The organism is Lacrimispora sp. 38-1, assembly GCF_049890855.1.
GTDB lineage: Bacteria > Bacillota > Clostridia > Lachnospirales > Lachnospiraceae > Lacrimispora.
The window spans coordinates 1-57,671 of the sequence record NZ_JBANEW010000053.1 but is presented as its reverse complement, the minus strand read 5'-3'; the positions used below and the strand labels follow the sequence as shown (position 1 = coordinate 57,671).

The following is a 57,671-nucleotide window of genomic DNA, read 5'->3' as shown; positions in this document are numbered from 1 at the left end:
TGTAAATGGGTGCTTTGCAGATATATCCATCCAGAAAAATCTGATTGGTTTTTGTGTAGTCTGTAAACTCTTCCATAAAGTGGATCTCCCGGACAAATACAGAAAGTACAAGGCGGTTTTTTGTTCCCTCGTGACGATTATAGGAACGGAACTGGCCTACCGCTTCTATCGTACAACTTTCGTAATTTCCTTCCACGTCGATGAGACGTTCTGAAATCATAAGCGGAATCACGTCTGCCTGATCACTGAGACGGTTCACCGCAATGTCCACCATATAAAATCCTTCTCCAAAAACCTCATGGCTGAAGGTGAAGCCGGAGACAATCTCTCCGATAACGCTTACTTTGTTGTTTTCAATCATTTTTTCTGACATAGTATTTCTCCTCTTCTTTCACTAATTTGCTAATATGCTTCACAGCTAATATTAAATTTATGTGGTAGAATACACTAAAATGATAAAAAACATACCAAAAATATCGACATAATGGAGCAGAATGCACAAAAAATAATGGAGAATGCTGACTGATCGGCGATATTTCGGCGATCTGCGTCAGCATTCTCCTGTATATAACAATTTATACTAAAGATTTTTTATTCTGTGAAGTTCTTTTTCTTACTGTTGGATCCAGAATCTTCTTTCTGATTCGAAGGCTGACCGGTGTGATCTCCAACAGCTCATCTACATCAATAAAGTCAAGAGACTGCTCTAAGCTCATCTCCTTTGGAGTGGTGAGTTTCAGTGCGTCATCTGCACCGGAAGAACGGGTATTGGTCAGCTTCTTGGACTTGCAGACATTGATTTCAATATCTTCGGCCTTGGGATTCTGTCCGATTACCATACCGGAATATACCTTGACTCCGGCTCCGATAAACAGTGTTCCTCTCTCCTGGGCATTGTAAAGTCCATAGGTTATGGATTCCCCTGATTCATAAGCAATTAAGGATCCTGATTTCCGATAGGATAAATCTCCCTTATACGGTGCATAATCATCAAATGCAGTATTCATGATTCCGTTTCCCTTGGTGTCTGTCATAAATTCACCGCGGTAGCCGATCAGACCTCTGGATGGGATGGAGAATTCCAGTCTTGTATAACCGCCGTTTGCCGGGCTCATTCCCTGAAGCTCACCCTTACGGCTTGTCAGCTTCTGAATAACAGCTCCGGTAAATTCTTCCGGTACGTCGATATAAGCAATCTCCATAGGTTCCAGTTTTCTGTTTCTTTCGTCATAATGATACAAAACTTCCGCTTTACTTACTGCAAATTCAAAGCCTTCCCGTCTCATGTTCTCAATCAGTACGGATAAATGAAGCTCTCCTCTTCCGGATACCTTAAAGCAGTCAGGAGATTCTGTCTCCTCCACACGAAGGCTGACGTCAGTGTTTAATTCGCGGAATAAACGTTCTCTTAAATGACGGGAAGTAATGAATTTACCTTCCTGTCCTGCAAGGGGGCTGTCGTTAACCATGAAATTCATGGCAATGGTCGGCTCGGATATTTTCTGGAACGAAATGGCCTCCGGATTCTCTACGGAGCAGAGCGTATCACCGATATGGATATCCGCAATACCTGAGATCGCTACGATGGCTCCGATTCCGGCTTCCTGTACTTCTACCTTATTAAGGCCTTCATATTCATACAGTTTGCCTACCTTAACCTTGCGGAATTTGTCGGGTTCATGATGATTTACGATAACACATTCCTGGTTCACCTTGATTCTTCCGTTATCTACCTTACCTACTCCGATTCGTCCCACATATTCATTATAATCAATGGTACTGATTAACAGCTGGGTAGAGGCATCCGGATCTCCTTCCGGTGCCGGAATATGATCAATGACTGTCTGGAATAAAGGAGCCATGTCAACACCCTCATCATCAAGCTCTTTTTTTGCAAATCCTGCTTTTGCAGAAGCATAAAGGAACGGACAATCCAGCTGCTCTTCACTTGCATCAAGATCCATAAGAAGCTCTAAAACTTCTTCTTCCACCTCTTCCGGTCTTGCTTCCGGTCTGTCAATCTTATTGATGCAGGCAACAACGGAAAGTCCTAACTCCAGCGCTTTTCTTAAAACAAACTTGGTCTGGGGCATAACTCCTTCATAAGCGTCTACAACAAGAATAACTCCGTTAACCATCTTTAATACACGTTCTACTTCACCGCCGAAATCCGCATGTCCTGGTGTATCAATAATATTAATCTTTGTTTCTCCGAAATGAACTGCCGTATTCTTGGATAAGATGGTGATTCCGCGCTCTCTTTCAATATCATTGGAATCCATAACGCGTTCTACCACTTCCTGATTCTCGCGGAATATACCGCTCTGCTTTAACAGGGCATCCACAAGCGTAGTTTTACCATGATCGACGTGGGCAATGATTGCCACATTCCTGACGTCTTCTCTTTTCATCTTCATAAATGTACTCTTCTTTCTGTTATTCAAGCATAATACAGGTCATTCACTCCCATATCATAAAAAACTAAGGACCTGCTATGCCCTTAGTTTCATCTACATTATCACGATTTATTAGTATAACACCTGAAATATAATATTGCAAGATTTTTTTCTTTTTTCTGCAAATGCACTATAACTCCGGAAACAATAAGACTTCTTTTTCAAGCATACTGTAATATACAGAACCGGATACCTCAAGCTTTGCTTTCCCGCCTGTGGCCTCCGTAATGTCCGCCTGAAGCTTTAAGATCTCTTCGTCCGGCACAAGGGCTGTAAAAGCGACCCGGTCCGTATACTCACTGTTTAAAACCGCAAGTTTCTGCTGGCCTAAAAGATACTGTATCTTACCGGCTCCGTTATAATCCGTATCAATCAGAAGTTTTTTTGCAGGAACCAGAGTCAGAACCGTACATGCCTTTAAACCTTCTTTCACCGCTCCGGAATAAGCCCTCACAAGACCTCCTGTTCCAAGAAGCGTACCGCCAAAATAACGGGTGACAACCACGCAGATGTTAACGATTTCTTCCCCTTCCAGAACATCAAGCATCGGTTTTCCTGCTGTCTGGCTGGGTTCTCCGTCGTCGCTGCAGCGCTTTCCTTCCCCGTTTTCCCCTAAAACCCAGGCATAACAGTTATGACTGGCATCCCAGTATTTTTTTCTGATTTCTTCTATAAAAGCCTGAGCCTCTTCTTCTGTATTAACAGGCCGGAAGCTGGCTATAAAACGGGATTTCTTTTCAATAAGCTCTCCCGTACCTTCCCTGTATAATATTTTATAAGCTTTCCTCATAAGCATCCTCATTTCTTCTATATAAACAATCCTTTCCCATTATATCCAAAATCAGGATCAGGATCAAGGTTTCCTGTATAAAAGTATAAATTTGTTCCTAAAATGGTAAGTGTTGAATTGCACGACAATTTTTGGTATAATGGACCGGTAAAGGAGGTTTCCTATGAATTACGGCAAGCAAGAGACAGAGAGAAAGATCAAATCTGCCAATTCAAAAGCGAGGAAATACACCACAAAGGTTTTTCTTGCCTTTTTTAAAAGTCTGTTTATCCTGTGCCTGTTTGGAAGCATTGTTGCTGCAAGCGTTGTACTTGGCATGGTGAAGGGGATCATAGACAATGCTCCTGACGTGGATATATCAACGATTGTCCCCAATGAATATGCCACTACCGTTTATGACAGTGCCGGCAATGTCACCGAAACCCTGGTAACTGCAGGTTCCAACAGGGAGGAAGCCACTTTCGATGAACTTCCAAAAAATCTGGTCAATGCCTTTGTTTCTTATGAGGATTCCAGATTCTGGGAACACAACGGAATTGATCTGCGCTCCATCATGAGAGCTGTGAAAGGTGTTCTCACCGGTGATTCCTCAGCCGGGGGCGGAAGCACGATCACCCAGCAGCTGATCAAAAACAGCGTGTTCGGCGGCGGCATGGAGAAGAGTTTCGGGGAACGTCTGGAACGAAAGCTTCAGGAATGGTTTCTTGCCATTAAACTTGACGGAGTCATGTCAAAGGAGCAGATCATAACCAACTACTTAAACACCATTAATTTAGGCAATAATACTCTGGGCGTCAAAGTGGCTGCCAAGAGATACTTTAACAAGGACGTATCAGAACTGACGTTGTCCGAATGCGCGGTTCTAGCAGGAATCACGCAGAACCCTTCCAAATATAATCCCATATCCGGTCAGAAGGGCAATTCCGACAAGCAGAAGGTTATTCTTCAATATATGCATGACCAGGGATATATCACAAAGGAAGAGGAAGACCAGGCTCTTGCCGATGATGTCTATTCCAGAATCCAGAATGTGGACACTGTGACCAAGGAAACCGCATCTCCATACAGCTATTTTACAGACGAACTGGTTGAAGAAGTCATAACTGCCATGAAGAACCAGCTGGGATATACGGATACCCAGGCTCACAATATGCTTTACAGCGGAGGTCTTTCCATCTACACCACCCAGGATCCCTCAATTCAGACCATTGTAGACGAGGAAATCAATAACCCGGAGAATTATACAGCAGCCAGGTATTCCATCGAATACCGCCTGTCCGTCACCCACAAGGATGGCACAACCACCCACTATTCCGAAGAAAATGTCAAACGCTATCATAAGGAAATGGGAGACAATGGCTATGACGGTTTATATAATTCCGAAGAAGAGGCACAAGCCGATGTACAGGGTTATAAAAACTATCAGCTGAAAGAAGGAGATACCATACTGGGAGAAAGCCTTCATAAGACCTTACAGCCTCAGGCCTCCTTCGTTATCATGGATCAGAAAACAGGAGAAGTTAAGGCAATCAACGGCGGTCGGGGACAAAAACTGGCCAGCCTGACACTAAACCGTGCCAGCAATACCTATCGGCAGCCAGGTTCAACCTTTAAAATCCTCACCGCATTTTCTCCGGCACTTGACACCTGCGGTGCCACCCTTGGTACGGTTTATTATGATTCGGTTTACACAATCGGCAATAAAACCTTTTCCAACTGGTATAGCTCCGGATACCAGGGGTACTCAAGTATCCGTGACGCTATCATTTATTCCATGAACATCGTGGCGGTACGCTGTCTTGTTGAGACGGTAAAACCCCAACTTGGCGTGGAGTACGCAAGAAACTTCGGTATCACCTCCTTAACAGATACCGATTATAACCCGGCACTGGCCCTGGGAGGAATCACCAGGGGTGTTTCCAATTTAGAGCTGACCGGTGCTTTTGCCACCATTGCCAACGGCGGTGTTTATACAAAGCCGGTATTTTTCACTAAAATCCTGGATCACGACGGAAAGGTTTTAATTGATAATACACCTGAGACCCATCGTGTTTTAAAAGACTCCACTGCATTTCTCCTAACCGACGCTATGGCAGCCTCCATGGAAAGCAGCCGGAAGTTTTCCAGCTCAGGTCCAAGTGCCACCAGCCCGGCAGCAAAAATTCCGGGAATGTCCGCTGCCGGAAAAAGCGGTACCACATCAGCCAACAACGATATCTGGTTTGTGGGTTATACCCCTTATTATACTGCCGGTATCTGGGCGGGATGTGATGATAACCAGAAGCTGACAAAGCAAAACGGTGGTGCATCCTTTCACAAGGCAATCTGGCGCAAGATCATGACCAGAGTCCATGAAGGAAAGCCAGACCCCGGTTTTCCCGTTCCTGACAGTATAGAAACCGCACAAATCTGCCGGAAATCCGGCAAGCTGGCAGTCTCAGGAGTCTGCACCGAGGATCCCAGAGGCAATGCAGTATATACAGAATATTTTGCCAAAGGAACGGTTCCCACAGACGTTTGTAATAATCACGTAAGAGCAACGGTATGTTCCGTTTCCCATCAGCTGCCAACGCCTTATTGTCCTGAGCGGACAACCGCCGTCTTTATGGTTCTTCCAAACGGTGAGACAGGTGAGACAGATGATTCCAAGTATGCAATGCCCGGATACTGCACCATACACTCAGCAAACTCCATGATTATTCCTCCCAGCAGCTACCCATACGAGGAGGAGACAGCTCCCCAGCAGTATGCGCCGGGTTATGTACCACAAAATCCCGGAAATTCCAAACCCATATACCCCTGGCAAGATTATTGACAACAAACACATAAGGGCACCAAACCTGCAAAGGTCTGATGCCCTTAAATTCAACTTTTCATCTTTGGCTTGAATATAATTGATCCAAGATATCCAAAAATCAGAGCGCCTGATATTCCCACTGCACTCGCAGTAAATCCGCCTTTAAAAACTCCCAGAAAGCCGTCCTCTCCCATGCTTTTTAAGACACCTTTCCACAGGGAATTTCCAAATCCCAGCAAAGGAACTGTTGCTCCTGCTCCAGCCCATTCACTAAAAGGCTGATAAATCCCCAGGGCCCCAAGAATGCTTCCGGTTACCACTAAAAGCACCATAATCCGCCCAGGCATAAGCTTGGTATTATCCATCACAACCTGAACCACTGCACAGATTGCTCCACCAACTAAAAATGCTTTTACATATTCCATAGCTGTCTCCTTTCCGAATTAATTGCCAATATGCTCAATCACAACTCCATGGGCGATACCGGGAATGGTTTCTCCTTCATTGAAGCTGACAGTGGACAGCAGTGCTCCTGTGGGCACAAATAAAACCCGCCTCCACGTTCCATCCTTAATTTTCGGCAATATATAAGAGCAGAGCGTTGATGCTGCACACCCACAGCCGCTTCCGCCTGCATGTGTATCCTGGGAATCCGGATCAAAAATTTCAATCCCGCAGTCTGTATGGATGGTTTCCAGATCATGCCCTTTGTTTTTCATGAAATCCAGGAGAATGGCGCGGCCAACCTGTCCAAGATCTCCTGTTATGATTTTATCATAATAATTTTCATCCACATTGAAATCATCAAAATTCTGCTGAATGGTATGAAATGCTGCCGGTGCCATGGCTGCTCCCATATTCATGGAATCTTTGATTCCCATATCAATCATTCGGCCGGTCGTAATGCCAGTAATAGCCGCAATTCCTTCTTTTTTGTTTTTTGAGAGAATAACTGCCCCGCAGCCGGTCACTGTCCAGGAAGCGGAAAAAGGACGCTGGCTTCCGTAACTCAGCGGAAACCGAAACTGTTTTTCAGCTGTTGCAAAATGGCTGGAAGCCATTGCCATTACTTTGTCCGCATAACCGCCTGCCACTGTCATGGATCCCAGATTTAAAGCTTCTCCCATGGTGGAACAGGCACCGAAAAGGCCAAACAGCGGAATCTCCAGATCCACAGTACCAAATGACGTGGCAATCAGCTGTCCCAGTAAGTCTCCGGCAAAGAGATACCTGATATCTTTTTTCCGGATATCCCCTTTTTCAATCGCAAGATCTGCTGTCTGCTTCTGAAGGGCACTCTCCGCTTTCTCCCAGGTATCTGCTCCGAACATATCATCCTGTTCCACTACATCAAAAAGCTTCCCAAGCGGCCCTTCTCCTTCTTTTTTTCCGACTATGGAAGCCATGCTTTCAATCACCGGAGGTTCTTCAAATTTAATGCTTGCTTTTCCAACCTGCATTTTTCTCACTCCATTTCTCTTTCAAGTTTGTTCTAGACAATGCCGAAAGCTTTCAGAACATAGGCAATCACACCCAGTATCCAGGAACTTAATATTCCGTAAAGAATTACCGGACCGGCAATTGTAAAGATTTTACAGCCAATACCAAATACCTGCCCTTCTGCTTTAAATTCCACAGCAGGTGCCACTACAGAGTTTGCAAAGCCGGTTATGGGCACCAGGGCTCCCGCTCCACCGAATTTGGTTATTTTGGGATAAATATTAAGTCCTGTGAGAATCACGCTGGCAGCAATTAAAATCAGCGTGGTCCAGGCTGACGCAGTATCCTTTTCCACTCCATAATTCATAATTAATGTGGTGCAGATCTGGCCTATTGTGCAGATAATTCCTCCCACCAGAAAAGCTTTTATAATATTGGGGAATTTTTTATTAACGGGAGTTACTTCCTTTACATAGGCTTCATAGGCTTTTTTATTTACTTCCATTCTTTTCCTCCATTCTGTAAAATACATGATGTTATTGTCCGAAACGTTCGGCAAAAAACAACAGGGAACCAGTCAGCTTTCCAAGGGCAATGGATAGAATAATATATTGCAGTCCTACTCCAAGATTTATTCTTCTGCTGATAACGGGAAGCGCTTTTAATGTTTCTGCCAGAGACATTACCAGACAGCCCACAAATATTCCCACTGACAATCCGAAAATACCCAGGAACAAATTTCCTCCAAATCCGATTGGAACTTCGTAAATATCACCAATATTTCCAAGTACACCGCCGAGTATAATACAGGTTTCATAAAGCATAATGTGTTTTTTTGTATGAGTAAATCCAATCAGGCGGGGAAATACACCGATAATCGCCAAAAAAGCAAAAACGCCGGCTGCTATAATGCCGCCAGCGCTTAATCCGATGAAGCATAGCAACACTTCTTTAAGAAGCATCAATATCAGACTCCTTTCTTCCCTCATTCTGGATCAAAGTTTTACTGACATTATCTTCATAAAGACGCATTTCCACCTCCAGAGGAGTTGGATCGGTATTAATCTTAATTTTTGCAAAATGATTAAAAAATCCAACAATCCCAAGAGCCAACCCTACCGAATAACTAATTTCCAGAATCGAAAACCCACTGGGCTCTTCTCTCATAATAATCTGGTAAATTTCCTTAAAAACGTTGGTTACGCTTACATCATTATTAAATGTCATTATTGCAAAAGCCGCACCACAATAACAGATAATACAGACAAAAATTGTCTTTATCCACTGCCAGACCCAGTTTGGTGACTTCGGCTTATGGTAATCTATAATATAATCAACCTTACCAACGTTATTGACAGAAATGGCCGGATCCATTTCCACCAGTTTTTTAATTACATCGAGTGTACTTTCAATATAACGCTTGTTACGGTCCGAATGAATGGTTTTTATTCTCATTGCATTGCACTTATTCATAACGGCAGAATCATCGCAGTAAACATCAGCAACATCTTTCAGCTGTACTTCCTTGTGATGTACCTCTGTAATCTCGCTGATATTTAAATACACGGTTTTACTCATGCAACCATCATCTCCCATCCCGGGGCCGCCTCAACAAGTGTTCCCTCCTTTTGTGTGCCATCCGGCATAACAGCAATCATATACCAGATTGCAGCTGCGATTGCAATCAGGCATATGACCAGAAGCGTCATGACAAGCTTATGTTTCATGGATTCCATACATGCTCACATCCTTTTCTCTGGTTTTTCAAAATTAGTATGAGCCGTATAAAATTTTTTATTCTATAATTTTTCACGCATCTGTTTTAAAATCTTTTTCTCAAGCCTTGATACCTGAACCTGGGAAATTCCAAGCTTATCCGCGATCTGGCTCTGAGTCTCATTGTAATAGTACCGCCGTATTATAATTTCCCTGTCTTTATCTGATAAATCGGTTAACAATTCCCGAAGTACCATACGGTTTAACAGTTCTTCCTGTGCAGAGCTTTCTTCTTCTATTTTATCGATGAGAAGCAGACTGTTTTCGTCATTTTTATTGACAGACCGGTATAAGGATTCCACCTCTGCTCCGGCTTCTATGGAAGCTGCCACTTCTTCTTTGCTGGCCCCGATTTCTCCCGCTATCTCTTCTACGGTAGGTTCTCTTCCAAAGCGGTAAACCAGCTCCTCCCTCACATTTTTCACTTTCAGTCCCATTTCCTTAATGGAGCGGCTGACTTTTATGATTCCGTCATCACGTAAAAACCGCTTGATCTCTCCTGTAATCATGGGAACTGCATAGGTGGAAAATTTGACTTCATAGGATAAATCAAATTTATCTATGGCTTTCATTAAGCCAATGCTTCCAATCTGAAATAGATCCTCAGGCTCATAACCACGCCCCGTAAATCTGCGTACAATGCTCCAGATCAAACCGAAATTCTCGGTCACAAGCCGGTCTCTTGCCGCTTTATCTCCTTCGTGAGCCATTTGTATCAATCTCATGGTCTCATCCATAGGGCTCACCTGCTAATCTTCTTTTTCATGATCACCGCAGTTCCCTTATCCGGCTCTGACTTCACTTCCACCTGATCCATAAATGCTTCCATAAAAGAAAATCCCATACCGGACCGGACCCCGTCAGGATCAGTGGTAAACATCGGCTCCATCGCCTGTTTAATATCCGGAATTCCTATCCCTGTATCCCGAATCGAAACGGTCAGTTCCTGCCCTTCCACTGTTACTTCTATGTAGATGATCCCTCCCTTCCCCTGGTATCCATGGATGACCGCATTGGTGACTGCCTCTGAGACAGCCGTTTTCACATCATCCACTTCCTCCAGAGTAGGATCCAGCCTTGCCATAAAAACGGCAACTGCTACTCTGGCAAATTCTTCATTTTGGGACAGGGCTTCCAATTCCATTTTCAGAATTTCTGGTTTGTTCTGTTCAGACATATGTTCCTCCTCAACCTGTGACTGCTGCTTCCTTAGAGTCATATAATTTCATTAATTTTAAAATTCCTCCCATTTTAAGAATCCGAAGAGCCTGGGTTCCTGCACCGTAAATGGCAACATTTCCTCCGCTTAATGCCATCTGCTTGTAACGGTTAAGCAGGATCCCGATTCCGGAGGAATCCATAAATCTCGTTCTGGAAAAATCAAATATAATGCGGCGGATATAATTCTCGGAAAGGATTAGATCTGTTTCATATTTTAACCCGGAACAGTTATGATGATCCAGTTCCTCCGGCAGATGAACAATTAAAGTATGACCGTCTGCCTCATACGTAAAGTGTGACTGATTCATATGCAATACTCCTCCATTTCTTATTGTCTGTCCGTAATACCAGAGAAGAGTGTTTTTTATATGCCGAAAAATAATCCGGGTGAATAAAAAAAGACACCACAAAAATATGTTTCTTCTGTAGTGTCTTTTCGAATTCTGCCATTAAAAACCTCGTTCTGATTTTGCCTTAGCAGATAACGTTTCGTCTTTGCTGTTATTTATGATATCAGAGAACAACGCATTGGCCTGTTCCTTCTGATCCATTCCCTTGTATATGACAGCAGTCTTAAATTTCGCCTGCCAGCTGTCTGGTTTTAACTCAATACATTTCAAATAATTGTTAAGGGCTGACTGACTATCCCCCGCTTCCATGGCTTTATCACCCAGACTTTCCAAAATGGGGCAGCCTTTCTGTGCCATATCCTTTTTTATCTCAACAATAATCGCCTGAACATCTGCGGAAGCAATCAGCTCCGGATTAAGTCCTGCATAGATCTTAACTGCAGATGGAAAATCATCCTTTTTATACGCCTGCAAGATACCGATCACAGCCTGATACTGGGCCAGAACGCTGTCAGAATTATTGGTTAAGGATGCCAGTGATTCCTCCGCTGTCTTTTTTTCTGATTCCAGCGTATTAAGCTTCTGAGTTAAAAGATCTGCCTTTTGATTGGCCTGGCTTAACTGCTCGCTGTATTTTAGCATCTCTTTGTTATGATTATCGTTAATGGCTTTCGTGTTCGCCGGCATAACCATGAAGAACACCACTGCAGCTCCAAGCAAAAGGCCTGCCAGAATATTTAAAACCGCCTGATCTCTGGTGTTTTCTTTATAGCTTGGGGGGATAATCACATCATCATCCTGCATCTGCCTGTGGGATGACACATTCTTAAGTTTTCTTTTTTCCGGTTCCCGCTCTGGTTTTGCTTTAGGACCGGTTTCTTTTACAATTGATTTATAATAAAGCGCTTTTGGGTGATTATGGTCAATTAAAAGCACCTTATTTACCGCTTTGCCCGCCTTCTGGTAATCCTCCCTGACGATGCACAAAAGAGCAGTTAAAAGCTGGGCTTTTACATAATTGGGCTTGTCCTCAACTGCTTTATTCAGCTGCAGAATGGCAAGATCCTCACTGCCGCTTTTGACGTAAGCCAGTGCCTGATTATACCGTCTCACTGCCTTCCGTTCCAGATCCATAGTGCCTTTTTTCTTCTGGATTGCTTCCAGGTAGTAGTCTGCACGGTTATCTTCAGGCTGTAAATTCTTGCTGATAACCCATTGAACCAGTGCGTCGCCAACCTCTCCCACCTCATAGTAGATGAGACCAAGAAGATTCCTTGCGTCTGTCATATACTTATTAAAATGAAGACACTTTTTTAAACAATCGGCTGATCCGGTTAAATCTCTTAACTTAGCCTTCTCCAGTCCCATATTATAATAGCTGTTTGCAATCACCCGGATTTTTCTTTCATAATCCATATTTTATCCGCCTATTCCTTGCTGACTTCTTTTATAAGATTCATCATAAGATCATTCATATCCGTTAAATCACTTCTTACAATGGCATCTTCAACTGCGTCGACCTCCAGGCTGGGCCTGTAGTCTTTTATCTCAGAATCAAAATCAATCATATCCATTCCTCCTTAATACCGCTTTTATCTCACCCATTAAATACAGGGAGCCTGCACAAAACAGCAGATGATCCTCATCCTGATTATGAAGCATATAGAATAATGCATCCTCTGCGTTCTGAAATCCTGTTATCCTGCAGTTAACCGCTTCTTCAAACTCATGAAAAACTGCTTCCGTTTCTGTCCCTCTGTCAGAATCTATATGGGTTACTGCCACTTCATGAAGCGGCAGACCGGCTGCAATAATCCTTATCATATCATGATAATTCTTATCGGATACAGCAGAAAATAAGAGATTTGCTCTTTTTTTTCTGACAGCACACAAGTTGGAGGCGGTCTTTACAAACTCCTCAATTCCTCCCGGATTATGTGCCCCATCGAGGAATACTCCAGGCTGTACCTCTTCCATCCTTGCTGGCCACCGCATCCCAAGGAAACCTTCCCTGATCTGCGCTTTTGCTCTTTCCGGTTCCATATCTTCTAACAGACCGGATACTTCTGCTGCCCGTAAAGCGAGAAGTGCATTCATAACCTGATATTCTGCAGGAGAAGGAATCACTGCTTTATACACATCTCCTTTTATACCAGTAAACTCTGCATGGAAGCAATTGTTTTCCGATCCGGTAATCCTGTAACACTGCCTGTCCGTCTCATAATAAGGGGCTTCCTGTTCCACAGCCCTTTTCCGGATCACTTCCGAAACATTCTGCCGGTTTCCGTCAAAAACCACCGGAATTTTCTTCTTAATGATGCCTGCCTTCTCAAAAGCGATCTTTTCCACTGTATCACCTAAATATTCCGTGTGGTCCAGACTGACGGAAGTGATGACAGATACCAGCGGGCGGCGGATGACATTGGTTGTATCCAGTCTTCCTCCTAACCCGACTTCCAATATAACAAGATCAACGTTTGACTTTTGAAATAAGTCCATGGCCATATAAAATAAAAATTCAAAATAAGACGGATGGCTGTATCCCAGTTCCATCATCCGTTCTGATAGTGCTTTCACTGTCTGGAAACTGTCTGAAAAATCTGATTCCGATACCATCTCTCCATTTACACAAAACCGTTCTCTGACCTCGATTAAATGGGGGGATGTGAATGTACCCACCTTATATCCTGCACTTAAGAATACAGACTGCAAAAAGGCACAGACTGAACCTTTCCCATTGGTCCCGGCAACATGAATGATTCTCATGGTTTCATCAGGATCGCCCATCTCTTCCAGAAACTTCCTGATCACTTCCAGTGAATTCTTCTTTTTCGTCCACATCGGGATATGGCTTAAATATTCCTCTGCCGTTTCTTCAAATCTCATCCTTAAAGTACCAACTTCCTGTCTAAATTCATAAAAACGGAATAATCCAGCTTCCTCAATTAATTATAATATAAGTCTGCCAATATGCAACCCATTTCTTTCGCAAAAAGCCCTTTATTTCTACATGTTGCCCGTGAATGCACCGTTCAGGAGGGAAAATAAAAGAGGGAATACCTGTTTGCCGGCATTCCCTTTCTCATTATTCCATATTACTTTTTATTCTCCGCAATAAGCGATGGCTTCAATCTCCACCAATGCATCTTTGGGAAGAGCTGCCACTGCGAATGCTGCTCTGGCAGGACATTCCCCCTGGAAAAAGGTTGCATAAACTTCATTCATAGCCGAAAAATCATTGATATTCTTTAATAATACGGTTGTTTTAACCACCTGATCCATGGATAAACCGCCGCTTTCCAATATGGCCTTTATATTTGTTAAAGACTGTCTCGTCTGAGATGCAATATCCTCACCTGCAAATGTACCGGTAGCCGGGTCAATGGGAAGCTGACCGGACACGAACACATAATCGCCCCCGCGAACTCCCTGAGAATAAGGACCAATTGCTGCCGGAGCCTTTTCTGTCGCCAAAACTTTTTTCATAATTAGGTATCTCCTTTCGTTCATTACAATGATATTTCTAGATTAACACACATTCCTTAAAAGTCAAGAAAATGTTTTTGGTATACTCAAAAATATTTAGTTTGAGGGTTGTTTTTACCTCTTGTCATCTGGTATTGAATACTATATAATATGACTAAGGGGATTATCACATGTGCGGAGCTTTCCCGTGCAGAACGGAGGACATATGAAAACCAACGAGGAACGATTGCAGAAAATCATAGAGCATCTGGATGGATTACGGTATATCACACCGGAAACCATTCCAAATATTGATTTATATATGGATCAGGTCACCACTTTCATGGATAAACATTTAAGTGATACGAAACGCTACCCGGATGACAAGGTCCTAACAAAAACGATGATCAACAATTACGCAAAGAATAATCTTCTGCCGGCTCCCAGCAAAAAGAAATATACAAAAGAGCATATACTTCTGCTTATATTCATCTACTATTTTAAGAATTTATTATCTTTTAATGATATTGAGCAGCTTTTCAGACCAATTACCGATAAGCATTTTAATCCAGCTGACGGCATGCCTCTGGAAGAAGTCTATAAAGAGATATTCTCACAGGAGGAAGCAGACTTAGAACGTATCAAATCCGACATACTTGAAAAGTATCAGCATTCCTGCAAAACTTACGAAGAGAAGGGAATTGAGGGAGAAGATTTAGAATATCTGCGTCTCTTTTCCTGGATCTGCGAGCTGTCTTTTGATGTGTATGTAAAGAAGCAGGTGATCGAACAGCTCATCGATGATTTAAGAGAGGAACCTTCATTAAAGAAGAAAAAATAAACGTACAGGGAACAAGAACCGGCAAACGGCTTGTCCCCTGTTTTGTTATATCTCTTTTTTCTCTTCCAGACGCTTAAATACCATATCATAGCCGTCATTCCCGTAATTTAAGGAACGGTTTACACGGCTGATGGTAGCAGTAGAGGCTCCCGTCTTCTCTGCGATTTCCAGATAGGTTCTGCCTTCACGGAGCATTTTAGCCACCTCATATCTCTGAGACAGGCTCAGCAGTTCATTGACTGTACATACATCCTCAAAAAACGTATAGCACTCCTCCGGTGTTTTTAAGGTTAAAATTGCTTCAAACAGATGGTCAACTGCATCTGTCTTAATTTTTTTATTCATATGAGATCTATCCCCTTTTTATTCCTTATGGTCTAACTGTATTTTAACATATTAACGTTATAAAATCCACCCCCTGAGACATCAGGAAAGCATAAATTTTTCCACTACCAAAGCGATACCATCGTCATTATTGGAAGCAGTCACATAATCAGCCGCCTTTCTTGCAGGCAGAACTGCATTTTCCATGGCCACGCCCAGTCCGGCGTACTCAATCATAGATAAATCATTATAACCGTCGCCGCAGGCAATCATCTCCTCCCGGCTCATATTAAGATGTGCAAGAAGCCGCTTAAGGCTTTCTGCCTTATCAATTCCTTTCGGCAGGATTTCAAGGAAATAGGGTTCTGAACGGTAAACACTGTAATCCCGTCCGAGCGCTGCCTTAACTTTTGGTTCTACCATGGCAAGATAGTCTCCCTCTTCCAGCATCAGATATTTCACTACCGGAAACTGTACGTAGCTTTCCATATCTTCCACTTCCCTCACAGCCAGTTTATTAATAGCAGATTCCTTACCTACATACTCATCTTTGGCATTCCCGGTTATGATTAAGTCATCTTCATAAGTTAAGATATTAACTCCATACTCCTTCGCCATACGGATAATCTTCTGGTTGGAAGATACCGGCAGTTCCTTTGCAAAGATTGTTTCTCCTGTTTTACAGTCTATGATGCGTCCTCCGTTAAAGGATAAGATGTAACCGCCTGTCTCATGAAGCTTTAATTCTTTTGCAACAGGCATGATCCCATAAGTGGGACGGCCGGAAGCCAGAACAATCACTCCGCCCATACGTTGCAATTCAAAAAGTGCTTCTTTTGTTCTGGGCGTGATCTCTTTATCCCGGTTCGTCAGCGTCCCATCCAAATCAAGCACTATCATACGATATTTCATTGCTTTCTCCTGCTTTTGTAAATTTTACTATAGCAGTATATCACAGTTTATCTGCATATACCATATTTAAATAAGAAAATATGGCATAGTTCGTAAACTCTGCCTGTCAGACTACATAGAATTTTAACAGGAGGATGAATGGAGGAGAACCAAATGAAAAAAGCAATTACAATCTTTCTGACTGCAATTATGGTTGTTTGCTGCTTAACCGGATGCAGAACAACGTCCAGAAAACAGATCAGGCCTCTTTTTTCCCATGTATCCGCCCAGACCTTTCAGGTTTAAAATTTTTCAAGACAAGGTACCTTCCCATATTATAACAATACAATGTAGTATTAAGATTTGAAAAAGGAGGATTTTATGAGAAAAGCCTGTTGTTGTGTTATAATGGCCATTCTCACCGGAGCGTCTTTACTCTGCTTAACCGCCTGTGGTTCAAAAGCAAAAGCATCAGAACTGACCCCGGTCAAATTAAATGAAGTTGCCCATTCCATTTTTTATGCCCCTCAATATGCAGCCATTGAATTGGGATACTTCGAGGACGAGGGTATCGATTTAACCTTAGTCAACGGTGCCGGTGCCGACAAGGTTATGACTGCCCTCATCTCCGGTGATGCAGATATTGGTTTTATGGGCTCTGAGGCCTCGATCTATACTTATGCAAACGGTTCCCAGGATTACGCAGTCAATTTCGCCCAGCTGACTCAGCGGGCAGGTAATTTCCTTGTTGGAAGAAGCGAACAGCCTGATTTTAAATGGACGGATTTAAAAGGAAAAAAAGTACTGGGCGGCAGAGCCGGCGGTATGCCGGAAATGGTATTTGAATACATTCTGAAAAAGAACGGGATTGATCCTGCTGCTGATCTGAGAATCGATCAAAGCATTAACTTCGGACTGACTGCAGCAGCCTTTACCAGCAATGATGCGGATTATACCGTTGAATTTGAACCCTTCGCTACAGGGTTGGAAAAAGAAGGCAGCGGTTACGTAGTCGCTTCTTTGGGCGTTGATTCCGGCTATATCCCATATACCGCCTACAGTGCAAAGAAAAGTTATCTGAAAAAGAACCCGGAGACAGTACAGAACTTTACCAATGCCATTCAAAAGGGTCTGGAATATGTAAATTCTCATACTTCCGAAGAAATCGCAAAGGTAATTCAGCCCCAGTTCAAGGAAACCGACGTAAAAACCATCGCAGCCATCGTGGACCGTTACAAAGCACAGGATACCTGGAAAAAAGATACTGTTTTTAACAAAGACAGCTTTGAACTTTTAGAGAATATTCTGGAAGAGGCTGGCCAGCTGAAAGACCGGGTTCCATATGCGGAACTGGTTACAACTGAGTTTTCTGAGAAGGCAGTGAAATAATCCAAAAATAAGGGGACATTGCGGCAGGCAATTGTCCCCTTGTAAATCACAATATGAGGTATAAACTATGAATGTTCCATTAAATCAGGTATTAAACCCCACAAATGAACAGCGGCGGGAAATGATCAGAAATTCATTGGAAACGGCCGGCCGGCCAGAAGATTACGAATATATTGTCCGTTTACTGAGTCCTCCCCCGGATATCACAAATTATGCGCAGCTGGGAGAACTGAAAGGTATAAAAATCGGCGTCATTGGAGGGGGCCTTGCCGGTTTGTCCGCTGCGTTCGAGCTTCGAAAGCTTGGAGCCGATATTACGATTCTGGAGGCAAATGACAGCAGATTCGGGGGAAGAGTTTATACCTGGTATTTTGATTCGGAAGGTAAATACTATAACGAATTCGGCGCTCACAGAATACCGGTCACCCATGAAACCACCTGGCACTATATCAATCTGTTCGGTTTAAATACCCGTCCTCTGACTGTAATGCGGCGAAACAATTTTTTATACGTACATAATACCCGTTTGAGAACATCAGACTCCATCGAGCAGATGCTTTATCCCTTATACGATTTAACTCCCCAGGAACGAAGCACTCCCTGGGCAGAGCTGAATGACTATGCCTTTTTGTATCTGATGATGCAGCTTCCGCCTGATATCCGGTCAGAGCTGATACAGATTTTACCGGAATATTCCCCGGAAATTCTGCCTTTGATGAACGATTCCGTCCGGCAGACTCTGGAAAATCTTGGCCTGAGCCAGGGAGCGATCAGCCTGATCTCAGGAGTCGATCCCGGGACTGGAGCACTGCTTGATATCAGTTATGCGGAAGCCGTCCAGGAGGAGTATACCATCGACTACCGCAACACCTATACCATAGAAGGCGGAATGGTAAACCTGCCCTATGCATTTATCCAGTCTTTCTTCACAGATAAATTACCCCAATATCAAAATATTCCAGCCTCCAGGCTAGGCACCGTTACTTACCGGCCCGGTCAGTCGGTTACAGGAATTTATCAGCTGCAAAACAGCAGTCAGATTACACTGGCCCATCGCAATGTTCGGGACTTAAGCAGATCTGTGGATGCTTTCGATTACGTGATCTGCGCAATCCCTTACTCCACTCTGCGGGAAGTGGATATCCGGCCACGTTTCAGTAATCCAAAAATGCAGGCTGTTTTAGAATACAATTATACGAATTCGCAGAAAACCTTCTTTTTATGCAGGGAACGATTTTGGGAACAGGATACCGATTATGGACGGATGGTGGGAGGATTTTCCCGGACAGACCTGCCGATTCAGTACATCTTCTATCCGGGAGATCATCTTCTATGTCCGGATCTTTCTTCCTGCTCTCCAAATGAACCGGGTGTACTGATCGCTTCCTATAATTATCATTTAAATGCAACAAGAGTCGGAAATATGCAAAAACCGCTTCGCTTTGAATTTATAAAAGAAAGCGTAGAGGAAGTTCACGGTTTGCCAAGAGGATTTTTAGATTCCATTGTGGAAGATCATAAGACAGTGGTTTGGGATAATGAGCCTTATAACCGGGGGGCTTTTGCTGAGTCACTCCCAGGTCAGAAACAATTGTTTGCTTATGAGATGCAAAAGCCTGAATTTAATCAAAGAATTTTCTTTGCAGGTGAACACGTATCCACAAAGCATGGCTGGATGCAGGGGGCACTTTATACAGGCAAAGAGGCTGCCAATCAGCTGGCCAATTCTTTTCACAGTCAGCCGATGTAGTATAATTCCAGGTGTAAAATCATAACTATCCCTTTTAATTCTTTCATATGGTGTTATAATTGTTTTTACAGGGCAATTTTTATTAGTCCCTGTAATATTATGATTGATCGGAGTGATACATATGAATATCGTACTATTAGAATCTCTCGGGATTCCTGACAGCCTGCTAAATGAATATGCAAAGCCATTGATCGATGCAGGTCACAGTTTTACAGCTTTTGAAAAAAATACTGATGCTAAAGTTCAGATCGAAGAAGCTCAGGATGCCGATGTCATTATGATTGCCAATATGCCTCTAAGCGGAGAAGTAATAACTGCCTGTAAGAACTTGAAATTTATAGATGTTGCGTTTACAGGTGTTGATCATGTGAGTCTGGAAGCTGCAAAAAACAATAATATTGCTGTCAGCAATGCTGCCGGTTACTCAACGGAAGCTGTGGCAGAACTGACATTAGGTCTTATGCTCTCACTTCTGCGCAATGTTATAAAGACAGATACCCGCTGCCGGGAAGGTAAGACCAAAGATGGTCTGGTAGGCTGTGAGCTGAGGGGAAAAACGGTTGGAATTATCGGAGCCGGCGCAATCGGAACAAGGACTGCAGAGCTTTGCAAAGCTTTTGGATGCCGTGTTCTCGGATACAAACGTACCATCACCGGAAACGAACCGGACTTCATGGAATTTGTATCTCTGGAAGAACTCCTCTCCAGCTCCGATATCGTAAGTCTCCACTGTCCGTTAAATGAGGATTCCCGTCACTTAATCAACAGGAATACGATCGCCAGAATGAAACAGGGCGCTTATATCATCAATGCTGCAAGAGGACCGGTGGTGGATTCTGAGGCCCTTGCTGAGGCTTTAAACAGCGGATATCTGGCAGGTGCAGGAATCGATGTTTTTGAGAATGAACCGCCCATTGATCCTGCCCACCCGCTTTTAAACTGCAGGAATACCATCGTCACTCCTCATATCGCTTTTGCATCTGCAGAATCCATGAAGTTAAGAGCAGAAATCGTATTTGAGAATCTGAAAAAGTGGATGGAAGGCGATCAGATTAATAAAATTATATAAGAATGAAATAGAGGGGCATCATACATTTTGATGCCTTTTTGTTATGGGAAAATGGATAATTCATGCAACAAAATCCACATAAAAGTCAGAAAAATATTTTTCAATTTGTGCAAATAATACTTGTAATTCAGAATCTTCATGCTATAATTTAGACAAGGGGATATAGCTCAGCTGGGAGAGCGATGCGTTCGCAACGCATAGGCCACGAGTTCGAGTCTCGCTATCTCCACGAAATGGAAGTATAGCTCAGCCGGGATGAGCGTTCGCCTCACACGCGAAAGGTCATGGGTTCGAGCCCCATTACTTCCATTTTTCTATAAACAGCCAAAACACCGGAATCACTTGTAAATACAGGGGATTCCGGTGTTTTTGTTTTTCTCTGAATACTATTGTTTTACTTACCGTGTTGCATTTTTTCCAACCCGCATTAAAAATCAGCAGTCACGTTTTGGGTGACAGTGTGGATTGTTGCAGCCGTCCCGGAAACCGGCGATGAAAGCTTCTTTTACTTCCTTACGACATGGATCTATATTGCCACAGCAACACCTGCAGCAACATCTGCAGCAACGTCTGCAGTCAAATCTATCATCAAATCTATCATCAAACCTATCATTATCAACAAACCTATCATCAGACCTATTATCAAATCTATTATCAGCACAACACATGTATTATACCTCCTTTTATTAGGTTTGTACTATAATATATGAATCGCCGGACAAGATTGTTAATAATGGATACTATCAGCTATGATACATGCTTTGCCACCCATTTTACGGTTCCAGCAATGGGAGGTGGAACTATATAAAAACCAAACTGCCATGTTATGAACATATAAGACCCGCATATAATTGTATTAATAGTATCTTTTGAGGGAATCCATGATCATACACGTTGTTCAATCCGGTGAGACCATATATTCAATATCCGAATATTATAAGATCTCTGCCGACAGATTAATAATGGAAAACGGAATTACAAACCCGGAAAATTTAGCAATTGGCCAAACCATTGTGATTGTACAGCCAGAAACCACCTACAGAGTCCGTCCTGGTGATTCTTTAGAGAGCATAGCAGAACAGCATAATGTTTCACCTATGGAAATATTAAGAAACAACCCCTTCCTCTCTGATCAGGAAAAACTCTATGCAGGGGAAACCATTGTAATACAATATCAAACAAGCAGATCACGATCCATAATCACCAGCGGATATACTTTTTGTTATATAGACAGATCCGTCTTAATAAAAACACTTCCTTTCCTGTCCTATCTGACGATCTTCAATTACAAGGCTACAGCCGGGGGGGAAATAATTCCTGCTACTGACGATACGGAACTTATTCAGCTGGCAGTATCTTATGGTGTTTCGCCGATTATGTTTGTTTCGACCATTACGGAAGATGGAATGGTTAATCGTGAAGCGAACTATTATATTTTAAATAATCCATCAATTCAGGATATGCTTATTCAAAACTCCCTTCAAGTCATAAAAGAGAAAGGATATCATGGTATAAATATTTATATTGATGACATCAATTATGATAACATTGACAGCCTTTCACAGTATTTGAAGAAAGCATACCAGGTTTTTCATTCAGAAGGCTATAGAATGCTGATTACCATTACACCTGTTACAAATGTTGATAACACTGGTATGAGTTTTGATCAGCTGGATTATTCAAAATTATCTGAATATGTCGACGGAATTATATTTGCCTCCTATGAATGGGCCAGAACTTTTGGATATCCAAGCTCAATATTTCCCGTTAATTTACTCATAGATTTATTAAATTATGTCGTAACTATTATCCCTCCCGAAAAAATATTTCTGGGAATCACCACCGCTGGTTATGATTGGACACTTCCTTATATTCCAGGCGCCACAGGGGCTACCGTAGTAACCAATAATGATGCGGTACAAATAGCTGCAGAAAACAATATTGCAATACAATTTAATGAACCGGCACAATCTCCTTTTTTCTACTATATGGATAGTGATGAGATTTTACATGTTATATGGTTTAAAGACGCAAGAAGCTTTGACGCCCGAGCGATGCTGGTTTCTCAATTCAATCTCCAGGGCCTGTCTCTTTGGACAATTATGAAATTCGATGCTCAGATGTGGCTTATTATTAATACTCAATACTACATTCAAAAGTCTTAGATTAATTACAGGTAATTCATACTTTATCCAAACCAAATGCTTTGCTGTTTTTCAGATTTTGTCGAAGCATTTCTTTTGCATACCTTTTTTTCTTTCGTCAGGCTGTCTGCAGGTGATCTTCCGTCCTCTCCTTTCATAATAGTATTTCTGCTGCATAAACTTATCATATATGCCCTCAGTATAAGACGGGAGGACTGTCTTTTGGAAAAGATTCTGGATAACGATTATTATGATCTGATAATTAATAATGTTTCTATTCCCACTTATGGTTCAGAAGATATAACCATGATTAATTTCAGGCATTCCCTGCTCCATATACCTGCGGCTGGTTCAACTCCCTGTCTGCTGGGAGAATATCCATACCACACCTTTCCGACTCTGTATACGCTCAACTCTACCATCAGCATAGAAAAGTCAGGGATTGGTCCTGTGCAGAGAAATCCTTTTCTGAATCTGACAGGCAGAGGAATTATTATAGGAATTATTGATACAGGAATCGATTACAGACACCAGGCATTTCTTTACAATGATAATACTTCCAGGATACTTTCCATCTGGGACCAATCCATCCAGAGCAATAATCCGCCGGCAGGCTTCACATTCGGAACAGAATATAACAGAGAATCCATCAACATTGCCTTAAGATCAGATGATCCCTTATCTATCGTCCCTACCACGGATACGATCGGACACGGAACCGCTGTTGCAAGCATCATTGCCGGCAGGAACAATCCGGAAAACGCTTTCACGGGTATTGTGCCGGAAGCAGAACTGGTCGTTGTAAAATTAAAAGATCCCAAGCAGATTTTAAGGGATATCAATTTTGTACGGCCGGATGTTATCTGTTATCAGGAATCTGATATTATGCTGGGTCTGCGCTATCTGGAAACATATGCCCAGAATGCAAGCCGTCCGCTGGTCATCTGCATTGCTCTTGGAAGCAGCCAGGGAGGCCATGACGGAACAGACGCATTAAGCAACTATTTAAATTACCTGGCCATACTGCCAGGCATCGGTATATCCGTTTCTGCAGGAAATGAAGGAAACAACAGTCGTCATTATTATAACAGTACAACGGCACCGCCTTATTATAACAACTTTGAACTAAGAATCGGGGAAAATGAGCCCATGTTTTTTATGGAAATATGGCCTTATGCCCTCGGCCGTGTATCCATTGATGTTTCCACTCCAAACAGGGAATCCACCCAGCCAATTTTCCCAACTATAGGTTCATGCAGAAGGTTTGATTTTATTTTTACCGAAAGTACATTATGGGTAAATAACTTCATATTTGAAGAGGAAACCGGAGATCAGCTGATTCTGCTCCGTTTTCAGGATCCCCTGCCAGGAGTCTGGAATATCCGGGTGCAAAGCATGGAAAATGAACCCATATCATTTCATTCCTGGCTGCCTTCGGGTAACATCATCTCAAACGACACCTTTTTTTTAAACCCGAATCCTGACACTACCATTACCTCACCCGGGAATGGAACAAACCAGCTGACCGTCACTGCTTATAATCAGTTCACTGACGGCATACTCATTGAATCCAGCAGAGGATATACAAGAAACGGACTAGTGAAGCCGGACATTGCAGCTCCTGGATATCAGATTCCCTGTGCAGTTCCCGGCAATCTCTATGGAACCATGACCGGAACCGGAGCGGCAGCCGCTCATACCGCCGGAGCAATCGCCATGATTCTGGAATGGGCAATTCCCAGAGGAAATTATACCTCTATGACCGGTAATGATGTGAACCGTCTTCTCATCCGGGGTGCTGCACGGGATAGCTCCATCATCTATCCAAACAATATCTGGGGATACGGCCGGCTTGACGTAAATAACCTGTTCCGGAGACTGACCAATATCTGATCCGGCTCAAATTAAAGGGGGCAGTAAGGAGGCCTGATTTTGATCAAAATACTGGATAATGGTTATTACGACTTGATTATTAATAATATTTCAGTCCCCTCTTACGATACAGGAGACAATATTACTCCACTGACAGAGCGAAGCTCCCTGCTTCATATTCCCACAACAGGGACCGATCCCTGTGATTTGGGAACACATCCCTATCACACGTTTCCCTCTCTCTATACCATCGAATCCACCATCAGTATAGAAAAATCCGGTATTGGTACTGTCCAGAGAAATCCGTTTTTAAACCTGACCGGTCAAAATGTCTTAATGGGTTTTGTAGATACCGGGATCGATTACCAGCATACCGCTTTTAAAAATAACGACGGAACAACCCGTATCGTTTCCATATGGGATCAGACAATACAGACCGGCGCAGTTCCGGAAGGATTTACCTTCGGCAGTGAGTATAGCAGAGAAGCCATTAATCTGGCTTTAGCCACGGAAGATCCGCTTTCCATTGTTCCGTCTGCAGATACCAACGGGCACGGAACCGCTATGGCAAGCATTGCCGCCGGAAGCTTCAGTTCCGATCAGACATTCTCCGGAGTGGTTCCCGATTCACAGTTAATTATTGTAAAGCTGAAAGATGCGAAAGAAAACCTAAAAAATGTTTTTTCAATACCTAAGGATACTTACTGTTTTCAGGAATCAGATATCATGCTTGGTGTCAGATATCTTGTTTCAACCGCTCAGGAACTCAATCTTCCTCTTGTGATATGTATTGCCCTGGGCACAAGCCAGGGAAGTCATGACGGCAAAGGAGTATTAAGCAGTTACTTGACTTATCTCGTACAGCTTCCAGGGATTGGTATCTCCGTTTCCGCCGGAAATGAAGGAAATATGCAGAGACACTATTTTAACAGCACAACGGTAGTTCCCTTTTATAATGATTTTGAACTGAGAATCGGGGAAAATGACAAAGAATTCTGGATGGAAATCTGGCCATATGCACCGGAACGGATTTCCATTGATATTTCAACTCCAAACAGAGAATCAACCCAGCGTATTTATCCTTCAATCGCAGACTGCCGGAAATTCAACTTCATTTTTACGCAGAGTATTGTATGGGTAAACAATATCATTTTTGAAGAAGAAACAGGTGATCAGCTTATTTTAATCCGGTTTCAGAATCCACAGCCCGGAGTGTGGTATTTACGCGCCCAAAGTCTGGAAAATGAGGCATTTTCCTTTCACTGCTGGCTCCCCAACGGGACGATCATTTCAGATGATACATTTTTTCTCATATCGAATCCGGATACCACTATCACCTCTCCGGGTAATGGCGCCTATCCGCTGACGGTCACTGCCTATAATCAGTTTACCGACGGTATCCTTCCTGAATCCAGCAGAGGTTATACCAGAAACGGACTGGTTAAGCCTGATGTTGCAGCTCCCGGCTACCAGATTCCATGTGCAGTTCCAGGCAATCAGTATGGAACTGCAACGGGCACAGGGGCTGCCAGCGCCCACGCAGCGGGGATTATCGCCATGGTGCTTGAATGGGGAATTCCAAGAGGAAATTATACTTCTCTCACCGGATATGATGTCAATCGCCTGATCATAAGAGGAGCCATGAGAAACACCTCTGAAGTTTACCCCAATAATATCTGGGGGTACGGACGCATCAATGTCAACAACTTATTTCAACGTCTCACCAATATCTGACCTATTTCATTTGATTTTGTACAAATGTGTCAATAAACCCACTCATTTTCTACGAATGCTATTATTTTTTAACAATTGTAATCCGATCTATATATAGTATCATGGCTATAACACAAAATAAAGGAGGTGAGTTTGCTGAGTATGCCAGACAAGATGCGCAAGCCGTAATAAACAATGGCATTTATGTCTTAGAAAACAGAATTTAAAATACTACCAGAAAACAGGGAGAATGACATGTATGGAAAAAGAAAAAAGAAAAAAAAAGAAACTTATTAATGCCGGAAAGAAATTACGAAGCCAGTCAATTAAAAAATCACTTTTAATAAGCATAATTGGATTGACTATGACGGTATCTGTTTTTTTCGGAATCATTAATGCAGTAATATTATACAACGATACCGTCGAAAACATGAATACCCGGCTAAATGAAAATGCCACCGCATACAGTCAGGCTGTGGACAATGCAATTAAAAACTACAAGATCAGAATAGAATCCATAGCTCAGAACACGACTATAACTGATCAGGGCAAATCAAACGAAGAAAAGAACAAAATCATGGATCAGCTGGCAAAAAATTACGGCTTCATTTCCCTTACTACAGCAGATTCAACAGGAAAAGCTTTAAACGGTTCTAATATGTCAGAAAGAGAATATTTCAAACAGGCTATCAGCGGCAATACTTATATCTCTTCCACTGTTATGAGCGACGTATTAAAAATACCGGTATTGGTAATCGCTGCAAAGGTAAATAACGGTCAATACAATGGAACCGTATCTGCTGCTCTTGATGCCAATACCTTCAGCCAGATGATTGACGGTGTGTCTGTTGGAAAATCCGGATATGGTTTTATTCTGGACAAGGACGGTAAAATTATCGCGCATAAAAACAGAGATCGTGTTAACGAGGAAGTCAACTACATAGAAATGGCGAAATCCGATCCCAGTTACACTTCAGTAGCAGAGCAAAACAAAGATATGATGGCCGGAAAGTCCGGGATAACAACGGTGACTTTTAAAGGGGAAAAAATGGTGACTGCTTTCAGGCCTATTCCTGATACGGATGGATGGTCAATCGCAATTGTGGCTAATAAAACAGAGCTAATGTCAAGCTTTTATACATCCATAGGAATCACCATCGGTTCGGTAATCTTTTTCATACTTATTTCAGTTATTATTTCATTCCAGATCGCCAGACCAATTGTCAATCCCATCATCAGCCTGGTAAATAGAATTGAGTTGCTGGAGGAAGGGGATCTTCATTCGGAAGTTCCACAGGTGAAAACCAAAAACGAATTATATACCCTGTCTAATTCGTTTACAAACACAATCAAAACCTTAAACAACTATATTTACGAAATTTCATATATTTTAACAAACTTGGAACGTGGTGATTGTACCGTTAAAAGTCGACAAGTATACAAGGGGGATTTTATACAGATTCAAGAATCATTAAATAAGATAATCATAAATCTAAATTCTGTATTTATAAAGATACGAGAATCATCTGAACAAGTGGCTGAGGGTGCTATACAGATATCCAGTTCTTCACAGGCACTTGCAACTGGTACAACACAACAGGCTGCGACTGTGGAAGAACTTAGCAGTGCGATATCAAATGTGGCAGTTCAGGCAGATCAGAATGCCGCTAATGTAAAGGCAGCTACCGAATATGTAAAACAGGTAAGTTTACGCATGGAGGATGGCAATACATATATGCAAAAGCTGAATGAATCTATGAAAGAAATTCAGATTGCTTCAGAAAAAATATCTAATATTACAAAGGTAATTGAAGACATCGCATTCCAGACTAATATTCTTGCATTGAACGCTGCAGTTGAATCGGCAAGGGCTGGCGCAGCTGGAAAAGGATTCGCAGTGGTTGCAGATGAAGTGCGCAATCTGGCAGCAAAATCCGCTGAAGCAGCAAAGCAAACCTCAGATCTGATTGAACACTCAGCCGCTACGGTTTCTGAAGGCAGTAAGCTTACAGGCGAGACCTCCATCATACTAAAAGATGTTGCGGAAAAATCACGGACTGTGGATCAGATCATCCAAAATATAGTGCTTGCTTCCAATGAACAGGCATTATCTATTGAGCAGATTAATCAGGGATTATCCCAGGTATCCAGTGTTGTGCAGACAAATGCAGCAACTGCGGAAGAAAGCTCCGCATCAAGCGAAGAACTGGATGCACAGGCGCAGATATTAAAACAGGAAATAGAAAAATTCAAGCTTCAGTAATTGAAAAAACAGCTTTCTATGATATTCCCCATCATAGAGAGCTGTTTTAAGTTTAATAAAAAATAGAAATCCCCTTACTCAATTTTCTGTAAATCTTCCAGATTACTACAGCGGGAAAGCTTAAAAAGAGATAGAGCGTTGTGAGTCCTCCAATAAATGCATATACCACCATAAGCAAAACGATAATAAAGTTCATAAGCGAAACCTCCTTCTACCCCTCTATTTTAGTAATATAAAACCTAAAAAGAAAGAGATTTAGAAGAACCTTAACGCTATTTTAATGAAATCGGTTATAGTCGAAATCTGTCGATTAAATCCTTTAAAATCTGAGCCTGACCGGAAAGTTCTTCACTGGTAGCCGCACTTTCTTCGGCTGTTGCTGAGTTCGTCTGGACTACGCTTGATATCTGGTCAATGCCCTGGTTTACCTGACTGATGGAAACAGCCTGTTCCCCCGATGCTTCGGATATCGCATTGATGAGAGCTACGGTTCTTTCAGAAGCAGCAGCAATCCGGTCCAGTGATTCTTTTGTTTCCGAAGCAATCACTGTGCCATGCTGTACAGACTGGTAGGAATTTTCAATCAGCGCAGATGTACTCTTCGATGCCTCCGCACTCTTGGAAGCCAAGTTTCTCACTTCATCTGCTACTACTGCGAAACCTTTTCCCGCTTCTCCTGCCCTGGCAGCCTCAACTGCCGCATTCAGTGCCAATATATTCGTCTGAAATGCGATATCTTCAATTGTCTTTATTATTTTTCCAATCTCTCCGGAAGTCTGGGAAATCTCAGCCATGGCTTCCGTCATCTTCTGCATCTGCTCTTTTCCGCTTCTCAGCTCTATTGCAGTTTCCTTTGCCTGGAGACTTGCCTCCTGTGCACTCTTTGCATTGCCTTCCACCTGCTTTGCTATGTCACCTATGGTCGCTGCCAGCTCCTCTATGGAGCCCGCCTGTTCCGTGGTTCCCTGAGACAGTGCCTGGGCTCCTGCAGAAACCTGGTCCGCTCCTGCTGCCACTTCCCCGGAAGAATGGCTGATGCTTAAAAGTGTATCTCCAAGCTGTACCTTTAACTGGTGCATCGCCTCATGTATCCCTTTAAAGCCGCCTGCGTATGCCGAATCACAGGTACTGCTGACAGTCAGGTTCCCTGCTGCCATCTCGTGAAGAAGGTAATCCACATCTCCGATAATCAACCCAAGTCTCTGAACAAGATCCCGGGTTGCATCTGCAAGAATACCTGTTTCGTCTCTGTTTTTTATATCTGCTACCGGGGAATCAAGATCACCCTCAGAAAGAAGCTTCAGCCTGCCTGCACATGCGGTAATGGGTCTTGCGATCTTACCTGCCAGAGCAGCTGATACTACTGCTGCAATAACCAGAAACAGTGCAATCAGTATCAGAGTAACAGTGCTGGCTGTTTTGGTTGATCCCATAAAATCTGACATGGGGGCACTGATTCCAATGCTCCAGCCATCCGTTCCCGCAACCGGGGCATAGGAAAGAAACATCTTCTGGCCATCTCTTTTATAACGGTCAAATCCGCTCTTTCCCTGTGTCATTTTCGATTCTAATGATGCCAGCTCTGCCAGTCCGGGGTCTTTTGCAGCACTTTCCTGTACGTTAATGTTACCCGAAACCTTCTCCATATCCGGATCCGCAATCACCTTTCCGGACTGGTTAAGAAGATAAGCGTTTGAACTCTTACTGATCTGAATAGAAGCAGTAATATCATTTAAAAACGTCTCCTTGGGCACAAAATAAACCACTCCCACCACTTTCGTTCCGGGAATTCCTTTCTCCCACAGAGGCGCTGATATAATAATGGTCATCTGTCCCGTGACCTTACTGATTAATGGTTCTGATACCGCCATCTCCCCTTTGATGGAACGTTTAAAATAATCCCTGTCAGAATAGTCTTTTCCATCAAAGATACTGATCCCGTCCGTTCCTATAATATTACCCCTCTGGAACTCGTGAGTCTTGGATCTCTGGTCAATAATGGACTTTTTTTCTTCTATGCTTGTCTCCGGATTAGCCAGTCTGGCAATGCTTCCTGCTTCATAAGCAAGGTTCTTATAGATATCTAATTCTTTTGCAACACGCTCAGATGCAGTCCCTGCCAGTTCCGTCATGGACTGGTTCATGGTCCCGATCATGCTGTAATAATTTAAATAAATACTGATACCGCCAACTGCTGTAAGAGAGAAAAAAACTGTTAAAGCCATGTAAAGAAATATCTTAGCTTTTATGCTCTTCATAGCAATTCCTCCTTTGTGCATTAGCAGATTCTGTGGAAAAATCTGCTTTTTAACTTTCTTTCAGTATACTTCACAAAGGTATAATTGTCCATTCTCTTTTAGAAATGCAGCTATTCCCCCATGCCTTTCAGGTAACCATCTGAACTGTCTATTTGGCAGAATTCTGCCCATAGTATGCACCGGCGCCATGCTTTCTCATATAGTGCTTGTCTAAAAGGGATGAAGGTGCCGGCTTGCAATCAGGATTAATCTGTTCGCACCTTGCCGCCATCTTTGCCACCACTTCTAAAACAACGCTGTTATGAACCGCCTCCTTCGCATCCTTCCCCCATACAAAAGGGCCGTGATTCTTACAGAGACAGGCTGGTACTGCCATATAATCCTTATCTTTTAAATACTCCGCGATCAGAAGCCCCGTATTCTTCTCATACGCCCCGTTTATCTCTTCTTCATTCAGGCAGCGCAGACACGGAATCTCCCCATACATATAATCCGCGTGTGTGGTACCGTAACAGGGAATGCCCCTTCCTGCCTGTGCCCAGCTTGTCGCCCAGGAAGAGTGTGTATGGACGATTGCCCCGATCTCCTTGAATGCTTTATAAAGCTCTAAGTGTGTCGGTGTGTCGGAAGACGGATTCAGTCTGCCTTCTATCTGATTTCCTTCCAGATCCATAACCACCATATCCTCCGGCTGCAGCTTATCATATTCCACACCGCTTGGCTTAATTACAAAATACCCCCGCTCTCTGTCTATGGCACTTACATTCCCCCAGGTAAATGTCACAAGGCCGTACCTGGGAAGTTCCAGATTGGCTTCATAAACCTGACGTTTTAATTCCTCCAGCATTGTTCCTTCCTCCTATGGTGTAATCCGGTACATGGCGATCTCATCGGTTTCCCGGTTTGCACTGATTAACAAATCTTCCCCGTCTGTTTTTATATGCAGAACATTGGCCGGTCCGCAGTCACGGTCAAGTATTTCCCACTGATACTCCTGTTTCTCTTTGTTCCAGGTAAAGCAGATCAGATTTCGTTCCCCCTGCCGGTGTCCCACCACCAGCGCAGGCTTTGTACACAGGCTGCCGCCGAAAATTGCATGGGAAAATTCTGCCGGCTTCTCATACTCATATACCTTCTGATAACTGCCCTCTGTTTTTTTGTAAATGGAAATGCAGTCACCATGGAAAGGCGAAAGGACCGCAAGTTCTTTTTCCCCATCCTCATCAAAATCCACTAAAACCGCATCACTGGAAGGGGTGTCAAGAAGCCTGCGTACCTCCCACTTCTCTCCTGGCTGTATAGGCGGAACAAACTGACAGATTCCTCCTTCAAAGGACACCAGCCCTGTATCCATTCCGTTTTCTTCCACCCGGTAATAGCCGTGATTTTTAAGCATCCCATCCTGTATCACTTCAAATTTCAAAGGATTGGACTCACAAAGACCGGAAAGATCCTCCGGGAGCACTGCCCCGTAAACCTTGCCGGGACTTGACCAGTCTTCCTTATACTCATGACCAGATTTTAAGGTACAGGCCAGAAGATAACGTATTTTCCCTCTTTTCAGTATGTCAAAGCGGTGAACATGAGGAAGTGATGCGACAGTTCTTATCTGCCATCTGCCCAGATCATCAGGAGTTACCAGAACAATGACTGCCTCCTTGGAATCATTGGGTGAATAAAATTTATGAGTTGCAAGAAACTGCCCATCTGTACCCGGAACCTGCACCATGGACATGGTACCGCCCGGTCCTTCCCAGATCGTATCCACTTTATTTCCATCCATATCAAAGAGCAGACAGGGATCTTCTTTTTCTGCTGCTACCAGAAAATGCTCTTTACCTTTATAAAAAAGAGGAGCAACAGAATAACATTTTGTTAAATGCTCCAACACCTTTTTTTCTGCTTTCATTTCACATATTCCTCCCGGCACTGTTTATCCAGAATCTCTGTCATTCGTTTATTGGCATCATAAAGATCTTTCATCCACTGGGTATTTCCTGTGTACCAGAACTCTGCCACATACTTTCTGATTCCCAGCTCCCAGGCTGTCTGAATGGCACTTTCAAAATCCACATGACCCGTACCAAACGGAATCTCCCGGAATTTTCCAGGTACTGTTTCTTTTAAATGCATGGCGACCAGATGACCTTTCCCTGCGCGTAAGTCATCTAATGCATTGATCCCGTATGTTTTGGCGGCGTTGGTGATATTTCCGATATCCGGATAGACGTTTAAATACATAGATGATATCAGCTTAACGTATTCCATGGATTTTTCCACCGTATTCATAAATTCGGTTTCCATGGTTTCAAATCCCAGTATAACTCCGGAGCAGGCTGCAATCTCCGTAGCTTTTTTTAAGTTTTCAAGAAAATACTGTTTCGTCTCTTCGTTAGAATCCTCATAATATACATCATAGCCTGCCAGCTGGATGATCCTGACACCCAGATCATCTGCCAGCTGGATTGCTTTCTTCATAATCTCCATCCCCTTCTCCCGTACAGCGGGATCATGGCTTCCAAGGGGATATTTGCGGTGACCGCTTAAGCACATGGTGCGGATAGGCAGTCCCACAATCTTCATCGTATTGATTAATTCCAGCCGTTCCGCCTGTGACATGGATAAACGGCTTAACTTCTCATCGGTCTCATCAATGCTGATTTCCACAAAATCATAACCGGCAGCTTTTGCCGCTTCCAGTTTTTCTTTCCATCCAAGCCACGCAGGCATGGATTTCTCATATAATCCAAGGGTATATGCCTTTTCCATAAATTTGCCTCCATAAAAGATGCAATCAACATGGAAGCCCGGGCATTGTTCCACTATGATTGGTTCAAAAATCTGACCGGCGGACCACAAAAACTTCCACCCCTTTTTCCCTGATTAAATCCAGAGCTTCTGAAGATGCTTTTTCGTCAGTAATTAAATACTTGATTTTTTCAATGGGGCAGCTCACAAAGCTGCTGTTTTTTCCGATCTTTGTATGATCAGCCAGGACATACACATCCTGGGTTGTATGGCCAGCCATCATTTCGTTGATGCTGACCTCGTTAAAGATCTCCGTTGTCATGCCATTTTCCCCGCTGATTCCAGAGCAGCCGATAAATGCCTTCTTTGCGTAGATCGTCTGTAAATTGCGAAGTGCAAAATCTCCCACCATGGCTTCTTTTGGATAGCGCAGTTCACCGCCTGTCAGCACAACGTTTACCTCCGGGGAGTGCTCACAGTGAATGGCTTTTCCGTTATTGGTAATGACAGTTACATTGGAACAGGTAATGTATTCCAGTATTTTTAATGCATTGCTGCTGGTATTAATAAACAGCGTATCATTATTGGTTACAAATTTTGCAGCAAATTCGGCAATCAGCCTCCTGTATAAGGACACCTCATCCGCAGGACTGCCGGAAGCAATGGCCCCTCCATGGGTACGGACCAGAAGCTTCTTATCTTCCAGATACTGTAAATCCCTTCGTATGGTAATAAGAGAAACCTCTAACGCTTCCGCCAGTTCATCTACCCGCACCCTGGGATTTTTCTCCATCAATTCCAGGATGCGGCTCCTTCTGTTTTCAACACAAGCTCTGTCTTTTTTCATTATTTTCCCTCTCAACTCATAAAGATATGATTCTTTATCCTCATTATAGCCTGTTCAGAAGCCTGTGTCACTTATTTTATGTTCGTTTTGATTGAAATTAAAGAATTCCATTTTCCTTCATTTTTTGTTCCATCTCCTGGGGAGACATGATATTTCTCAGACCAATCACCAGAGTGCCTTTTTCCTGTGCACCCTTAAACATACTGACGAAATTCTGTGCGCAAAAGACAACATCATACTGAGCGGCTGCCGTTTTTCCTTCCGATAAAGCGCAGTGGTGAACTTTGGCCGGCTTTAATCCCGCCTTATCAAGCACTTTCTGCATCGTCATTTTCATCATCAGACTGGAGCCTGCCCCATTGGCACAGCATACCATAAAACTCATATTTTCTTTTGACATAATCATTCTCCTGACTTCTATTTGATTCCCTTTAATTCTTTATAGGCTTCGTAATCCTCTGTAATAAGGAAATAACCTTTTTTGTCCTTTTGATACTGGATCTGAGGGATTGCCAGTAAAACAGCTACCACAATCACCACACCGGCGTAGCTTAAGAACTTCATAAGTGCTGTCATAACCGGCCATACAACGGCCCAGTCCCACATGCCTAAATATCCGCCGTAAGCTGCCATTCCAACCCAGCCTGCGATGATTGCCGATCCGAATACCTGGCAGATACCGGATAAGAACGGCAAGATGAGGGCTGCCTTAATTCCGCCTTTTTCATTGGCAAATACGGCAATGGTCGCATTGTCAAAGAATACAGGAACGAAACCACAGATGACCAGCACAGGGCTCTTTAATACAATCAGCGCGATAATTGCCAGAATCTGACCTGCAAAACCTGCAAGGAAACCAAGGGGTACGGCATTGGCAGAACCAAATCCGAATACAACTGCACAGTCAACTCCAGGAAGAGAACCCGGAAGAAGCTTATCTGCAATTCCCTGGAAGGAAGCGGTCAGCTCAGTCACGAAAGTTCTGACGCCCAGCTGAAGAATTGCTAAGTAAACGGAGAAATAAAGGCAGGTCTGAATTACATAGAAGAACATGCTGGCGCCCTCTTTCATGAACTTTTGTTCCACCAGATAGTCTCTTCCTAAAATGCAGAGAATGGCTCCGAAAAAAACGATCATCAGTATGGAGGTGCATACCATGTTTTCATTGAAAATGGACATGAATCCGGGAAGCTCGATCTCATCAATCTTCTTTACTTCTTTTCCGTTCTTCTTTTTGCCAAACAGTTTTTCTGCCAGCCATGTATTCAGTGCGATACCGAACATCTGCTGATGTGCCAGACAGAAGCCTGCACCATCGGTCAGCTCCTGGCATGGTTTAATGGTAAGGTTTGAACCAACTGCCCAGTATGCTCCAAGAATCAGTGCCATCACTACCAGAAGAGCCGCATTATTATTTAATAAAAACGGACAGGCAAAGAGGATGAGCCAGTAAGCAGTTGCTGCCTGCTGTACCTGGACATGGCCTGTGGTAAACAGGGCTCTTAACTTTGTTACCCTGCTGAAACGAACCAGGATAATATTTACGATGAAAGCGATTAAAAGCAGAATCATCGCATTGCCGAAGGTTTTTCCGAATACCTCTTCCACCCCCGCCGTTACCGCATTCTGTCCAAAGTAAGGATCAATTACCATGGCGTTCATATTGAAACGATCTTTTAAACCTACTAGCACAGGGCGGAAATTGCTGACCAGGCCTCCCGAACCAACGGTCAGAATTAAATATCCTACGATTGCTTTAATGACTCCTGCAAGAACATCATACCAGGGTTTTCCAAGCAGCACATAACCGATCATAACGATCAGACCAATCATAAACGCTGGCTGCTGTAATACATTAACTGCAAAATACGACCAAATCTTTAATAAAATATCCATAAGAAACCCTCCCCATTATGAATCCAGATAATCGTTCTGAATTCTGATTAAGTCCTCCGGTGTATTGGCACTTAAAAGCGCTTCCACCGCCCCTTCATTCATCAACAGTTCCGAAAGCCTTGTCATATTTTCCAGATGCTGATCCGGATTGCAGGAGGCCAGCGTAAAGAAAAGCCTTGCATCCTTTTCCTCATCCCCCGGTTCAAAGCTGACCGGCTTATTGAGCTTCATAAATCCGATTGCAGTTTTGTGCACCCCTTTTGCACCTTCCTGCGAATGCGGCATGGCTACGTTGGGCATGATAATAATATAAGGCCCATACTTCCTGATGCATTCAATGATTTCTTCCTTATAACCTGCATCCACTGTCCCGTCAGCTTCCAGGGTCTCGCAGCTCATCCGGACCGCATCCTCCCAGCTTGCCGCTTCCTCAGCAAATTTATAATGCCCCAGTTCTACAAATTCTTTTAACAGCATGACTAACCCTCCCCGATTGTTTACAGACAGGACCGAAATGGTATATTCTGCGGAGCTTCAAAGCAATCCTCAAACCCTCTTGGGTGATGGTAGGCCTTTTTCTCTCTGTCTGCAGGGTAGACATATTTTCCGCCCACTTCCCAGAAGAACGGATGGAACCGGTAATCCAGACGGTCCTTTTTCATATCATAAAGCACTCGTATTTCGTTGACATCTGCCATAAAATTGGACCAGACATCATAGTGAATGGGAATGACCACATCGCAGTTTAATGCTTCCGCCATGCGCAGCACATCACAGGAGGTCATCTTATCAGCCATGCCTACCGGATTTTCTCCATAGGAGCCAAATGCCACATCAACCTTGTGATCTTTTCCATGCTTTGCAAAATAGATGGAATAATGGGAATCACCGCTGTGGTAGATGTTTCCTCCCGGAGTTTTAATTAAGTAATTAACTGCCTTATCGTCCATATCGGTGGGGCAGATTCCGGTCAGTTCTTCCCTGTCCGCTCCGGTGGAGTCTGTTGTCACAAGACAGGTTCTGTCAAAGGAATCAAGCACTACGATCTCCACGTCCTTTATCTTAATGGTGTCACCGGGACGCACGACTCTGCACCGCTCTTTTGGAACTCCCCACTTGATCCAGGTCTCCACAGATTTTAAAGGACCGATAAATGGTACCGGAATTTCATTTCCCTCTTCGTCAGTGGTGGTCATGCCGCTTTGAATTACGTGAGCTGCATATTCTGCACTCATGTGATCCTGATGATAATGAGTTGCTAAAACTCCATCCACCTTTCGGATGGCAAATGGATCAATGACAAAAGGTACTGCTCTTAAATTGGGCTGCATCTTTCTGGCACCGCACATATTCGCCATCTGATGCCCTGCTGCCATCATTCCGTCTCCATGAGTCCGTTTTCCGTTTCCGCACCATAAATCGATGGTTAAATTGCAGCCGCCCGGTGTTTTAAACCAGATTCCGGTACAGCCTAACCACCACATCGCCACAGTGCCGGGTTTTACTTCCTCGCTTTCAATCTCTTCATTCAGCCAGGTTCCCCACTCCGGAAATGTGCTCATGATCCATGATTCTCTGGTCGTTTCGCTCACCTTGCTCATACTTACTTCTCCTTTGATCTTAATGCCTGTTTTTTATGTTCGTTTTGTTTCTGTAATGTCATATTAACATGATTAATATGGATTTTCAATAGCTTTATATGTTCGTTTTATATTTATATGTTCGTTATCTAATTTTTGTAATATCATACAGATTTTCGTCGTTTTTTTGTGCATATTTACATGGGATATCACCACTTTTTTTCCGCATACTAGATTGAAACAGGAGGTAAACCATCATGTTTCCCGATAGAATTTATTATGAACCAGATTCCCTGAACTATGAATTGGGCGGACTTTTAAAAGAGAAATATAAGGATATTCCATGGATACCCATTGAGAGCCATAACAAAATAGATGAACTGCGCACACGCCCCAACAAGGATTTCCCTTCATTAAAGCGGTTATTGGTGATCGGAGTCAGAAAAACCCATCACTATGTTCCTAACCATAAAGTTTCGGATTTTCTTGTTCCCTATACCTCTTCCGGCTGTACCGCCATGTGCCACTACTGCTATCTGGTCTGTAATTACAACAAATGCGCTTATTTACGTCTGTTTGTAAACAGAGAGCAGATGTTAAATAAAATTATCAGCCACCAGGCAAAATCCGTAAGAGATTACACGTATGAGATTGGGAGTAACAGTGACCTGATTCTGGAAAATACCATTACCGGCAATTTAGCATGGACCATTGAGCAGTTCGGAAAGAACAACAAAGGTTTTTTAACCTTTCCAACCAAATTCAATCAGGTGGACCCTCTTCTTCATTTAAACCACGGCGGGCGTATTATCATGCGCATGAGCGTCAATCCCCAGTCCATCATAACCAGGTTCGAACCTGGTACTTCCGGGTTAAATGCAAGAATTACCGCGTTAAATAAAATGTGCGACGCCGGTTACCGGGTTGGAATCCTCATTGCTCCCGTTATATTAACGGATGACTGGAAACAGCTTTATTCGGAACTGATCACAACCCTCTCCCTGCAGCTGAGTGAAAAGGTAAAAAGGACTGCTCTGATCGAAATTATTTTTATGACTTACAGCTTTGTCCACAATGCCATTAATACCGAGGCTTTTCCTGATGCAGACAAACTTTATGACAAAGAAGTCATGACCGGAAGAGGCCGGGGGAAATATTGTTACAGGAATGATTTAAGAGAAGACGGAGAGCTGTTTTTAAGACAGCAGCTGAATGAGAAATTAAAGGAAATGACCATTTTGTATATTGTCTGAGAGGGCAGAGACTTTGCAGCTTTTTTTGCAATACAGGAAAAGATATGATATAATGAATTCGTTTTTATTCTAAAGATAAAAGAAGGAAGATATCATGCATAACGATTTGTTCTCCATCGGCGGCTTTACGTTACACGGATACGGTCTGATGATCGGTATTGGAATCGCTGCCGCATACTTTACTGCAGAACACCGTGCCAATAAGGCCGGACTGGAACCGGATCATCTGTTCTACCTGCTGATCCTTGGAGCCGGCGGCGGCCTTGTCTGTGCCAAACTGCTTTACTACATTACAATATTTGATGAGATCAGAAATAATCCCAGGCTATTACTTGATATCTCTGCAGGATTTGTAGTCTATGGAGGAATCATCGGAGGAATTGGTGCAGGATTTATTTACTGCAGGATTAAGAAAATAAGCGCAATCCGTTATCTGGATCTTGTTGTTCCGTCAATTGCCCTGGCACAGGGATTTGGAAGAATCGGATGTCTTCTTGCCGGATGCTGCTATGGACGGGAAACCTCCGGCCCATTTTCCATCACATTTCAAAGCTCCCAGTTCGCTCCTAACGGGATCCCGCTGCTGCCGACTCAGATTGTATCCAGCGTTTTTGATTTTGCCAACTGTTTTGTTCTGCTGGCGCTGGCGCGTAAAAATCCGCCTGCAGGAAGAATCAGCGCTTTCTATCTGATTTTTTACAGCCTTGGGAGATTTGTGATTGAATTTTACCGCGGTGATTTAATAAGGGGATCAGTGGGAAGCTTATCAACCTCCCAGTTTATCTCCCTGTTTGTAGCTCTGGCCGGTTTCATCCTTTTATGGAATTCAGGCAGGAAAAAGAAGGAGCTGTCATAAACCTGATCATTGGCCCGTTTCAAGATCTAAGTTGTTTCCCTTTCGATGAGAGAAGCTTCAAATACCTTATGAAACGGGCTGCTTTTTTTATCCGGCCCTGCTTCAATATCAGAGATAATCATCCTGGTAACCTCCTCTCCCATCTCTTTTGCAGGAACCTCCATGGAAGTCATTGCAGTTTCCAGCATTCCTCCAATGGAATGTCCCGTCAGACTGATGACCTTCACCGCCTCCGGAACCTTTATCCCAAGCTCCTTTAACCCTCTGATTGCACCAAGTCCCTGCATATCCACAGCTACCATAAGTCCGTCCAGTGCTGCGTCTTTCTCCATAAGCTCCAGAACTGCGTTGTATCCGTCTTTAAAATAATTTCTTTGGGGAAATGAGGAACTGGCTACATATTCTGTGGATGACAGTTCCCGAATTGCTTTCCGGTAACCTTTATACCTTTCTTTATATGGAATAATTTCCATCGATCCATTAATAAAGCCAATCTGCCGGCAGCCCTTCCCATAAAGATATTTAACCGCCTGATAGCCGCAGGCATAATAATCCGCCACAACACTGCTTAATATGCTGTCCTGATTTCTTACGATCTGCATCACAGAGATACCGCTGCTTTTTATGTCCCGTAACAGCCTCCCGTTCTGTCCGGTTGCAGCAATTAAAATTCCGTCCACCAGTCCGTTACGGAGTCTGTTCAGACACTCTTCTTCTGCATCCTGCTTGTCTTTTGTATTGCATATAATGATACTGTATCCCATCTTTCTTGCCTGAATTTCTATCCCCTGTACCATTTCCCCGAAGATGGAAAAATTGATTTCCGGAATAACAACACCTATGGTATGCCGTTTTCCCTGTCTCAGCCCCTTGGCCAGCAGATTGGGCTTGTAGCTCAGCTGCTCAACTGCAGCATAAATTTTTTTCTTTGTTTCAGGGTGTACATAGGAAGTATGATTGAGCGCTCTTGAAACAGTGCTGACATCAACATTCGCCAGCCTTGCCACGTCTTTTAATGTTGCCATTTTACCGGTCTCCTTTCACAGTACAAAAGTCTGCCTTAAATTCTTTATACCACACAGAATATTATTGTCAACAAGATGAAATGATTTATGCACATAAAAAGTCTCCAGCGGCAATACAGACCTCCGAAGACTTTATTTTCCAAACTGATTTATCAGGTGAATAGTTTCATTATAGATTCAGCAAATTTAGGAATCGCCGTTTTAAGAGCCGAAATAGTCAGTACCAGACAGAACAAATAGCTGATTACCATGCAGATTCTTAAAATTCTGGGCTGTTTTACACCTTTATTTACATCCTTATTCCAAATCAGCATACATACAAACAGGCCCGATACCGGTGTTGCAACAGCTGTCATGATATTGGCAAATAAAATCAGCTGGGTCGGCGATCCATTATAGGAAAAACAAATAACAGCGGCAATTGCAAGAACAATCATAGATCCAATTTTTATACTTTTATGATCCAGATTTGTAGGCTTATCAAAACCGGCATTGAGCAAAACAACCGTTCGGTGAGTGTTTCCGAGGAGAGAAGAAAAAGCTGCCGCAAGAAGTGCAATACCCATAACCACATAGGCTGCTTTTCCCAGCAGCGGTACCATCATTTTCCCTAATTCAGCCGGATTTTTAATTACAACTCCCGCTGGGTGAAGTACAATAGCGCCTACAAGCATAACTGCACCGCTTATTAAAATAACTCCTACAATATGAGTGACCGAGTCAACAAGCATGGCACCGTTAAACAAATCTTCTTTATCCCATTTCTTTTCTTTTCCAAGATAAGTGCCATATAAACCCGTGGTAACAGATGCATTGGTGCTGATAAAGCCCAGTGCAGTTGCCAGACTTCCGGCTGGAAATGTCCAATGAGTGAGACCGCTTCCAAACTCTCCCCAGGAAGGCCCTCCTGCCTTGGCCAGCGTGGCATAATAAGCAATTATCATACCAATGATACAGATTGTTATGCCTTTTTCCACCTTGGAATAAACACCTTTGGTCAGGTAGCAGAATATTGTAACGGTAATCATAATTATTGCACCCAGTTTCCAGTCTATGCCAAAAATCAGATTCATGCCTGATCCTGACCCGGAGATATTTCCCATTGTGAAAAACATGCATGACAGAAATGAAGCAACTCCTACAAAGGCTGCTGCCGCTCCTCCATAGTAATGACGGATCGCATGGATAATTGGTTTACCCGTGAGCAGTGCAATCCGATAAGTTGTGAGTAAAAATGTAACACCCATAAACAGAATGGGAATAAACAGCCACATCGTTGCATATCCATATCTGGCTCCCAGCATGGCTGCAGTTGTGATGGCTCCCGGACCAATAACAATTCCGGTTAGTACAAGTCCCGGGCCGATTCTTTTCACTAGCTCCAGAAACGGCAGAGTTTTTATTGCTGAGCTGTCAAAGGCCGCATCTGATGCAGCAGCTGTACTAATATTATTTTCCATGAACTGACCTCCACCTATAGAGGTTCCGTTTATAATACCCCGTTATAAACGGAACCTTACTCTTACACATGTAGTTACGCTGTCATAAGAAACTGTTATCTTCTTTGTGTGTCTATTACTTAAAGAGTAATTTTTGATGTATAGCCGCTTCCTTTTAAGCCTTCTGATACCTGTGCTTTCTCCTCCGCTGTTAACGGAAGCACCGGACGGCGCATCAGAGCGGAAGAAAAGATACCTCTCTGAAAGAGCGCTTCTTTCATACGTGCATGAGCTTCTCCTGACGGCTGTCCTCCGCCGTAAATCGCTCTGGAGATCGGGAATATCTTATCATCGTATTCATGTATTTTTTTGAAGTCTCCTGCTTTATAAGCTTTAAATGCTTCTGTGATCAGTTCCGGAATACATGCCGCAAAGCCGATTAATGCGCCATCCATGCCGGGGAATGTAAGAGAAGACATCAGGCTTTCATCATGACATGTAATGAGAGAAACATCAGGAGCTTCTCTGCGAAGAACCCGGACATCATTTTCATATAAAGGAGTTACACGGGTTCCCATCTTGATTGCCTTTACATGATCGATTTCTTTGCACATCTTAACCAGAGTATCAACCGGATAAAATGCCTTGCTGATCGCCGGATATAAATGGATAATAATATCTATATCTGCACCATCTGCCACGTCCTTAATATAGTTAAAAGGTGCATCCGGATGCATTCCAAAACGCAGCCACATATGAGGAGGCATGAGTAAAATACCGTCCGCGCCAGCTTCCTTTACTTCCTTTGCCATCTCAATGGATTCTACTGTATTTTCACAGTTGATTCCTGAAATAATTGTCAGTCTGTCTCCTACCTCATCTGCTACAATTTCCACAACTCTTTTACGTTCCTGTCTGTTTAACCCGGTTATCTCTCCTGTATGTCCATTGCAGACAAGACCTTCAATTTCATCAAAGCCGGCAAGCCAGCTGACATATTTTCTGAGTTCAGCTTCATTAATGCTGTAATCATCATTCATTGGTACGCAGATTGCAGGGAATATTGTTTTCCAGTTTTTTACTTTAGACATTTTTTTATCTCCTTTTTATGCTAGAATGTAATGAATCAGTTTTCACATGTATTGCGCAATACATATGAATGATTTACCAGCCCGGATTGGATATAATATACAATTTTATTATGATACAAACGTTTGTATATTGTGAAACAGATTATATCATCCAAAAATGTCGTTGTAAATATAACTAAATACTCCTGCAATTAGTTGCATAAATTAGTGTTTATTTTCAAAGTCCATTGTATTTCGGCAGTGGATAATCAAGCTCATAGCATCTGCATAAATCGATAAATTCCTGAAAAGTTCTTGTTAAAAGCTTGTCCTTATGATGAACGATATAGAAGCATCTTTTAAACTCTGCCCCTTCGATCTTAAGCGGGTAAACCAGCTTTTTCTCCAATGGGCCGGATACCATACGCCTTGGAACCACAGCAATTCCCAGCCCATGAATCACTGCATTCACCAGAGCGGTTGTACTCATCCCCTCCCATACCGGCTTAACCGTAATGTCTTCCTTTTCCATCACCTCTTCAAACAGCTCTCTGGTCCCGCTTCCATGCTCACGCAAAAGAAATTTCTGTCCGCTTATCTCCTCTTTTTTCAGCACCTGACCCGGGTAATAGGGAGAACGGCCGGGAGCAATCACAGCCAGTGAGTCCTCCATATAAGGTTCCGCAACAAGAGAGCTTTCATGAACCGGACGCTCCACCAGCGCAAAATCCAGTTCGTTGTTTAAAAGCTTCTGCTCCAGCTGATGGGAGGTCCCTATAAACACCTGCACTTCTGCCTCCGGATACATGGCGGAAAACTTCTCCACATAGCTTGGCATAAACTGGGAACCAATGGTAATGCTTGCCCCAACACGTAAAACCCCAATGGTGTCCCAGTTTCTGATGCCCTTTTCCATATCATCAAGCAGCGCAAATATGCGCTGTGCATATTCCAGAAACTGTCTTCCTGCCTCAGTCAGATAAAGCCTCCGGGAAATGCGGTCAAACAATATGATTCCATAATACTTTTCCAGTTCCTGTATGGCTACAGAAACTGACGGCTGGGTCATATATAATTTTTTTGCTGCTCTGGTTATACTGTTATTACATTCACACACAGTGAGGAATATACGCAGATGACGGATCGACATAGTAATACCTCCGATTTATTATAGCTAATTTCATATGTTATTAATAAAATTATACTATTTTAATTATAAACGGGCAAGTGCTATACTGAAAAGAAGAAATGACAACATGTTAACAGCACTTGCAACCTGCACGAAAGGAAGTTTCTATGAAATATTTAATAAAAGCGGGAAAACTTTATCAGATCGACAACGGAAGACCGGGTGTAAAGCTGGCCTGCTTAAAAACGCCCTATTATCCTATAAAAAAAGCCATTCTTTCACCTGACGGCAGAATTAAATTGTATGCAGATATTAAGAGCTGTCAGGGCGGAGAAATGAGCGGAGACCGGATTTACGTTCTTTCTGATCCTCTCAATCAGACTATTTTATCCGGCATTCCCATATACTGCGATAATCTGTCTTTACTGAGCGGAATGTCAGTGAATCAGATCAGACTTACAATGGAACACAGGCTTTATGATCTGTTCATGAGAAGCACCCGGGAATACTGTATTATGGATGAAAACAGCTGGGTAGCTGTCAGGCTGGAGCACTGCTTTGAAGGCGGCGGGTGGTCTGTGGAAGCAGATCCGGTTTTTTCTCCTTTTATTTTAATGGGGTTCTTTATTTTCTGCAGATACTTAGACAAAGAGAACGAATTTATAACGGATTAGGAAAAGGAAATGAGTCAGATGAACAGAAAAATACTAATTAAAATATTCTTATCTACAATCTATTTAAGTACCTTTACCTTTGGCGGGGGCTATGTAATCGTCACTCTGCTGAAGAAGAAATTTGTTGACGAACTTCACTGGATTGACCAGCAGGAAATGCTTGATCTGGTGGCGATTGCACAGTCCTCTCCAGGAGCAATTGCTGTCAATGGGGCCATAGTTGTCGGATATAAACTGGCCGGATTGCCCGGCGTTTTTTGCGCCGTGCTGGGCGCAGTAATCCCGCCTTTTGTTATACTCACCGTAATCTCCTTTTTTTACACTGCTTTCAAAGAAAATCATATGATACAGGCTATGTTAAACGGTATGACAGCAGGAGTTGGTGCCGTGATTCTTTCTGTTGTTTACGATATGGGAAGTGATGTGGTAAAACAGAAAGACCCTCTTCTCCTCCTCCTTATGGCGGCTTCCTTTGCTGCTGCTTATTTTTATCACGTAAATGTGATCTATATCATTCTGGCTGCGGCATTGGCCGGCATATGCAGGACTATCATCAGAAAACTTAGAAATGAGGCATAACCATGATTTATTTAAAACTGTTCTGGGCATTTTTTCAGATTGGTGCATTCAGCTTCGGAGGCGGCTACGCTGCCATGCCGTTAATCAGGCAGCAGATTATTTACAATTATCAGTGGCTTACCATGAAAGATTTTACCGATTTAATTACCATTTCACAGATGACACCTGGACCAATAGCCGTTAATTCTGCAACCTTTGTCGGAAACCAGATCGCCGGAGTACCCGGAGCTTTTTTTGCAACGCTGGGCTGCGTCCTTCCCTCCTGTCTGTTTGTCACCTTCTTATCCTGGGCCTATAACCGATATAAAAATTTAAGTATTCTCCAGAATATACTGGAAAGCCTGCGCCCGGCTGTCGTATCCATGATAGCAGTCGCCGGATTGGATATACTTCTTCCAGCTGTTTTTCCATCCGGTATCATCTCTTTTCTGCCTGATGAGGTGAAGCTGCGCCCGGTACTCTATTTTGCCGCTGCATTATTTCTCCTTCAAAAGAAAAAGAAAGATCCTATTCTCGTCATGGTTTTGTGTGGAATTGCGGAGATGGCTGTTCAGCTTATCGCACCTGGTGTATAAAGTCATTTATCTCCTATTTTCATGATACAATTATGCATTTAACCGTTGTAATTATCTTATTCTCCCTCATACCTCATAATTTCAGTATCTTTTTTTACGAATTTTCTATTAACAAAATGTCGCATTGTGTCGATTAATAGTTGATAGTTAATAAAAAATGAATCTGATGGCAGGAAAGGAGGTCATTTTTAAATAGGTAAAAATTCGGCTGCATTTCATGCAGTTTATTTTTATGCGATAACTGGTAAATTTTTCCATGTCAGCAATCACTATATTACCGGTGCACAGGAGGGAAGTCTTTTTTACTATTTATTTAATTCGAGGGAGCATTTAGATGAAGAACAAGAAAAAAATTAATTTTAATGATATGAAGCTTGCGGCAAAGACATCCATTGCCACAGGCATCATACTGATTATGAGTTTAACCTTACTGATTTCAATCTCCGCCATACTTGCCAGCAATGCAATTTCCAAAGCCATCAATGGCGAGTTTACAGGAATTGCCGCTCAGAATGGTCTCATGGTTCAATCTATTATCGATGATGCATCTGGCACTGCCAAAGATTTACAGGATTACTTAAACCGCGTTTATAACGGCGGGGAAGCCACCAGTGACTGGAAAAACATCAACCGTAAAAGCAAACTATACAATGCCCAGCTGAAAGAAATCAATTACGAAGTGGAGAACTATATTGCAAATTCAGCCTGGGCAGCTCTTAATAACAATGATTCCCTATATGGAGTAGGAGCTTTTTTTGAGCCCGGACAATTCGATCCGGCAGTCAAAGATTACTCCGTATATGTTGACCGTGACAATGCAAAAAATAACACGGCCCAGTCTCTTGGAGCTTACAGTGAATACTCCAATCAGGATTATTACCGGATAGCACGGGAAACAAAAGCTCCATACCTGACTGATCCTTTTGATTACAAAGGGACGATGATGAGTACCATTGCATATCCAATTATGAACGGAGATAATGTAATCGGTGTGATTCTGGCAGATATTAACGTATCCAATTTTTCCAGAATCAAAACCTCTGATGCCAAGTATCCTTCCATGTATGTGGATATCTATACGGAAGGAAATATGATTGCTTTTGACAGTAAATCAAGTGACAGTATTGGAAAAAAGCTGGAGGACTTAATTCCCGCATCAGAATACGCAAAGATCGTGAAGATGCAGGAAAACAAAAAGGAATTCCACATTACTACACGAAAAGCCAACGGTTCTCTGGAGTCCAGGCATTACTACCCTATCACCTGCGGGTCCCAGACCTGGTGGGCCTCAAGCAGTCTTGACACAAGCGATCTGAATAAGGATGTGGTAAGAAGCGTGATTGTCATGATTGTACTGGCTGTTTTGTGCCTTATTTTTATTAATTCAGTTGTTATCGTATTTTTACGCAGGACATTGAAACCAATTGATGGAGTTGTGGCAGCTGCCCAGAACATTGCAGCCGGTAACTTAGATGTTCAGGTTGAAATCAAAAGCAATGATGAGATTGGACTGTTATCAAAAACATTTGTGGAAATGAGTCAGAATTTAAAGCGGATCATTCAGGATATTAATTATCTGCTTGGCGAAATGAGCCAGGGAAACTTTCAAGTCGAATCTGACTGCCAGGATAAATACACCGGTGAATACCGTTATATTTATGAGGCAATGCATAACATACGCCTGAATTTAAGCAGTACTCTTCTGGAAATTGACGAAGCTTCCGAACAGGTATCCACAGGCGCCTCTCAGGTAGCGGATGCTTCCCAGGCACTCAGCCAGGGAGCGACCGAGCAGGCCTCTTCCATTGAAGAACTGTCCGCAACAATAACAGAAATTTCAGAACGTATCAAACAAAATGCAGCCAACGCAGCTGAGGCGAATATCCTTTCTCAGGAAGCAGGCATAGGTATCAGCGAGAGCAATCAGAAAATGACAGAAATGACAGAGGCAATGAATGAGATTGCAAATACTTCCAATGAGATTGGTAAAATCATCAAAACCATTGATGATATTGCTTTTCAGACTAATATTCTTGCTCTCAACGCAGCCGTGGAAGCAGCGAGAGCCGGATCTGCAGGCAAGGGATTCGCTGTAGTCGCTGACGAAGTGAGAAACCTGGCAGGCAAATCAGCGGAAGCAGCTAAAAATACCACCGCTCTCATTGAAAATGCCATATCAGCAATAGGAAGCGGAACAAAAATTGCTGATGAAACAGCACAGGCTCTCCGGGTAGTTGTTAAAAAAGCGGAAATCTCCACCGGTAAAATCGCTGAAATTGCAGAGGCGTCCAATGTACAGGCCGAAGCCGTTACACAGATCACAACCGGAATTGACCAGATCTCTGCTGTTGTCCAGACGACTTCCGCGACTTCAGAAGAAAGTGCTGCGACTTCAGAGGAATTGTCTGCACAGGCTGTGAATTTAAAATCTCTGGTTGGCAAATTCCAGCTGGTAAATGGGAAAGACCAGTCAGCAGAAGTATCCGGTCTGGCAGATCACAGGGAAAGACCGTCTTCTGAGATTTTTGAAACAGACACAGATTTTAAGTATTAAAGTATTCAGCAGCAAAAAAACGTACATGATCCGGTCACTGAGTCATGTACGTTTTTCATATCTATTTCACTTTACAATTCCATCCCAAGCGCAATAAACCGGAACATACGAATTGCTCCCTGATAATATAAGTCTTCCGCGCGTTCAAACGCTTCATTAAGTTCCATAACCCCATTAACCGTAGTCATAATGGAACGGATTCCATAATCATAAATTTTCTCCGCTCCCGGGCCCATAGATCCGGTGAGAGCAACAGCTGCTATTCCTTTTCTTCTGCATCTTTGCCCGATTCCCTGCATCACCTTGCCAAAACAGGACTGCCAGTCTGCCCGCCCCTCTCCTGTAACTACAAGAGAAACACCCTCCAGACGGGAGTCAAAGTCAATTAAATCAAGCACGGTTTCAATACCGGATTTTAACTGCCCGCCGAGAAATACGCAAAGTGCAGCACCCAGACCGCCCGCGGCTCCTGAACCGGCGATTTCATCGGGATTGATTCCAAATTTCTCTATGATTCTATTCCTGTAATTTTCCATGCCTTTCTCAAGCTGGTCTAATACAGGGGGAGTCCCTCCCTTCTGCTTTCCAAACGTATATGCAGCGCCCTCCGGACCGCATAACGGATTGTTTACATCGCACATAACCGTGAGTTTTACCTGGCAGAGCCTGGGATCCAGACCGGAAACATCAATTGCTGAGACCCTGATTAAATCCTCTCCCGTCCCGCTTAGTTCATTTCCCTTATCATCTAAGAACCGGGCTCCCAGCGCTTTCATACAGCCCATTCCGCCATCATTTGTTGCTGATCCTCCTATGGCGATGGAAATGTCTGTGAACCCTCGTTTTAGCGCATCCTTTATCATTTCACCTGTTCCAAAACTGGTAGTGACCCTGGGATCTCTCTGACTCTCCGGTATCAGTGTCAGACCTGAAGCTGCAGCCATCTCGATGATAGCCCGTTTCTCATCCAGGCTGCCATAATACGTGTGAACCGTCTCTAAAAGAGGTCCATGTACAGTCACAGGCACTTTTTCTCCCCTGACAGCAGCGATTACTGCGTCTGCCGTACCTTCTCCTCCGTCCGCAACCGGAATTCCTTCCCACTGGCAATGTCCAAATATTTCCTTAGCCGCCTTACCTAACAGATCGATTGTCTGCGCACTGGAAAGGGTTCCTTTAAAAGAATCGGATGCAAATAACAGCTTCATATCAGGTTCCTCCTTTCCCCCTTCATGCCTGATTCCTAATGAAGAATCAGTGACAGAATAAATATTTCCAGTATTCCTGCTATTCCAAGAACCAAAGTTGCCATGGTCTGGGTCTTATATCCTTTTTCCGGCGTCATTGCTCCAAAGTTCGTCACTACCCAGAAATAAGAGTCATTGGCATGAGAAACGGTCATTGCTCCTGCACCGATTGCCATGCAGGCCAAAGTGATCCTGACTGGACTCTCCAGACCCAGCATGGGAAGAAGAGGCGCCACAATACCGGCTGTTGTAGTCAGGGCTACTGTTGAAGAACCCTGTGCACTCTTTAAAATTGCTGCCAAAAGGAAGGGGAAGAAGATTCCCATGGTACTTAATACAGAAGCATGATCCTTGATGTAATTGACCATGTCTGTAGACGAAATCACTTTTCCCAGAACTCCGCCCGCAGCTGTAACAAAAAGAATGGGGCCCACTGTTTTTAAGGTTTCATTGGTGATTTCATAAAAGTCACTCATTTTTCCTGCCCCTTTGAGCTGAATAATACTAAAAAGTGTACCAACAGCCAAAGCAATGATAGGAGTTCCTAAAAATTTAATAATATCTCCGCCAAGTCCGGTTATGCCTGCCATGGATACTGCGGAAGAAAGAGCCATCAGGAGAATTGGAACCACAATCGGAGCCAGAGCATTGGCACCACTGGGCAGTTTTCCAAATTCTGCAACCAGTTCTTCATAGGTTTTTCCAATCTCTCCCATATCTGCTTCATCTGCTGATTTCACCTTTTTTCCAATGTATCTGGCATAGAAATAGCCTGCAATTAAGGGGAAAACGGAACATAACGCGCCCATTCCCATTACAAGAAGGAGATTTTCACCGATTCCAAGGGTGGATGCCGCAGCAATAGGTCCTGGTGTCGGCGGAATAAATACATGGGAGATATATAACCCGGAGGAAAGTCCCACAGTCATTGCCACGGATGATGCTGCAGTTCTGTTAACCAGCGCTTTTCTGATTGGATTCAAAATAACAAATCCCGAATCGCAAAACACGGGGATGGAGACGACCCAGCCCATCATTTCCATTGCCAGAACGGGATTATTTTTCCCCACCAGCTTAATGACCATATCCGCAAGTTTCAGTGCAGCCCCTGTTTTCTCCAGGACTGTTCCAATTAAAGCACCCAGAATAATTACGATACCGATACTTGAAAAAGTGCCGGAAAATCCCGCTCCGATTACAGATGCGAGTCCGCTTACTTTTGTTCCATCTCCCAATGTTTTGTCTGCCAGCGGTATTCCTGCTATAAGGCCTAACAGCAAAGAGATGGTCATGATGGCGATAAACGGATGAATCTTAAATTTGGAAATAGCCATAATCATCAGAATAATCGCCAGGATAAATACAAAGATTAATGGTAAACCTGTCATAAAATGACCCCCTTTAATGAAATTATAATGCAACCAGCTTCTTGTCCTAATATTATCATCATCATAGTCAGGAAACCACTGCCGGGAATCCCAATATCATGGTCAAATTTTGTATCATCAGTACAAAACTAATGTTCTTTTGTTAAAAAAGAATAAAAAGTTTCCATAAAAAAACGGTCATTTGCCGCTTCAATGGGGTTGATATTAAAGTAATCTTTTATCTTGCCGTAACGGTACAAAAGTGTATTTTTATGAACAAAGAGCTCTTTTGAGGCTGTCACCAGATTATAATTGGCTTTTATCAGTGCACCTGCAATTTCGATAAATGACCGCTTCAGATCTTCATTCATTTCCTTCTCATAAGTCTGATACATCCACTGAAGCTCATTGAAAGGAACGATGGAACGCACATACTTTCCCGTGTAATCATAAAAAAATGCCGCTGTACTGCTCACTTCCTTTTCCTCCAGCCATGCACAATGCCTGTAAGCATAGTAATACTGAGTAAAATTCTCCTGAAAAGAACCAATGAAAAATCTGCAGTGCTTCTCCTGTTCACGCAGCCACTTTAATACAGTACTGAGATAATCTCCGATCAAATACTTATAATCAGCAAATAACTTGGTGCTGTCTGTTTTCATGGTTTTAAATATCAGTACATGATTTTCATTAAGAACTGCGCTGATATCCTCTCTTCCATGACGCGGTCCATGTTTCAGCATGTCCAGTATCAATTCAGCTTTTACATCCTCTGTTTTGCATAAGATCGGGATCCGGATTAAGTTTTCAGAATAATTAAGCTGATGCGCCATACTACGCAGTTCTCCCGGATCAGAATGTTCTACATGGATCAGCAGATTGGTAAAGTGTTCTTTTTTATCTCTTCTGCGCCGGATTTCCTCCTGCTGCTTTTCATATTTTAACATTGCCTCAATAGCCATTTTTGTAATCAATGCAACAGGCTTAATTTCAGCCGGCTCTCCGGTAATACCAACTACTCCTTCCCTCCTTCCGTCTATATTAATTACCATGTTAATACCGGGTCTGACACCCGGATAATCTTCCTCTCCAGATGTTACCACCATGTCTTCCTTTCCTGTCACAATATAATAGGCAACCTCATGAAAAGTTCCCACCCTGCTCTCATCCCGGCTTGCGATAATGACCCCCTGTTCATTCATAATATTGATATTGTACTGGGTATACTGGGTTACCTGTTCAATAAATTTCTTTGCCAGATCTGTTTCAATCATCTCTTACCTCCTGACGTTCTCTGCTGAATAAATAACAGCTTAACATATTTTTCCGTCTGCCACAATAATGCGGAAGCGATGATATTCTTTACTTTTTCAAACTGTTATGATACAGTAATTCTTGCCAGAAAATTATAAAAAGGAGAATATTATGCTGACAGATGATTACGCTACCCGGATCAATAATGGAATGGTGAGTACGCTGTTAAAACTGATTTTTAACATAGAGCTGGGAAAAAATGACGACAGGGCTTTTAAAAGCCGGGATATGGAAGAAAAATTTGAAGAACTGAAAAAGCTGATTGAGGATGGCTCCATCAATGAAGCCGAGAATACTCTTCTGGATGAACTTGATTCAGGCGATATGGAATACTTAAAACTGGCTTTGATGTTCTATTACACGTTAAATGATAAAGATGGAGAATTTTTAGATAACCACGATTTTTCCAAATCTGAAATATCCGATGGACTGCGTTATGTATCAGGAGTCTACGGATATGAGAGCATGGCGGAAGCGATGCTTGGAGACAGTGATGTCTGAATATAACTGCAAATCCCCCGTTCTGCATCATAGCCTGCAGAATGGGGGATTTTATAAAAGTTGATTTACCTGGACATATGTCCATTTAATTTTTCGACCAGCTCCTCAACTGGAACTCCGTGTACCATACAGGCTTCTTCCAGACTTTCCATGGTGGAGGAAGGACAGCCGAGGCAATGCATTCCCATTTCAAAAAAGTATGGTGCTGTGGTACTGTCTGCTTCTAAGATTTCTCCGATTAATGTTTCCTTTGTCACTGTAAGATTCATTTAAATTACCTCTCTTCTGATATTGTTTTTCATTGGCTCAATGGTTTCAAACAACCGCCCTGCTCCTTCTTTTGGCAGGAGCACCTGCTCCATACGGGGCAGCGCAATTCCTATGGTTTCTCTTATGACATCTTCAATGGTCTCGACCGCAATGATGGTAAGTCCCTCTTTTGTCTCTTCCGGCACCTCCTTTAAATCAATCACATTATCCTGAGGAATCAGAACTTTCTTAATTCCCGCTCTCTGAGCCCCCAGAAGCTTCTCTTTCAGTCCGCCTATGGGTAATACGGCTCCTCTTAACGTAATCTCTCCAGTCATGGCAAGTCTGGAATCCACTTTACTGCCTGTGACTAAGGATGCCAGAGCAGTAAAGAGAGCGATTCCGGCGGAAGGACCATCCTTTGGTACCGCACCTGACGGAACGTGAATATGAAGATCTCTTTCTTTAAAATTAAAGGTATTAAGAGGCAGTCTGGATTTCAGCAGGCTTAAGGAAATTCTGGCGGATTCCTTCATCACATCTCCCAGCTTTCCGGTTAATATGATATTGCCGCTTCCCGGCATGTCAGCCGCTTCGATGAATAAAATCTCCCCTCCTACCGGTGTCCAGGCAAGTCCGGTTACCACTCCAGGCGGGTTGTCCAGCTGTGCCTTCTCATGACGGGATACTTTTCTTCCCAGGAGGTCTTCCAGATCCCCAGCCTTTACAACAACTGGAATATCGGTCTTTTTGGATACGATTCTTTCTGCAGCAGTTCTGGCAAGAGATGACAGCTGCTTTTTGAGGCCTCTGACTCCGGCTTCCATCGTGTAATCGTTAATGACTGCTTTCAGCACTTCCTCTGCAATTACAAGTTCTTTTGAAGTCAGTCCATGCTCTTTTAATACTTCCGGGATCAGATGATCTTTACCAATATGAAACTTTTCATCTGCCGTATAGCTTGTGATGCTGATGATTTCCATTCTGTCAAGCAGCGGTCCAGGTATGGTCTCTAAGGAGTTTGCTGTAGCAATGAAAAATACATCGGATAAGTCGTAGGGCACATCCAGATAATGGTCTGTAAAGGTGTTGTTCTGCTCCGGATCAAGTACTTCCAGGAGTGCGCTGGCAGGATCTCCGCTATATCCTCCTGACATCAGCTTATCCACTTCATCCAGCACCATTACCGGATTGGTAGCGCCGGCTTTCTTCATGCTTTGAATGATTCTTCCAGGCATGGCTCCTACATAGGTTCTCCGGTGTCCCCTGATCTCCGACTCGTCTCTCACGCCTCCAAGGCTCAATCTGGTATAAGGTCTGCCAAGAGCCTCGGCAATGCTTTTGCCAAGACTGGTCTTTCCTGTTCCGGGAGGACCCACTAACAGGATTATGAAGCCTTTCTTTTCTTTGTTCAGCTCCATAACAGCCAGATGCTGTATGATTCTGTCCTTTACTTTATCAAGACCATAATGCCTCTCATTAAGGATTCTCCTTGCTCCGTCTAAATCAACGGATTTTGCAGGCTGTTTTTTCCAGGGCAGCTTAACCAGCAAATCCAGATAATTGCGCATCACCTTATAATCCGGCTGGTTTGGTCCCTGTTCCTCCATTTTTTCATATTCTTCCAGGGCTGACTCCTTTATTTCCTGGGGCATGCCTGCTTCTTCAATCTTTGAACGGTAATCATTGTCCTTCTTGCCGTCCCCTTCCCTGCCTTCGTTTAATTCTTCCTGAATCGCCTTTAACTGTTCTCTTAAAACTGCTTCCCGATAGCTTTTATTGGCTCTTTCAGAAAACTTCTCAGTTACCTGCATCTGCAGCTCGATCATTTCCTTCTGCTTCAGTATATGATCCATAAAACGGAGGCTTCTTTCCTTTAAGGACTGGATTTCTAACAGCTGATAACGCTCCTCCGGTGATATCTGTATAAACTGGGATAAATACATCATGATTGTGTTGATATCATGAAAACCGTTTACGATCCGCTGATACTGTTCACCACCTGTAAATTTACTGCTGATATCATTGCTGACTTTTTTAATATATCCCAGCATTTCCTTAAGGCTTCCCTCATCCAAATCTGCAAGATCCGGCGCTTCTTCAAATGCTGCGTATAAAACTCCTTTATCTTCACTGATCTGGTTCACCAGGATTCTGTCACCAAGTTCTACTGACAGGCGAACCCCCTTTTCCGTCTGTTCGACTGAGTTTATGGAAAAGGTGACTCCAATCCGGTGAAAATCATCTTCCTTCTTATCTTCCTGGCCCGAATCCTGTTTCAGCGGCAGCGCAATTTTTACGATTTCTTCCTCTTCCAGGCTCATGATCTGTCTTTCATTTAGATGTTCCAGATGTATTATTGTCGCCACACCAGGCAATAAAACTTTATTAAAAACCGGAACAATTATGCCGAGATTATTATCATTATTATTTTTCATAGTTTTATCCTTTCTGTGCGTATTTTAAGTGAATGTTCATTTAACAATCAGGATTTAATTTGCGAGATATCTTTTAAAGTATCAATAAAAGAACCTCGCTTATAAACATTACATCATAATTGCATTTTGTATCATGATAATCAGCTCTGTGAGCAGATCCTCTTTCTGAGCTTCATTCTTCCGGTTATCAACCGCAATGGCTTTCACCGGCTGGAAAATAATTGCCAGTAAATTATCTTCCCGGTAATCTCTTAAGATATGGTTCTGCTTCATCTCAGCCATCATATGATAAATCTTGCAGATGCCCTGTTTACCGGAACAGCTGTTGGCTAAAGACGGACAGTTGGAAAACTGTTCCACAAAACTGAAAATTTCCTTATTCTCCAGAATGTAGTTATAATAGCTTCGGATGAGTAATTCAATCTGCCTGTGGCCTTCCATCTCCTGCTTCATGCTGTCTAATAAGTAGTCGTAAATCTCTTCTGAATACTCCAGGTAAATGTCATGCAGCATCACATCCTTATTCTCATAATAGATGTATACCGTTGCCGGCGAAACCCCTGCCATTCTGGCTATTTTAGAGACAGAAGTGCCATGAAAGCCCTCCTGCAGGATCAGCTTGATTACTGCTTCCTTGATATTCCTCACCTTTTCGTCGTCTTTTCTTCTCATTCCATCACCTCTATGGCTTTATAATAAACGATCATTCACTTATTGTCAATCATTTTTTTCTCGAATATAAACAGAGGAATTTTTCTTCCTATACTGCAGCGGCGTAATCTGATATATTTTCTTAAATGACTCAATCAGACGTCTTTCATCTGAGAATCCGTTATTAAGTGCGATCTCCAGAATACTGTGATCCGTACCTATCAGTTCGTTCCTGGCTTTTAAGATTCTGTAATTTGTCAGATATTGTTTGAAATTAACCCCTGTATTTCTCTTAAAAAAACGGGAAAAATACTCTTTTGTAAAATAAAAACGCTTTGCAGTATCTGACTGAGTAATTGGTTCCATATAATGTCGTTCTACATGCTGAATGATTCCCTTTAAACGTTCATTATTCTTTTGCTGGTTGATGTTCATGACAAAATCCTTCATTTGGTATCCATCCTGGCACAGATAATAAAACAGCTCCAGAATCAGGCCCTTTATCAGCAGACTCTCCTCATGATTACAGGAGCATTTTGCTTTTTCAGACAGAGTGACCATGATGCGCTTCACCTCTGTGCGGTTGAGCTGGTCAGATACTACAAAATAATGACAATCCAGATCAGGAAAACATTCCTTTACGAAATCCCTGGATATAATAAGGACCACGGCGATCATTCCCCTGCTTTCACAAACAGTACGATCCGGAATAATGCTGTGAATGCTTTCAGAATTTACAACCACCAGATCTCCGGGGGCCGCATGAATGCAGTTCCCATCTACATAATGATCGCTTTGCCCCTGAAAAATATAAGCTATCTCCAGCTCCGTATGCCAGTGATTTAATAAGTTTTCTTCGCAAATCAACGG

The 57,671-nt window shown here is 43.0% G+C and carries 56 protein-coding genes and 2 tRNA genes (1 of these 58 running past the window's edge); 19 read left to right on the top strand and 39 right to left on the bottom strand.

Going from position 1 to position 57,671, the window contains the following annotated elements:
* The 3 genes from V7D18_RS12900 to V7D18_RS12890 all read right to left on the bottom strand — a co-directional run.
* Positions 1-373 carry the 5' portion of a single-stranded DNA-binding protein gene (locus V7D18_RS12900; RefSeq protein WP_104439027.1) on the bottom strand. 254 nt of this gene lie to the left of the window's left edge, so only the first 373 of its 627 coding nucleotides appear in the window; the start codon lies at positions 371-373; the stop codon falls past the left edge of the window.
* Positions 374-575: 202 nt separating this feature from the next.
* Positions 576-2,417 carry a translational GTPase TypA gene (gene typA, locus V7D18_RS12895; RefSeq protein ID WP_426154682.1) on the bottom strand — a complete coding sequence of 614 codons (1,842 nt, stop codon included), beginning with the start codon at positions 2,415-2,417 and terminating at the stop codon, positions 576-578.
* 169 nt (positions 2,418-2,586) lie between these two features.
* Positions 2,587-3,246: a YigZ family protein gene (locus V7D18_RS12890; RefSeq protein WP_426154681.1), complete on the bottom strand. Its 660-nt coding sequence runs from the start codon at positions 3,244-3,246 to the stop codon at positions 2,587-2,589.
* Between the two features lie 163 nt (positions 3,247-3,409).
* On the opposite strand from V7D18_RS12890, the gene V7D18_RS12885 reads away from it, so the two are divergent.
* Entirely contained in the window at positions 3,410-6,061 is a 2,652-nt protein-coding gene (locus V7D18_RS12885) for a transglycosylase domain-containing protein (protein WP_426154680.1), read from the top strand.
* A 50-nt stretch (positions 6,062-6,111) separates the two neighbouring features.
* Here V7D18_RS12885 and spoVAE read toward each other — a convergent pair whose 3' ends face one another.
* The 13 genes from spoVAE to V7D18_RS12820 all read right to left on the bottom strand — a co-directional run bounded on the left by spoVAE (position 6,112) and on the right by V7D18_RS12820 (position 14,316).
* On the bottom strand, positions 6,112-6,468 hold the full coding sequence (gene spoVAE / locus V7D18_RS12880; RefSeq protein WP_426154679.1) for a stage V sporulation protein AE: 357 nt from the start codon (positions 6,466-6,468) through the stop codon (positions 6,112-6,114).
* 18 nt (positions 6,469-6,486) lie between these two features.
* Positions 6,487-7,503, bottom strand: coding sequence for a stage V sporulation protein AD (gene spoVAD / locus V7D18_RS12875; protein WP_426154678.1), 1,017 nt, complete (start codon positions 7,501-7,503; stop codon positions 6,487-6,489).
* Positions 7,504-7,535: 32 nt separating this feature from the next.
* Positions 7,536-7,988 carry a SpoVA/SpoVAEb family sporulation membrane protein gene (locus V7D18_RS12870; protein WP_426154677.1) on the bottom strand — a complete coding sequence of 151 codons (453 nt, stop codon included), beginning with the start codon at positions 7,986-7,988 and terminating at the stop codon, positions 7,536-7,538.
* A gap of 31 nt (positions 7,989-8,019) precedes the next feature.
* On the bottom strand, positions 8,020-8,448 hold the full coding sequence (locus tag V7D18_RS12865; RefSeq protein WP_426154676.1) for a stage V sporulation protein AB: 429 nt from the start codon (positions 8,446-8,448) through the stop codon (positions 8,020-8,022).
* Entirely contained in the window at positions 8,435-9,061 is a 627-nt protein-coding gene (locus tag V7D18_RS12860; RefSeq protein WP_426154918.1) for a stage V sporulation protein AA, read from the bottom strand. The genes V7D18_RS12865 and V7D18_RS12860 overlap by 14 nt, the downstream gene beginning before the upstream one ends.
* Complete coding sequence (locus V7D18_RS12855) at positions 9,058-9,219, bottom strand: hypothetical protein (RefSeq protein WP_426154675.1); 162 nt, start codon at positions 9,217-9,219, stop codon at positions 9,058-9,060. The genes V7D18_RS12860 and V7D18_RS12855 overlap by 4 nt, the downstream gene beginning before the upstream one ends.
* Before the next feature lie 63 nt (positions 9,220-9,282).
* Positions 9,283-9,996 (bottom strand): RNA polymerase sporulation sigma factor SigF, encoded by a 714-nt coding sequence (sigF, locus tag V7D18_RS12850; protein ID WP_117415004.1) that lies wholly within the window; start codon positions 9,994-9,996, stop codon positions 9,283-9,285.
* A gap of 5 nt (positions 9,997-10,001) precedes the next feature.
* Positions 10,002-10,436: an anti-sigma F factor gene (gene spoIIAB, locus V7D18_RS12845; protein WP_426154674.1), complete on the bottom strand. Its 435-nt coding sequence runs from the start codon at positions 10,434-10,436 to the stop codon at positions 10,002-10,004.
* A 10-nt stretch (positions 10,437-10,446) separates the two neighbouring features.
* Entirely contained in the window at positions 10,447-10,788 is a 342-nt protein-coding gene (locus V7D18_RS12840; protein ID WP_314459432.1) for an anti-sigma factor antagonist, read from the bottom strand.
* Positions 10,789-10,929: 141 nt separating this feature from the next.
* Positions 10,930-12,246, bottom strand: a complete 1,317-nt coding sequence (locus tag V7D18_RS12835; RefSeq protein WP_426154673.1) for a tetratricopeptide repeat protein — start codon at positions 12,244-12,246, stop codon at positions 10,930-10,932.
* Between the two features lie 11 nt (positions 12,247-12,257).
* A complete protein-coding gene (locus V7D18_RS12830) occupies positions 12,258-12,398 on the bottom strand; it encodes a hypothetical protein (protein ID WP_170072532.1) in 141 nt (46 codons plus the stop codon).
* Positions 12,391-13,716 carry a bifunctional folylpolyglutamate synthase/dihydrofolate synthase gene (locus tag V7D18_RS12825; RefSeq protein WP_426154672.1) on the bottom strand — a complete coding sequence of 442 codons (1,326 nt, stop codon included), beginning with the start codon at positions 13,714-13,716 and terminating at the stop codon, positions 12,391-12,393. The genes V7D18_RS12830 and V7D18_RS12825 overlap by 8 nt, the downstream gene beginning before the upstream one ends.
* A gap of 216 nt (positions 13,717-13,932) precedes the next feature.
* On the bottom strand, positions 13,933-14,316 hold the full coding sequence (locus tag V7D18_RS12820; protein ID WP_426154671.1) for a RidA family protein: 384 nt from the start codon (positions 14,314-14,316) through the stop codon (positions 13,933-13,935).
* Between the two features lie 205 nt (positions 14,317-14,521).
* Between V7D18_RS12820 and V7D18_RS12815 the strand changes: the two genes are divergently transcribed.
* Positions 14,522-15,136 (top strand): DUF1836 domain-containing protein, encoded by a 615-nt coding sequence (locus tag V7D18_RS12815; protein WP_426154670.1) that lies wholly within the window; start codon positions 14,522-14,524, stop codon positions 15,134-15,136.
* Positions 15,137-15,181: 45 nt separating this feature from the next.
* On the opposite strand, the gene V7D18_RS12810 is transcribed toward V7D18_RS12815, so the two are convergent.
* Positions 15,182-15,481: a YerC/YecD family TrpR-related protein gene (locus V7D18_RS12810; protein ID WP_097005014.1), complete on the bottom strand. Its 300-nt coding sequence runs from the start codon at positions 15,479-15,481 to the stop codon at positions 15,182-15,184.
* Positions 15,482-15,562: 81 nt separating this feature from the next.
* Positions 15,563-16,372, bottom strand: a complete 810-nt coding sequence (locus V7D18_RS12805; protein WP_426154669.1) for a Cof-type HAD-IIB family hydrolase — start codon at positions 16,370-16,372, stop codon at positions 15,563-15,565.
* Between the two features lie 153 nt (positions 16,373-16,525).
* On the opposite strand from V7D18_RS12805, the gene V7D18_RS12800 reads away from it, so the two are divergent.
* From V7D18_RS12800 to V7D18_RS12755, 10 genes are all read left to right on the top strand, one after another.
* A complete protein-coding gene (locus V7D18_RS12800) occupies positions 16,526-16,657 on the top strand; it encodes a hypothetical protein (protein ID WP_426154668.1) in 132 nt (43 codons plus the stop codon).
* Between the two features lie 75 nt (positions 16,658-16,732).
* Positions 16,733-17,740, top strand: a complete 1,008-nt coding sequence (locus tag V7D18_RS12795) for an ABC transporter substrate-binding protein (protein ID WP_426154667.1) — start codon at positions 16,733-16,735, stop codon at positions 17,738-17,740.
* Positions 17,741-17,807: 67 nt separating this feature from the next.
* Entirely contained in the window at positions 17,808-19,490 is a 1,683-nt protein-coding gene (locus V7D18_RS12790; protein WP_426154666.1) for a flavin monoamine oxidase family protein, read from the top strand.
* Positions 19,491-19,611: 121 nt separating this feature from the next.
* A complete protein-coding gene (locus V7D18_RS12785; protein WP_426154665.1) occupies positions 19,612-20,559 on the top strand; it encodes an NAD(P)-dependent oxidoreductase in 948 nt (315 codons plus the stop codon).
* 156 nt (positions 20,560-20,715) lie between these two features.
* Positions 20,716-20,788, top strand: a tRNA-Ala gene (locus V7D18_RS12780).
* A gap of 6 nt (positions 20,789-20,794) precedes the next feature.
* Positions 20,795-20,868, top strand: a tRNA-Val gene (locus V7D18_RS12775).
* 653 nt (positions 20,869-21,521) lie between these two features.
* On the top strand, positions 21,522-22,724 hold the full coding sequence (locus V7D18_RS12770) for a LysM peptidoglycan-binding domain-containing protein (RefSeq protein WP_426154664.1): 1,203 nt from the start codon (positions 21,522-21,524) through the stop codon (positions 22,722-22,724).
* A gap of 201 nt (positions 22,725-22,925) precedes the next feature.
* Positions 22,926-24,596 (top strand): S8 family peptidase, encoded by a 1,671-nt coding sequence (locus V7D18_RS12765; RefSeq protein ID WP_426154663.1) that lies wholly within the window; start codon positions 22,926-22,928, stop codon positions 24,594-24,596.
* A 39-nt stretch (positions 24,597-24,635) separates the two neighbouring features.
* The gene (locus V7D18_RS12760) at positions 24,636-26,309 is read left to right on the top strand and encodes a S8 family peptidase (protein ID WP_426154662.1); all 1,674 of its coding nucleotides are present in this window, start codon (positions 24,636-24,638) and stop codon (positions 26,307-26,309) included.
* A gap of 238 nt (positions 26,310-26,547) precedes the next feature.
* Entirely contained in the window at positions 26,548-28,551 is a 2,004-nt protein-coding gene (locus V7D18_RS12755) for a methyl-accepting chemotaxis protein (RefSeq protein ID WP_426154661.1), read from the top strand.
* A 52-nt stretch (positions 28,552-28,603) separates the two neighbouring features.
* Here the strand turns inward: V7D18_RS12755 and V7D18_RS12750 are convergent, their stop codons facing one another.
* The 10 genes from V7D18_RS12750 to ulaG form a co-directional block, all read right to left on the bottom strand.
* The gene (locus V7D18_RS12750) at positions 28,604-28,747 is read right to left on the bottom strand and encodes a hypothetical protein (protein ID WP_426154660.1); all 144 of its coding nucleotides are present in this window, start codon (positions 28,745-28,747) and stop codon (positions 28,604-28,606) included.
* 94 nt (positions 28,748-28,841) lie between these two features.
* Positions 28,842-30,809 (bottom strand): methyl-accepting chemotaxis protein, encoded by a 1,968-nt coding sequence (locus V7D18_RS12745; protein ID WP_426154659.1) that lies wholly within the window; start codon positions 30,807-30,809, stop codon positions 28,842-28,844.
* A 148-nt stretch (positions 30,810-30,957) separates the two neighbouring features.
* Positions 30,958-31,656, bottom strand: a complete 699-nt coding sequence (locus V7D18_RS12740) for an L-ribulose-5-phosphate 4-epimerase (RefSeq protein ID WP_426154658.1) — start codon at positions 31,654-31,656, stop codon at positions 30,958-30,960.
* A gap of 12 nt (positions 31,657-31,668) precedes the next feature.
* Positions 31,669-32,718 carry a hypothetical protein gene (locus tag V7D18_RS12735; RefSeq protein WP_426154657.1) on the bottom strand — a complete coding sequence of 350 codons (1,050 nt, stop codon included), beginning with the start codon at positions 32,716-32,718 and terminating at the stop codon, positions 31,669-31,671.
* Complete coding sequence (locus V7D18_RS12730; RefSeq protein ID WP_426154656.1) at positions 32,715-33,578, bottom strand: L-ribulose-5-phosphate 3-epimerase; 864 nt, start codon at positions 33,576-33,578, stop codon at positions 32,715-32,717. The genes V7D18_RS12735 and V7D18_RS12730 overlap by 4 nt, the downstream gene beginning before the upstream one ends.
* Positions 33,579-33,642: 64 nt before the next feature.
* Entirely contained in the window at positions 33,643-34,404 is a 762-nt protein-coding gene (locus tag V7D18_RS12725) for a DeoR/GlpR family DNA-binding transcription regulator (RefSeq protein WP_426154655.1), read from the bottom strand.
* A 97-nt stretch (positions 34,405-34,501) separates the two neighbouring features.
* On the bottom strand, positions 34,502-34,804 hold the full coding sequence (locus V7D18_RS12720; protein ID WP_426154654.1) for a PTS sugar transporter subunit IIB: 303 nt from the start codon (positions 34,802-34,804) through the stop codon (positions 34,502-34,504).
* A gap of 17 nt (positions 34,805-34,821) precedes the next feature.
* Positions 34,822-36,300: a PTS ascorbate transporter subunit IIC gene (locus V7D18_RS12715; protein WP_426154653.1), complete on the bottom strand. Its 1,479-nt coding sequence runs from the start codon at positions 36,298-36,300 to the stop codon at positions 34,822-34,824.
* 15 nt (positions 36,301-36,315) lie between these two features.
* Positions 36,316-36,777 carry a PTS sugar transporter subunit IIA gene (locus V7D18_RS12710; protein ID WP_426154652.1) on the bottom strand — a complete coding sequence of 154 codons (462 nt, stop codon included), beginning with the start codon at positions 36,775-36,777 and terminating at the stop codon, positions 36,316-36,318.
* Positions 36,778-36,797: 20 nt separating this feature from the next.
* Entirely contained in the window at positions 36,798-37,901 is a 1,104-nt protein-coding gene (ulaG, locus tag V7D18_RS12705; protein ID WP_426154651.1) for an L-ascorbate 6-phosphate lactonase, read from the bottom strand.
* A gap of 236 nt (positions 37,902-38,137) precedes the next feature.
* On the opposite strand from ulaG, the gene V7D18_RS12700 reads away from it, so the two are divergent.
* Entirely contained in the window at positions 38,138-39,133 is a 996-nt protein-coding gene (locus tag V7D18_RS12700; RefSeq protein ID WP_426154650.1) for an SPL family radical SAM protein, read from the top strand.
* A gap of 94 nt (positions 39,134-39,227) precedes the next feature.
* Entirely contained in the window at positions 39,228-39,989 is a 762-nt protein-coding gene (locus V7D18_RS12695; protein ID WP_426154649.1) for a prolipoprotein diacylglyceryl transferase, read from the top strand.
* A 26-nt stretch (positions 39,990-40,015) separates the two neighbouring features.
* Here V7D18_RS12695 and V7D18_RS12690 read toward each other — a convergent pair whose 3' ends face one another.
* From V7D18_RS12690 to V7D18_RS12675, 4 genes are all read right to left on the bottom strand, one after another.
* Positions 40,016-41,014 (bottom strand): LacI family DNA-binding transcriptional regulator, encoded by a 999-nt coding sequence (locus tag V7D18_RS12690; protein WP_426154648.1) that lies wholly within the window; start codon positions 41,012-41,014, stop codon positions 40,016-40,018.
* Between the two features lie 152 nt (positions 41,015-41,166).
* A complete protein-coding gene (locus tag V7D18_RS12685; protein WP_426154647.1) occupies positions 41,167-42,474 on the bottom strand; it encodes an Nramp family divalent metal transporter in 1,308 nt (435 codons plus the stop codon).
* A gap of 119 nt (positions 42,475-42,593) precedes the next feature.
* The gene (locus tag V7D18_RS12680; protein ID WP_426154646.1) at positions 42,594-43,544 is read right to left on the bottom strand and encodes a dihydrodipicolinate synthase family protein; all 951 of its coding nucleotides are present in this window, start codon (positions 43,542-43,544) and stop codon (positions 42,594-42,596) included.
* Between the two features lie 217 nt (positions 43,545-43,761).
* The gene (locus tag V7D18_RS12675; protein WP_426154645.1) at positions 43,762-44,673 is read right to left on the bottom strand and encodes a LysR family transcriptional regulator; all 912 of its coding nucleotides are present in this window, start codon (positions 44,671-44,673) and stop codon (positions 43,762-43,764) included.
* Positions 44,674-44,819: 146 nt separating this feature from the next.
* Here V7D18_RS12675 and V7D18_RS12670 point away from each other — a divergent pair, with 146 nt between their 5' ends.
* The 4 genes from V7D18_RS12670 (at position 44,820) to V7D18_RS12655 (ending at position 49,034) form a co-directional block, all read left to right on the top strand.
* Positions 44,820-45,326 carry a hypothetical protein gene (locus V7D18_RS12670; RefSeq protein WP_426154644.1) on the top strand — a complete coding sequence of 169 codons (507 nt, stop codon included), beginning with the start codon at positions 44,820-44,822 and terminating at the stop codon, positions 45,324-45,326.
* Positions 45,327-45,344: 18 nt separating this feature from the next.
* Positions 45,345-45,905, top strand: a complete 561-nt coding sequence (locus V7D18_RS12665) for a chromate transporter (RefSeq protein WP_426154643.1) — start codon at positions 45,345-45,347, stop codon at positions 45,903-45,905.
* Positions 45,906-45,907: 2 nt separating this feature from the next.
* Positions 45,908-46,480, top strand: coding sequence for a chromate transporter (locus tag V7D18_RS12660; protein WP_426154642.1), 573 nt, complete (start codon positions 45,908-45,910; stop codon positions 46,478-46,480).
* 334 nt (positions 46,481-46,814) lie between these two features.
* On the top strand, positions 46,815-49,034 hold the full coding sequence (locus tag V7D18_RS12655) for a methyl-accepting chemotaxis protein (RefSeq protein ID WP_426154641.1): 2,220 nt from the start codon (positions 46,815-46,817) through the stop codon (positions 49,032-49,034).
* Between the two features lie 71 nt (positions 49,035-49,105).
* Here V7D18_RS12655 and V7D18_RS12650 read toward each other — a convergent pair whose 3' ends face one another.
* From V7D18_RS12650 to V7D18_RS12640, 3 genes are all read right to left on the bottom strand, one after another.
* Entirely contained in the window at positions 49,106-50,242 is a 1,137-nt protein-coding gene (locus tag V7D18_RS12650; RefSeq protein WP_426154640.1) for a glycerate kinase, read from the bottom strand.
* A gap of 35 nt (positions 50,243-50,277) precedes the next feature.
* Positions 50,278-51,669, bottom strand: a complete 1,392-nt coding sequence (locus V7D18_RS12645; RefSeq protein WP_426154639.1) for a GntP family permease — start codon at positions 51,667-51,669, stop codon at positions 50,278-50,280.
* Between the two features lie 128 nt (positions 51,670-51,797).
* Positions 51,798-52,922, bottom strand: a complete 1,125-nt coding sequence (locus V7D18_RS12640) for a CdaR family transcriptional regulator (protein ID WP_426154638.1) — start codon at positions 52,920-52,922, stop codon at positions 51,798-51,800.
* A gap of 151 nt (positions 52,923-53,073) precedes the next feature.
* On the opposite strand from V7D18_RS12640, the gene V7D18_RS12635 reads away from it, so the two are divergent.
* Entirely contained in the window at positions 53,074-53,463 is a 390-nt protein-coding gene (locus V7D18_RS12635) for a DUF6483 family protein (RefSeq protein WP_426154637.1), read from the top strand.
* Between the two features lie 65 nt (positions 53,464-53,528).
* On the opposite strand, the gene V7D18_RS12630 is transcribed toward V7D18_RS12635, so the two are convergent.
* From V7D18_RS12630 to V7D18_RS12615, 4 genes are all read right to left on the bottom strand, one after another.
* On the bottom strand, positions 53,529-53,732 hold the full coding sequence (locus tag V7D18_RS12630) for a DUF1858 domain-containing protein (protein ID WP_426154636.1): 204 nt from the start codon (positions 53,730-53,732) through the stop codon (positions 53,529-53,531).
* Positions 53,733-56,150 carry an endopeptidase La gene (lon, locus tag V7D18_RS12625; RefSeq protein WP_426154635.1) on the bottom strand — a complete coding sequence of 806 codons (2,418 nt, stop codon included), beginning with the start codon at positions 56,148-56,150 and terminating at the stop codon, positions 53,733-53,735.
* 108 nt (positions 56,151-56,258) lie between these two features.
* The gene (locus tag V7D18_RS12620) at positions 56,259-56,822 is read right to left on the bottom strand and encodes a TetR/AcrR family transcriptional regulator (protein ID WP_426154634.1); all 564 of its coding nucleotides are present in this window, start codon (positions 56,820-56,822) and stop codon (positions 56,259-56,261) included.
* A 45-nt stretch (positions 56,823-56,867) separates the two neighbouring features.
* A partial coding sequence (locus tag V7D18_RS12615) for an AraC family transcriptional regulator (RefSeq protein ID WP_426154633.1) occupies positions 56,868-57,671 on the bottom strand: 804 nt, incomplete at its 5' end.

Excerpts from the sequence above, each read along its gene's own strand:
- V7D18_RS12805 (WP_426154669.1), bottom strand. The coding sequence starts at position 16,372 with ATGAAATATCGTATGATAGTGCTTGATTTGGATGGGACGCTGACGAAC.
- V7D18_RS12840 (WP_314459432.1), bottom strand. The coding sequence starts at position 10,788 with ATGAATCAGTCACACTTTACGTATGAGGCAGACGGTCATACTTTAATT.
- V7D18_RS12820 (WP_426154671.1), bottom strand. The coding sequence starts at position 14,316 with ATGAAAAAAGTTTTGGCGACAGAAAAGGCTCCGGCAGCAATTGGTCCT.
- V7D18_RS12890 (WP_426154681.1), bottom strand. The coding sequence starts at position 3,246 with ATGAGGAAAGCTTATAAAATATTATACAGGGAAGGTACGGGAGAGCTT.
- V7D18_RS12735 (WP_426154657.1), bottom strand. The coding sequence starts at position 32,718 with ATGAAAGCAGAAAAAAAGGTGTTGGAGCATTTAACAAAATGTTATTCT.
- V7D18_RS12685 (WP_426154647.1), bottom strand. The coding sequence starts at position 42,474 with ATGGAAAATAATATTAGTACAGCTGCTGCATCAGATGCGGCCTTTGAC.
- V7D18_RS12690 (WP_426154648.1), bottom strand. The coding sequence starts at position 41,014 with ATGGCAACATTAAAAGACGTGGCAAGGCTGGCGAATGTTGATGTCAGC.
- V7D18_RS12740 (WP_426154658.1), bottom strand. The coding sequence starts at position 31,656 with ATGCTGGAGGAATTAAAACGTCAGGTTTATGAAGCCAATCTGGAACTT.
- V7D18_RS12835 (WP_426154673.1), bottom strand. The coding sequence starts at position 12,246 with ATGGATTATGAAAGAAAAATCCGGGTGATTGCAAACAGCTATTATAAT.
- typA (WP_426154682.1), bottom strand. The coding sequence starts at position 2,417 with ATGAAGATGAAAAGAGAAGACGTCAGGAATGTGGCAATCATTGCCCAC.
- V7D18_RS12885 (WP_426154680.1), top strand. The coding sequence starts at position 3,410 with ATGAATTACGGCAAGCAAGAGACAGAGAGAAAGATCAAATCTGCCAAT.
- spoIIAB (WP_426154674.1), bottom strand. The coding sequence starts at position 10,436 with ATGTCTGAACAGAACAAACCAGAAATTCTGAAAATGGAATTGGAAGCC.
- V7D18_RS12695 (WP_426154649.1), top strand. The coding sequence starts at position 39,228 with ATGCATAACGATTTGTTCTCCATCGGCGGCTTTACGTTACACGGATAC.
- ulaG (WP_426154651.1), bottom strand. The coding sequence starts at position 37,901 with ATGAGCAAGGTGAGCGAAACGACCAGAGAATCATGGATCATGAGCACA.
- V7D18_RS12650 (WP_426154640.1), bottom strand. The coding sequence starts at position 50,242 with ATGAAGCTGTTATTTGCATCCGATTCTTTTAAAGGAACCCTTTCCAGT.
- V7D18_RS12870 (WP_426154677.1), bottom strand. The coding sequence starts at position 7,988 with ATGGAAGTAAATAAAAAAGCCTATGAAGCCTATGTAAAGGAAGTAACT.
- V7D18_RS12640 (WP_426154638.1), bottom strand. The coding sequence starts at position 52,922 with ATGATTGAAACAGATCTGGCAAAGAAATTTATTGAACAGGTAACCCAG.
- V7D18_RS12680 (WP_426154646.1), bottom strand. The coding sequence starts at position 43,544 with ATGTCTAAAGTAAAAAACTGGAAAACAATATTCCCTGCAATCTGCGTA.
- V7D18_RS12800 (WP_426154668.1), top strand. The coding sequence starts at position 16,526 with ATGAAAAAAGCAATTACAATCTTTCTGACTGCAATTATGGTTGTTTGC.
- V7D18_RS12720 (WP_426154654.1), bottom strand. The coding sequence starts at position 34,804 with ATGTCAAAAGAAAATATGAGTTTTATGGTATGCTGTGCCAATGGGGCA.
- lon (WP_426154635.1), bottom strand. The coding sequence starts at position 56,150 with ATGAAAAATAATAATGATAATAATCTCGGCATAATTGTTCCGGTTTTT.
- V7D18_RS12785 (WP_426154665.1), top strand. The coding sequence starts at position 19,612 with ATGAATATCGTACTATTAGAATCTCTCGGGATTCCTGACAGCCTGCTA.
- V7D18_RS12830 (WP_170072532.1), bottom strand. The coding sequence starts at position 12,398 with ATGATTGATTTTGATTCTGAGATAAAAGACTACAGGCCCAGCCTGGAG.
- V7D18_RS12700 (WP_426154650.1), top strand. The coding sequence starts at position 38,138 with ATGTTTCCCGATAGAATTTATTATGAACCAGATTCCCTGAACTATGAA.
- V7D18_RS12860 (WP_426154918.1), bottom strand. The coding sequence starts at position 9,061 with ATGAGTAAAACCGTGTATTTAAATATCAGCGAGATTACAGAGGTACAT.
- spoVAD (WP_426154678.1), bottom strand. The coding sequence starts at position 7,503 with ATGCAGGTTGGAAAAGCAAGCATTAAATTTGAAGAACCTCCGGTGATT.
- V7D18_RS12675 (WP_426154645.1), bottom strand. The coding sequence starts at position 44,673 with ATGTCGATCCGTCATCTGCGTATATTCCTCACTGTGTGTGAATGTAAT.
- V7D18_RS12745 (WP_426154659.1), bottom strand. The coding sequence starts at position 30,809 with ATGAAGAGCATAAAAGCTAAGATATTTCTTTACATGGCTTTAACAGTT.
- V7D18_RS12635 (WP_426154637.1), top strand. The coding sequence starts at position 53,074 with ATGCTGACAGATGATTACGCTACCCGGATCAATAATGGAATGGTGAGT.
- V7D18_RS12710 (WP_426154652.1), bottom strand. The coding sequence starts at position 36,777 with ATGCTGTTAAAAGAATTTGTAGAACTGGGGCATTATAAATTTGCTGAG.
- V7D18_RS12660 (WP_426154642.1), top strand. The coding sequence starts at position 45,908 with ATGATTTATTTAAAACTGTTCTGGGCATTTTTTCAGATTGGTGCATTC.
- V7D18_RS12730 (WP_426154656.1), bottom strand. The coding sequence starts at position 33,578 with ATGGAAAAGGCATATACCCTTGGATTATATGAGAAATCCATGCCTGCG.
- V7D18_RS12790 (WP_426154666.1), top strand. The coding sequence starts at position 17,808 with ATGAATGTTCCATTAAATCAGGTATTAAACCCCACAAATGAACAGCGG.
- V7D18_RS12725 (WP_426154655.1), bottom strand. The coding sequence starts at position 34,404 with ATGAAAAAAGACAGAGCTTGTGTTGAAAACAGAAGGAGCCGCATCCTG.
- V7D18_RS12665 (WP_426154643.1), top strand. The coding sequence starts at position 45,345 with ATGAACAGAAAAATACTAATTAAAATATTCTTATCTACAATCTATTTA.
- V7D18_RS12620 (WP_426154634.1), bottom strand. The coding sequence starts at position 56,822 with ATGAGAAGAAAAGACGACGAAAAGGTGAGGAATATCAAGGAAGCAGTA.
- V7D18_RS12810 (WP_097005014.1), bottom strand. The coding sequence starts at position 15,481 with ATGAATAAAAAAATTAAGACAGATGCAGTTGACCATCTGTTTGAAGCA.
- V7D18_RS12855 (WP_426154675.1), bottom strand. The coding sequence starts at position 9,219 with ATGGAATCCATGAAACATAAGCTTGTCATGACGCTTCTGGTCATATGC.
- V7D18_RS12795 (WP_426154667.1), top strand. The coding sequence starts at position 16,733 with ATGAGAAAAGCCTGTTGTTGTGTTATAATGGCCATTCTCACCGGAGCG.
- sigF (WP_117415004.1), bottom strand. The coding sequence starts at position 9,996 with ATGGATGAGACCATGAGATTGATACAAATGGCTCACGAAGGAGATAAA.
- V7D18_RS12825 (WP_426154672.1), bottom strand. The coding sequence starts at position 13,716 with ATGAGATTTGAAGAAACGGCAGAGGAATATTTAAGCCATATCCCGATG.
- V7D18_RS12755 (WP_426154661.1), top strand. The coding sequence starts at position 26,548 with ATGGAAAAAGAAAAAAGAAAAAAAAAGAAACTTATTAATGCCGGAAAG.
- V7D18_RS12645 (WP_426154639.1), bottom strand. The coding sequence starts at position 51,669 with ATGACAGGTTTACCATTAATCTTTGTATTTATCCTGGCGATTATTCTG.
- V7D18_RS12670 (WP_426154644.1), top strand. The coding sequence starts at position 44,820 with ATGAAATATTTAATAAAAGCGGGAAAACTTTATCAGATCGACAACGGA.
- V7D18_RS12750 (WP_426154660.1), bottom strand. The coding sequence starts at position 28,747 with ATGAACTTTATTATCGTTTTGCTTATGGTGGTATATGCATTTATTGGA.
- spoVAE (WP_426154679.1), bottom strand. The coding sequence starts at position 6,468 with ATGGAATATGTAAAAGCATTTTTAGTTGGTGGAGCAATCTGTGCAGTG.
- V7D18_RS12815 (WP_426154670.1), top strand. The coding sequence starts at position 14,522 with ATGAAAACCAACGAGGAACGATTGCAGAAAATCATAGAGCATCTGGAT.
- V7D18_RS12655 (WP_426154641.1), top strand. The coding sequence starts at position 46,815 with ATGAAGAACAAGAAAAAAATTAATTTTAATGATATGAAGCTTGCGGCA.
- V7D18_RS12715 (WP_426154653.1), bottom strand. The coding sequence starts at position 36,300 with ATGGATATTTTATTAAAGATTTGGTCGTATTTTGCAGTTAATGTATTA.
- V7D18_RS12630 (WP_426154636.1), bottom strand. The coding sequence starts at position 53,732 with ATGAATCTTACAGTGACAAAGGAAACATTAATCGGAGAAATCTTAGAA.
- V7D18_RS12770 (WP_426154664.1), top strand. The coding sequence starts at position 21,522 with ATGGAAAACGGAATTACAAACCCGGAAAATTTAGCAATTGGCCAAACC.